Origin of the sequence: Thiohalocapsa marina, from assembly GCF_008632335.1 — a bacterium.
GTDB lineage: Bacteria > Pseudomonadota > Gammaproteobacteria > Chromatiales > Chromatiaceae > Thiohalocapsa > Thiohalocapsa marina.
The window spans coordinates 1-48651 of sequence record NZ_VWXX01000031.1 but is presented as its reverse complement, the minus strand read 5'-3'; the positions used below and the strand labels follow the sequence as shown (position 1 = coordinate 48651).

General features: G+C 62.0%; 48 protein-coding genes and 1 tRNA gene. 32 read left to right on the top strand and 17 right to left on the bottom strand.

Annotated features, from left to right (window positions below; genetic code table 11):
- Positions 1 to 174 precede the first annotated feature (174 nt).
- The gene (locus tag F2Q65_RS15465; RefSeq protein WP_150094314.1) at positions 175 to 759 is read right to left on the bottom strand and encodes a hypothetical protein; all 585 of its coding nucleotides are present in this window, start codon (positions 757 to 759) and stop codon (positions 175 to 177) included.
- On the bottom strand, positions 756 to 1898 hold the full coding sequence (locus F2Q65_RS15460; protein WP_150094313.1) for a hypothetical protein: 1143 nt from the start codon (positions 1896 to 1898) through the stop codon (positions 756 to 758). Before F2Q65_RS15460 ends, F2Q65_RS15465 begins: the two co-directional genes overlap by 4 nt.
- 270 nt (positions 1899 to 2168) lie before the next feature.
- Between F2Q65_RS15460 and F2Q65_RS15455 the strand changes: the two genes are divergently transcribed.
- Both F2Q65_RS15455 and ybaK read left to right on the top strand, forming a co-directional pair.
- Positions 2169 to 2768 carry a DUF938 domain-containing protein gene (locus tag F2Q65_RS15455; RefSeq protein ID WP_150094312.1) on the top strand — a complete coding sequence of 200 codons (600 nt, stop codon included), beginning with the start codon at positions 2169 to 2171 and terminating at the stop codon, positions 2766 to 2768.
- A gap of 3 nt (positions 2769 to 2771) precedes the next feature.
- On the top strand, positions 2772 to 3251 hold the full coding sequence (gene ybaK / locus F2Q65_RS15450; protein WP_150094311.1) for a Cys-tRNA(Pro) deacylase: 480 nt from the start codon (positions 2772 to 2774) through the stop codon (positions 3249 to 3251).
- 58 nt (positions 3252 to 3309) lie between these two features.
- Here ybaK and F2Q65_RS15445 read toward each other — a convergent pair whose 3' ends face one another.
- The 4 genes from F2Q65_RS15445 to F2Q65_RS15430 form a co-directional block, all read right to left on the bottom strand.
- Positions 3310 to 4380: a phosphoglycerate mutase gene (locus F2Q65_RS15445; RefSeq protein WP_150094310.1), complete on the bottom strand. Its 1071-nt coding sequence runs from the start codon at positions 4378 to 4380 to the stop codon at positions 3310 to 3312.
- Between the two features lie 32 nt (positions 4381 to 4412).
- Complete coding sequence (locus tag F2Q65_RS15440; RefSeq protein ID WP_150094309.1) at positions 4413 to 5993, bottom strand: peptide chain release factor 3; 1581 nt, start codon at positions 5991 to 5993, stop codon at positions 4413 to 4415.
- Between the two features lie 148 nt (positions 5994 to 6141).
- Complete coding sequence (locus F2Q65_RS15435; protein WP_150094308.1) at positions 6142 to 6411, bottom strand: hypothetical protein; 270 nt, start codon at positions 6409 to 6411, stop codon at positions 6142 to 6144.
- Positions 6412 to 6542: 131 nt separating this feature from the next.
- Positions 6543 to 7007 (bottom strand): hypothetical protein, encoded by a 465-nt coding sequence (locus F2Q65_RS15430; protein WP_150094307.1) that lies wholly within the window; start codon positions 7005 to 7007, stop codon positions 6543 to 6545.
- A 260-nt stretch (positions 7008 to 7267) separates the two neighbouring features.
- Between F2Q65_RS15430 and F2Q65_RS15425 the strand changes: the two genes are divergently transcribed.
- Positions 7268 to 9253 (top strand): lytic transglycosylase domain-containing protein, encoded by a 1986-nt coding sequence (locus F2Q65_RS15425; protein ID WP_150094306.1) that lies wholly within the window; start codon positions 7268 to 7270, stop codon positions 9251 to 9253.
- A gap of 90 nt (positions 9254 to 9343) precedes the next feature.
- Positions 9344 to 10204, top strand: coding sequence for a hypothetical protein (locus F2Q65_RS15420; protein ID WP_150094305.1), 861 nt, complete (start codon positions 9344 to 9346; stop codon positions 10202 to 10204).
- A gap of 34 nt (positions 10205 to 10238) precedes the next feature.
- Here F2Q65_RS15420 and F2Q65_RS15415 read toward each other — a convergent pair whose 3' ends face one another.
- Positions 10239 to 11045 (bottom strand): sulfite exporter TauE/SafE family protein, encoded by an 807-nt coding sequence (locus F2Q65_RS15415; RefSeq protein ID WP_150094304.1) that lies wholly within the window; start codon positions 11043 to 11045, stop codon positions 10239 to 10241.
- Positions 11046 to 11257: 212 nt separating this feature from the next.
- Between F2Q65_RS15415 and F2Q65_RS15410 the strand changes: the two genes are divergently transcribed.
- Positions 11258 to 12187, top strand: coding sequence for a complex I NDUFA9 subunit family protein (locus F2Q65_RS15410; RefSeq protein ID WP_150094303.1), 930 nt, complete (start codon positions 11258 to 11260; stop codon positions 12185 to 12187).
- Positions 12188 to 12248: 61 nt separating this feature from the next.
- Here the strand turns inward: F2Q65_RS15410 and F2Q65_RS15405 are convergent, their stop codons facing one another.
- Positions 12249 to 13463 (bottom strand): class I SAM-dependent methyltransferase, encoded by a 1215-nt coding sequence (locus F2Q65_RS15405; protein WP_150094302.1) that lies wholly within the window; start codon positions 13461 to 13463, stop codon positions 12249 to 12251.
- A 68-nt stretch (positions 13464 to 13531) separates the two neighbouring features.
- Here F2Q65_RS15405 and F2Q65_RS15400 point away from each other — a divergent pair, with 68 nt between their 5' ends.
- Together F2Q65_RS15400 and F2Q65_RS15395 are read left to right on the top strand one after the other, a co-directional pair.
- Positions 13532 to 14302, top strand: a complete 771-nt coding sequence (locus F2Q65_RS15400; protein WP_150094301.1) for a pteridine reductase — start codon at positions 13532 to 13534, stop codon at positions 14300 to 14302.
- A gap of 68 nt (positions 14303 to 14370) precedes the next feature.
- On the top strand, positions 14371 to 14862 hold the full coding sequence (locus F2Q65_RS15395) for a DUF2452 domain-containing protein (protein ID WP_150094300.1): 492 nt from the start codon (positions 14371 to 14373) through the stop codon (positions 14860 to 14862).
- Between the two features lie 16 nt (positions 14863 to 14878).
- Here the strand turns inward: F2Q65_RS15395 and folK are convergent, their stop codons facing one another.
- A complete protein-coding gene (gene folK, locus F2Q65_RS15390) occupies positions 14879 to 15451 on the bottom strand; it encodes a 2-amino-4-hydroxy-6-hydroxymethyldihydropteridine diphosphokinase (RefSeq protein WP_342782251.1) in 573 nt (190 codons plus the stop codon).
- On the bottom strand, positions 15420 to 15776 hold the full coding sequence (gene folB, locus F2Q65_RS15385) for a dihydroneopterin aldolase (RefSeq protein WP_150094299.1): 357 nt from the start codon (positions 15774 to 15776) through the stop codon (positions 15420 to 15422). Before folB ends, folK begins: the two co-directional genes overlap by 32 nt.
- Before the next feature lie 171 nt (positions 15777 to 15947).
- Between folB and plsY the strand changes: the two genes are divergently transcribed.
- Positions 15948 to 16574, top strand: a complete 627-nt coding sequence (gene plsY, locus F2Q65_RS15380) for a glycerol-3-phosphate 1-O-acyltransferase PlsY (RefSeq protein WP_150094298.1) — start codon at positions 15948 to 15950, stop codon at positions 16572 to 16574.
- Positions 16575 to 16626: 52 nt separating this feature from the next.
- On the opposite strand, the gene tsaD is transcribed toward plsY, so the two are convergent.
- Positions 16627 to 17652: a tRNA (adenosine(37)-N6)-threonylcarbamoyltransferase complex transferase subunit TsaD gene (gene tsaD, locus F2Q65_RS15375; RefSeq protein WP_150094297.1), complete on the bottom strand. Its 1026-nt coding sequence runs from the start codon at positions 17650 to 17652 to the stop codon at positions 16627 to 16629.
- Between the two features lie 131 nt (positions 17653 to 17783).
- Between tsaD and rpsU the strand changes: the two genes are divergently transcribed.
- From rpsU to F2Q65_RS15345, 6 genes are all read left to right on the top strand, one after another.
- Positions 17784 to 17999 (top strand): 30S ribosomal protein S21, encoded by a 216-nt coding sequence (gene rpsU / locus F2Q65_RS15370; RefSeq protein WP_150094296.1) that lies wholly within the window; start codon positions 17784 to 17786, stop codon positions 17997 to 17999.
- 75 nt (positions 18000 to 18074) lie between these two features.
- The gene (locus F2Q65_RS15365; protein ID WP_150094295.1) at positions 18075 to 18518 is read left to right on the top strand and encodes a GatB/YqeY domain-containing protein; all 444 of its coding nucleotides are present in this window, start codon (positions 18075 to 18077) and stop codon (positions 18516 to 18518) included.
- A 63-nt stretch (positions 18519 to 18581) separates the two neighbouring features.
- A complete protein-coding gene (gene dnaG / locus F2Q65_RS15360) occupies positions 18582 to 20336 on the top strand; it encodes a DNA primase (RefSeq protein ID WP_150094294.1) in 1755 nt (584 codons plus the stop codon).
- Positions 20337 to 20610: 274 nt separating this feature from the next.
- Positions 20611 to 22443 (top strand): RNA polymerase sigma factor RpoD, encoded by a 1833-nt coding sequence (gene rpoD, locus F2Q65_RS15355; RefSeq protein ID WP_150094293.1) that lies wholly within the window; start codon positions 20611 to 20613, stop codon positions 22441 to 22443.
- A gap of 203 nt (positions 22444 to 22646) precedes the next feature.
- Positions 22647 to 22723: transfer RNA gene (locus F2Q65_RS15350), tRNA-Ile, on the top strand.
- Positions 22724 to 22794: 71 nt separating this feature from the next.
- Entirely contained in the window at positions 22795 to 23913 is a 1119-nt protein-coding gene (locus F2Q65_RS15345) for a site-specific integrase (protein ID WP_170265768.1), read from the top strand.
- A 140-nt stretch (positions 23914 to 24053) separates the two neighbouring features.
- Here F2Q65_RS15345 and F2Q65_RS15340 read toward each other — a convergent pair whose 3' ends face one another.
- Positions 24054 to 24926, bottom strand: a complete 873-nt coding sequence (locus F2Q65_RS15340) for a hypothetical protein (RefSeq protein ID WP_150094291.1) — start codon at positions 24924 to 24926, stop codon at positions 24054 to 24056.
- An 81-nt stretch (positions 24927 to 25007) separates the two neighbouring features.
- Here F2Q65_RS15340 and F2Q65_RS15335 point away from each other — a divergent pair, with 81 nt between their 5' ends.
- The 16 genes from F2Q65_RS15335 (at position 25008) to F2Q65_RS15265 (ending at position 42823) form a co-directional block, all read left to right on the top strand.
- A complete protein-coding gene (locus F2Q65_RS15335) occupies positions 25008 to 25220 on the top strand; it encodes a plasmid-related protein (protein WP_106453187.1) in 213 nt (70 codons plus the stop codon).
- 10 nt (positions 25221 to 25230) lie between these two features.
- Positions 25231 to 25647, top strand: a complete 417-nt coding sequence (locus tag F2Q65_RS15330) for a hypothetical protein (protein WP_150094290.1) — start codon at positions 25231 to 25233, stop codon at positions 25645 to 25647.
- A 405-nt stretch (positions 25648 to 26052) separates the two neighbouring features.
- Entirely contained in the window at positions 26053 to 26547 is a 495-nt protein-coding gene (gene traJ / locus F2Q65_RS15325; protein WP_425473419.1) for a conjugal transfer transcriptional regulator TraJ, read from the top strand.
- 135 nt (positions 26548 to 26682) lie between these two features.
- Positions 26683 to 27471 (top strand): P-type conjugative transfer protein TrbJ, encoded by a 789-nt coding sequence (gene trbJ, locus F2Q65_RS15320; protein WP_150094289.1) that lies wholly within the window; start codon positions 26683 to 26685, stop codon positions 27469 to 27471.
- Positions 27472 to 27486: 15 nt separating this feature from the next.
- A complete protein-coding gene (trbK, locus tag F2Q65_RS15315) occupies positions 27487 to 27750 on the top strand; it encodes an entry exclusion lipoprotein TrbK (RefSeq protein ID WP_150094288.1) in 264 nt (87 codons plus the stop codon).
- A complete protein-coding gene (trbL, locus tag F2Q65_RS15310) occupies positions 27750 to 29129 on the top strand; it encodes a P-type conjugative transfer protein TrbL (protein ID WP_150094287.1) in 1380 nt (459 codons plus the stop codon). The genes trbK and trbL overlap by 1 nt, the downstream gene beginning before the upstream one ends.
- A gap of 281 nt (positions 29130 to 29410) precedes the next feature.
- Positions 29411 to 29656, top strand: a complete 246-nt coding sequence (locus F2Q65_RS15305) for a FitA-like ribbon-helix-helix domain-containing protein (RefSeq protein ID WP_150094286.1) — start codon at positions 29411 to 29413, stop codon at positions 29654 to 29656.
- Entirely contained in the window at positions 29653 to 30108 is a 456-nt protein-coding gene (locus F2Q65_RS15300; protein WP_150094285.1) for a PIN domain-containing protein, read from the top strand. The genes F2Q65_RS15305 and F2Q65_RS15300 overlap by 4 nt, the downstream gene beginning before the upstream one ends.
- Positions 30109 to 30147: 39 nt before the next feature.
- Positions 30148 to 31728 (top strand): class I SAM-dependent DNA methyltransferase, encoded by a 1581-nt coding sequence (locus F2Q65_RS15295; protein WP_150094284.1) that lies wholly within the window; start codon positions 30148 to 30150, stop codon positions 31726 to 31728.
- Entirely contained in the window at positions 31682 to 32713 is a 1032-nt protein-coding gene (locus F2Q65_RS15290; RefSeq protein ID WP_342782249.1) for a restriction endonuclease subunit S, read from the top strand. Before F2Q65_RS15295 ends, F2Q65_RS15290 begins: the two co-directional genes overlap by 47 nt.
- A gap of 48 nt (positions 32714 to 32761) precedes the next feature.
- Positions 32762 to 33010 carry a restriction endonuclease subunit S gene (locus tag F2Q65_RS19535; RefSeq protein ID WP_170265766.1) on the top strand — a complete coding sequence of 83 codons (249 nt, stop codon included), beginning with the start codon at positions 32762 to 32764 and terminating at the stop codon, positions 33008 to 33010.
- Positions 33007 to 34182, top strand: coding sequence for an SIR2 family protein (locus tag F2Q65_RS15285; RefSeq protein ID WP_150094283.1), 1176 nt, complete (start codon positions 33007 to 33009; stop codon positions 34180 to 34182). The genes F2Q65_RS19535 and F2Q65_RS15285 overlap by 4 nt, the downstream gene beginning before the upstream one ends.
- Positions 34179 to 35897, top strand: coding sequence for an ATP-binding protein (locus F2Q65_RS15280; protein WP_150094282.1), 1719 nt, complete (start codon positions 34179 to 34181; stop codon positions 35895 to 35897). Before F2Q65_RS15285 ends, F2Q65_RS15280 begins: the two co-directional genes overlap by 4 nt.
- Entirely contained in the window at positions 35894 to 37435 is a 1542-nt protein-coding gene (locus tag F2Q65_RS15275) for an RNA-directed DNA polymerase (RefSeq protein WP_150094281.1), read from the top strand. The genes F2Q65_RS15280 and F2Q65_RS15275 overlap by 4 nt, the downstream gene beginning before the upstream one ends.
- A gap of 88 nt (positions 37436 to 37523) precedes the next feature.
- Positions 37524 to 39626: a GmrSD restriction endonuclease domain-containing protein gene (locus tag F2Q65_RS15270; RefSeq protein WP_150094280.1), complete on the top strand. Its 2103-nt coding sequence runs from the start codon at positions 37524 to 37526 to the stop codon at positions 39624 to 39626.
- A complete protein-coding gene (locus tag F2Q65_RS15265; protein WP_150094279.1) occupies positions 39626 to 42823 on the top strand; it encodes a type I restriction endonuclease subunit R in 3198 nt (1065 codons plus the stop codon). Before F2Q65_RS15270 ends, F2Q65_RS15265 begins: the two co-directional genes overlap by 1 nt.
- An 85-nt stretch (positions 42824 to 42908) precedes the next feature.
- Here the strand turns inward: F2Q65_RS15265 and F2Q65_RS15260 are convergent, their stop codons facing one another.
- From F2Q65_RS15260 to F2Q65_RS15245, 4 genes are all read right to left on the bottom strand, one after another.
- Positions 42909 to 43229, bottom strand: coding sequence for a helix-turn-helix domain-containing protein (locus F2Q65_RS15260; protein WP_150094278.1), 321 nt, complete (start codon positions 43227 to 43229; stop codon positions 42909 to 42911).
- On the bottom strand, positions 43210 to 43596 hold the full coding sequence (locus F2Q65_RS15255) for a type II toxin-antitoxin system RelE/ParE family toxin (RefSeq protein ID WP_150094277.1): 387 nt from the start codon (positions 43594 to 43596) through the stop codon (positions 43210 to 43212). The genes F2Q65_RS15260 and F2Q65_RS15255 overlap by 20 nt, the downstream gene beginning before the upstream one ends.
- Positions 43597 to 44019: 423 nt before the next feature.
- Positions 44020 to 44493, bottom strand: coding sequence for a hypothetical protein (locus tag F2Q65_RS15250; protein ID WP_150094276.1), 474 nt, complete (start codon positions 44491 to 44493; stop codon positions 44020 to 44022).
- Positions 44494 to 44659: 166 nt separating this feature from the next.
- Complete coding sequence (locus tag F2Q65_RS15245) at positions 44660 to 45562, bottom strand: hypothetical protein (protein ID WP_150094275.1); 903 nt, start codon at positions 45560 to 45562, stop codon at positions 44660 to 44662.
- Positions 45563 to 45799: 237 nt separating this feature from the next.
- On the opposite strand from F2Q65_RS15245, the gene F2Q65_RS15240 reads away from it, so the two are divergent.
- Entirely contained in the window at positions 45800 to 46621 is an 822-nt protein-coding gene (locus tag F2Q65_RS15240; protein WP_150094274.1) for an inositol monophosphatase family protein, read from the top strand.
- 128 nt (positions 46622 to 46749) lie between these two features.
- Positions 46750 to 47193, top strand: coding sequence for a tetratricopeptide repeat protein (locus F2Q65_RS15235; RefSeq protein ID WP_150094273.1), 444 nt, complete (start codon positions 46750 to 46752; stop codon positions 47191 to 47193).
- Between the two features lie 21 nt (positions 47194 to 47214).
- Here F2Q65_RS15235 and aroG read toward each other — a convergent pair whose 3' ends face one another.
- Complete coding sequence (gene aroG, locus F2Q65_RS15230) at positions 47215 to 48279, bottom strand: 3-deoxy-7-phosphoheptulonate synthase AroG (RefSeq protein WP_150094272.1); 1065 nt, start codon at positions 48277 to 48279, stop codon at positions 47215 to 47217.
- Positions 48280 to 48651: the final 372 nt, after the last annotated feature.

Here is a 48651-nt window from a genome sequence, read left to right as displayed (position 1 = left end):
CGCCACAGGCCACAACGGCGGATGCGCTTCGCTTATCCGCCCTACAGTGTTCACCTTGTTTTGGGCGCGTTCCTAATCGACTTCTGCCTCGCCTGGCACGGTCTGCTAACCGAGCAGTTGGAGGATCCGTACCAGTTGCCGCCCGGCGTGACGCTGATGGTGCCCTGACGTTGGTTACCGGAAGGGCTTGCGCTTGATGCGGCCCTGCCGCGTCGGCGGGTCCTGCTCCAGCGCCGGCAGTTCGGTCTGCGACAGCAGCAGCTTCTCGGCCTGGCGCTGCTCGCGCGCCCGGGTCAGGCGCTCCTGGCGAGCGCGCACGCCATAACCCAGGGCAGCGCCGCCGGCCGCGGAGATGGTCAACAACCCCAGCGTCATGAACTGAGCCAGCATCATGGTCACGCCGACACCCAGCAGGCCGCCCACGGCCGCGCCGGTCTTCAGGGTCGCGCCACCCGACACCCGCTTGCGCTGACGCGCGATCTCCGCCTTGTCCCGCTCCGCCCGCAGACGCAGCTTCTCGCGCTCGCGCTGGTGCCGCTGTTCCTGCCGGGCAACCGTACGGTCCTTGACATTGCCGATGACGGAGTCGAACCAGAGCGCCACCAGGACCCCGAGGGTCACCGCCACGGACCCGAACAGCAGCGCGGTCTGCTGCAGATCGGTCTTCAGCGCGGTGTAGGTCAGCAGGGCGGTGGCCGCCTGCAGCAGCAGGATGCCGATGAGGAACTTGAGCAAACCGCCAAGACGAACTCCAATCATGGTGTCATTGCGTCGGCCACGGTGCCGCCGCCCTCCTGCGTGCCGCCCAGAAATGCAATCCAGTCATCCGCCGGCGCCCCGGCCCGGGCGTCGATGGCCGAGGATGGGAAGATCGCGACCAGCCGGTCGCGGAGCGCCATGAGACTCTCCGGCCGACCCAGCAGCTCCGGGGCAATGCGGCGGTCGTAGGCGTCCACCACGCTGTACATGTACTCCGGGCCGACGCTGCCCAGATCGACCACCATGCGCGCCGCATCGGGCGTGCCCGGCAACAGCGACGGTTCCAGTCCGGATACCAGGAACGGACCCCGGCCCGCCCGCAGACGCCGGGCCAGTTCCGGCTGATCGGCTGCATCGAGATAGCCGACCAGGGTCGTCAACAGCTGCGCCGACAGGTCGGCATTGGCGCGTTCGACCAGGCCGGCGTCGCGAACATCGGCATAGACCGGCACCAGGAAGGTGTGCGCCGCCGGGTCCGGCCCCGATCCCGCCACCGACTCCAGACCAGGGCCGCGCGACTCGCCCTCAAGGACATAGGTCTCGATGACCCGCAGCAGCTCGTCACCCCCGTCGACCCCTCGCCCTCGGGCCTGCGCCGCCGGACCGGCGAACAGCACATGGGTGTACAGGCCATAGCCCGGAACAGCTGCCGGCACCGAGGGCTGCAGCGGGCGCGGCGGAAAATGCGCCAGCACCGGCACCCGCTGCTCGCCGACGGTCGGCTTTCGCCCTCGCCCCGTCAACTCCCCGCGCCCGGCACCGCGACGGTACTTGGCCAGGCCTTCCGCGGCCGCCAGATCCACCAGCACCGCGGACTCGCCGCCGGCGATATCGATGGCCCGCTCCACCACCCAGGGCATGGCCGCCGTCCCGCCCTGGGCAACCAGTTCGCGCACGACCCGTTCCAGCCGGCCGCAGTTACCCCACAGCAGGGCCTCGGTGGCCTCGCCGGGATGCACCCCCCGGGCCTGGAGTTCCGCCACCAGTGCTGACAGTTGATCCTCGTCGAATGTCCGCGCCGCACAGCGCACCGCCACGGCCATCCGCAGCCGGTCGCCGGCGCTGTAGGCGATTCCGGGGTTGGCCGCCGACGTTCTTTGCGCGGAGGTGGGCGCCGGGATCGGTGTCGGCGTCTGCACGCGCCCGGGTGCATCGACGCGATACAGATCAGGCGGCCGCGCGGATCCCGCACAAGCACTCAGACCCGCCGCGACGATCAACGCTGAAGCTGTGACGGACGGTCTTGTTCGCATGGCGCCTGACGAGGGAAGGAATGAGGATGCATGCGGAGCCTTTCGCCGCTTGAGCCGCGCAACCGCACGTTCACGGCCTGCTCCGATGCCCGGCCCTGAGTATACTCAACCCCCACCCCTTTTTCAGAGACCCTGCGACCACCCGAGGGTGACACCATGCAGAGCGACCACAAACCCTTCTACCCGGCCAGCGAGGAGAACAAGGCACCCATCCTCGCCGTGCTCGAACCCCTGTTTGCAACCGTGGGCCAGGTGCTTGAGGTGGGCAGCGGCAGCGGCCAGCATGCAGTGCATTTTGCCGCCGCCATGCCCCATCTCGTCTGGCAATGCAGCGATGTGGACGATGCCCTGCCCGGCATCCGGCTTTGGTTGCAGGAGGCCAATCTGCCGAACCTGCCGGCGCCACTGTCGCTGGACGTGGACGGCCCCTGGCCGGCGACGACCTTCGACGCCGCCTACAGCGCCAACACCGCACATATCCTGTCGCTGCCGCAGATGGAGCGCCTGTTTCTCGGCCTCGGCCGACTGCTGCCCGCGGGGGCGCCGTTCGCGCTCTACGGCCCGTTCAGCGACGGCGGCGTCCACACCAGCGACAGCAACGCCCGTTTCGACCGCATGCTGCGCCAGCAAGATCCCGCCAGCGGCGTGCGCGACCTGGACGACCTGCGGCGCTTCGCCGATGCCGCCGGGCTGGTGCTGGAGCAAGACATCGCCATGCCGGTGAACAACCGGACCCTGGTCTGGCGGCGGCGCTGAGCCATGGCCGGCAAGAAAGAACCGGTGACCCAGGCGGTGCGGGTCCTGCGCGCGCAAGGCATTGCCTTCCAGGGGTATCCGTACGACTACAACGGCGGCGGCACAGCGGAGTTTGCCGCCCAGTTGGGTGTGGACGAACACCAGGTGATCAAGACCCTGATCATGGAGGACGAGCAGGCCCGCCCACTGATCGTGCTGATGCATGGCGATCGCGAAGTGGCCACCGGCAAGCTGGCAAAACAGATTGGCGCAAAACGCATCCGCCCCTGCGAACCCAAGGTGGCGGACAGACACTCCGGCTACCAGGTGGGCGGTACCTCGCCCTTCGGCACCCGCAGGCCGATGCCGGTCTATTGCGAGCGGTCCATCGCCGGGCTCGATCGGATCTACATCAACGGCGGCAAGCGCGGTTACATCATCGCCATCGCCATGGATGACCTGCAACGCGTGCTGCAGCCCACGCTGGTGGATGCCGCCCAGTGACCGACGGCGGCTGCGCCGCGACCATCAGTTTTCGGCGACGGCTTGCGTGGATTGGGTGTCAGATCTCCGGCGCCGCAGCGCGCTCGGCCAGGGTGCGCGGCCGACGCGGCCAGCCGATGCGGAACCGCCGCAGATCCCCCGGCCGGATCGACCAGCGCCGGCCGTCGCAGACATCGAGCTCGATGCGCGCCAGGCGCCCCGCCCGCATTGCCGCAAGCGCCGGCTGCAGTGCCCTGTCCAGGGCCTCTGCCGCCTGCGCCCAGGCGGCCTCATCTTGGGCCAGCAGCGCCTCCTGCAGGCCCTGCCAGATCGCCAGCACGCGCCCGGGCGCCTCCGCCGGATCCAGCAGCTTGGCCAGTTCCCCCACCTCTACCAGTCCCGGCCCATCGTCACCGCGAAGCGGGATCCCGGCGGCAAGGGCCAGCCCCCGCGCCAGCGGCATGTCCCCCAGCACGCGATCCGGCGGATCCGCCGCCGTCGGCGGCCGCCAGAGGCCGCCGCCCCAGGTCCAGAGGCCGTTCACCGCCGGTTGGCCCGCTGCCTCCCGACGCCGATTCACCGGCGACTGGAACAGCAGCATCTGCGCCTCGTTCATCAGGCTCGCCCAGCGGGGTGCATCCGCGCCGACGGGCAGGAAGCCGTCGATGTGCTGCCCGATCACCGCCGCCAGCGGTTGCGTCTGCAGCGCCGGCGCCGAGTCGCAACGCAGATACCAGCGGGATGCGGCAGGTGCCACCAGCCACAGACCATCCGCAGCGAAATGCGCATTGAACGCCGCCACCAGGGCAGCCGCCTCGTCCTGGCCGATGACCAGATGCCGGGCATCGAACAGCCGCAACAGGTCTCGGTCCGGTCGCAGATGCACCGGATCGGCGTGCATCCAGAACCCGGCGCGATCCCATTCGGGATCGTCCGCCGCCAGACAATAGGGTGCGCTCGCATCGACCCCGAAGCGCTCCAACAAGGCCGCCGTGAGATCCCCGCCCAGGGAGTCCGTCGGCCGCCCCCGGGCCAGCAGCCGGTCAAGCACCGGCGTCTTCGGCGGCGCCTGGGGTGACGGCGGTACCGGGCCCAGCAGGCCCGGTACCAGCAGTTCGAGGACGGTGGTGTCGTTTCCGGCAGACTTCATTGACGATTCCCGTCGCTCAAGCAAGGCAATCCTCAAAGTTCCCGCGTCGCCAGGAAGCGGACCTCCGGCCAGCGCTCTTCGGTCAATTGCAGATTGACCCGGGTCGGCGCCAGGTAGACCAGCTGCTCGTCGCCATCCAGGGCCAGGTTCTCGTAGGCCTTCTCCTTGAAGCGGGCGAGCATCTTCGCATCGTCGCAACGCACCCAGCGGGCAGTGTGCACGCTCACCGGCTCCACCACCGCCTCGACGCCGTATTCGTCCTTGAGGCGGTAGGCGGCCACATCAAACTGCAGGATGCCCACGGCGCCCAGGATGATGTCGTTGTTCTTCAGCGGCCGAAACACCTGGGTGGCGCCCTCCTCGCACAGCTGCACAACCCCCTTCTGCAGCGCCTTGGTCTTCAGCGGATCCTTCAGCACCACCCGGCGGAACAGCTCCGGCGCGAAATACGGCACCCCCTCGTACTTCAGGTGCTCGCCCTCGGTAAAGGTGTCGCCGATCTGGATGGTGCCGTGGTTGTGCAGGCCGATGATGTCACCGGGCCAGGCCTCGTCCACGCGCTTGCGCTCATCGGCCTGGAAGGTGATGGCGTTGGCCACCTGCACCGTCTTGCCGATGCGCACATGGCGCATCTTCATGCCCTGCTTGTAACTGCCGGAACAGACCCGCAGAAAGGCCACCCGATCTCGGTGCGCCGGATCCATGTTGGCCTGGATCTTGAACACGAAGCCGGTGAACTTGTCCTCGCCGGGCTCAACCACCCGCTCATGGGTCGCGCGGGCTCGCGGCGGCGGCGCATAGTCGACGAAGGCGTCGAGCAGTTCCTTGACGCCGAAATTGTTGATCGCCGAACCGAAGAAGACAGGGGTCTGCAAGCCGGCCCGATAGGCGTCCAGATCCAGCGGGTGACTCGCACCCTGCACCAGATCCATTTCATCGCGCAATTCCGCGGCCTGGTCCTCCAGCAATTCGTCCATGCGCGGGTTGTCGATGCCCTCGATGACCTCACCGGTCTGGATCCGGCCACCATGGGTCGCGCTGAACAGGTGGGTACGGTCATGGCGCAGGTCGTAGACACCACGAAAGCGCTTGCCCATGCCGATGGGCCAGGTCACGGGGGCGCACTGGATCTGCAGCACCTGCTCGATCTCGTCCAGGATCTCGATGGCGTCGCGGCCCTCGCGGTCGAGCTTGTTGACGAAGGTCAGGATCGGCGTGTCGCGCAACCGGCAGACATCCATCAGCTTGATGGTGCGGTCTTCAACGCCCTTGGCCGCGTCGATGACCATCAGCGCCGAGTCCACAGCGGTCAGGGTGCGGTAGGTGTCCTCGGAGAAGTCCTCGTGGCCCGGCGTGTCCAGCAGATTGACGACGGACTCGCCATACGGAAACTGCATCACCGACGAGGTCACCGAGATGCCTCGCTGCTTTTCCAGTTCCATCCAGTCGGAGGTGGCATGACGCGCCGCCTTGCGCCCCTTGACCGTGCCCGCCATCTGGATGGCGCCACCGAACAGCAGCAGTTTTTCCGTCAGCGTGGTCTTGCCCGCGTCGGGGTGGGAGATGATGGCGAAGGTGCGGCGCTTGGCAAGCTGCTCGGCGAGGTGAGACATGGCGTCCTGGATGGCATCAAGGCTGAGAAAAGCCGGTCATCATAGCGGTTGAGCGGCCCAGCATGCCACCGGCATACAGGCTGTCCGTCCAAACCAAAGATGCCTAGTACAAGACGGTCACGGACATGCCGATAGGTTCAACGTCATCTCAGGTGCCGTGGGTCTTTTGCCGGGCGATGTCTCGCGCACTCTGGATGGCCTCGCGCGGCGGACTCGGCCAAAGGCCGTTCGGGTTCAGCGCGTTCGGACCGAATCCGGCTCGATCGTCCGCGGGTTCCAGGGATCCGTCCTGCTTCACCAGGAACAACCCCTCGGTGCCGGCCGCATCACTGCGCACGATGATGCGCGCCACTGCTGACTCTTCGCCGTATTCCACCCGGTACAGATACAGGTGCCCGCGTTTCTTCAATTGGTACAATGCCGTGCTCCTATGGTCGCCGACCACGTTGCTGAAGTATAGGCGCTGGGCTCAGTTTACGTTGTGCCGTACGACCATGGCGGCCTACCATCCGAGGCCTGATGACGCTTCGCCGTGTCGACCTGGCCGGATCACCGCGACAGCACCGGGCGGTAGCGCAGCCCATGTGCACCGCCGCTGATCTCCGTCGGCCCCATGAACAGCGTGCCAGATGACCCGGCAGTGCCGGTGGCAGGCGCGGTCTGAACGGACCGGCGTTGCAGACCCGGCGAGGTCAACGCCAGCAGTTGCGATAGGCTGCGAAACTCCTCGTCGCTGGAAGGCGCCGCGAGGGTGGTGAGATCGACACTGTGCTGCAGGTCCGACAGCACCATCAGCATGGCGCTGTAGTCGGCAAACAGCAGCACACGGCCCTCCTCGCCCGGCCAGTAGCCGTCGAGACGGCCGTCGAAGTCCATCTGCCCGCCGGCCTGATCCATGCGGTACTGGGCAATGATCCGGCCGCTGGCGGCATAGGCGTCGATGAGCGCATCACGCTCGGCCTGGGACGAACTCGCCAGGGTCTCGGAACAGAACTGATCGGCCAGATCCGACATACGATGCTCCTGCATTGTGAACCGCGGGATGAGGGTCTTCACGCCGGACCGGGAACCGGCGTCACGACCCGGGCGATATGGGGAGAATGGGCATGACTGCCTGCCGTGACAACTGGGGCGACAATATACCCGACACGCCCCCCCGTCCAGCCGGCTGGCGGGCAGGGGGCCGGTTTCGGCTACGGCGGCAAACCACCAGACGGCCGCGGCCTGCATCCAGCTGGCTGCTGCGCTGCCTACTGCTGTCGGCGCCACTGTTGATGCCGGCGGCAGCGTCCACGCCCCAGCCGACGACGGACGCCCGCGCCGACTTTCTGGCCGCAGAGCAGGCGCTGGCGGATGGCGACCACGCCCGATTCGACACCCTGCTCGCCGGCCTGACCGAGCATCCGCTGCTGCCTTACCTGCAGCTGTCCGACCTGCTGGCGCGGCTGGATCGCGCGGCCGAGGCCGAAGCCGGAGCTGAATTCGGGGCCGAAGTCGAGGCCTTCCTGTCGCGTTGGCAGGGCACAGCACCCGGCGAACGGCTGCGCCTGCAGTGGCTCAAGCGCCTGGCGCGGGAGGGGCGCTGGCAGGGGTACATCGACGCCTATGTAGACAACGGCTCCGAGACCCGCGCCTGCCTCTACCGCCGGGCCTTGCTGGCCACGGGCCGGGCCGAGGCCGCCTTCGACGGGCTTGATGCGCTCTACCTCACCGGCAAGGACCTGCCGACGGCCTGCGATCCGCTGTTTGCCGCCTGGTCCGCGGCCGGCAAGCTCGCTCCGGAACTGGTCTGGCAGCGCATTCAGCTGACCCTCGAGCGCGACAATGTCGGCACGGCGCGTTTTCAGCAGCGCTATCTGCCCGCAGCCCAGCGGCCCTGGCTCGACAGCCTGCTCCTTGTCCATGCGCAGCCACAGCAGATCGCAGCGCTGAGCCTGCCGGACGCTGCAGAGCAGCGCGCAGCCATCCTGGCCCACGGCATCGAGCGGCTCGCCCGGCAGGATCCGGCCCTGGCCATCGCCGTTTCGCAGCCGTGGCTCGACACCGCCTCCACGTCTACGCCCCGGCCCACACAGGTCGCCGCCGATCCACCCCCGAACCGGATCCAGATCCCGCCGCAGGCGCAGGAGCGCGTCCATCTGGCCATCGGCGTGGCGCTGGCGAATGCCGACGACCCCGCGGCGCTACGCTATCTGCAGCGCCTGCATCCGCGCCCGGACAACCTGGATCGCCAGCTGAGGCGCCTGCGGGCGGCCCTGCGCCTGGAGGCCTGGCCCGAACTGGCGGCCTGGGTCGCGCAGCTGCCGCCCGACGCCGATGACGAGGGCGAGTGGCACTACTGGCGCGGCCGGGCGCTGAGCGAACTCGGCGACACGGCAGCGGCGGATCAGGCCTTCGAACGCGCCGCGTCCGCACGCAGCCTATGGGGCTTCCTGGCGGCAGAGCGGGTCGGCCATGCACCGGCCATCGCACATCGGCCGGCGCCCGTCGACCCGGCCTTGCTGGACGCGTTGCTTGCCTCGCCCACGGCCGCGCGCATCGCCGAGCTGCAGCGGCTCGGACGCGATGCGGACGTGGCCCGCGAATGGCGCGAACTCACCCGCCCGATGACCACCCAGGCGTTGATCACCGCCGCGGCCTTCGCGGACCGCCTCGGCCTGGTGACCGAATCCATCTTCACCCTAGCCCGTGCCGGCTACTGGGACGACATGGATCTGCGCTTTCCGCTGCCGCAGCAGCGGCTGGTCGAAGTGGTTGCTCGGCAACAGGGGCTGCCGCCGGACTGGCTCCATGCGGTCATGCGCCAGGAGAGCGCCTTCGATGCGGACATCGCATCACCCGCCGGCGCCGTCGGACTCATGCAGCTCATGCCCGCCACCGCGCGGGAGATGGCGCGCAACGCCGGTCTGGCGGCACCATCGCACCAGGACCTGACCGATCCGGTGCTGAACGTCGCCCTGGGCGCCCGCTATCTGGCGGCCATGCGCGCGCGCTTCGGCGGCAACACCCTGCTGGCCACCGCCGCCTACAACGCCGGACCCAACGCCGTTCGGCGCTGGCTGCCGTCTGAGCCCATGGCGGCGGATCTGTGGTTGACACGGATCCCCTATCGCGAGACCCGCGACTACGTCCGGCGCGTGCTCACCTATCGCGTCATCTACGCCCACCGGCTCGGCCAGACCGACTTCAGCCTGGATGCGCTGCTGTCGCCGGTGGCCTGCCTGGAGACCGAACGGTTTTGTTATGCTGACGAGTCTTGATCCGTGCCCCAAGCGGGCCTGACGGTGTCACAGCCGAGCCGGGCTGCTCTCCCCGGCACGCCCTCACCCATCCCAGCGCAATCGTCCTCCATGTCCACCACCATGCACTCCGGTCGCCCCGAACCCTCCTGTCGACACAGCACAGGGCGCGTCCCGCCACCGCCAGACCGGCTGCCGGCCCTGTTACGGGTCCTGCTGCCTGGTCTGCTGCCCGGTCTGCTGCTGGCGCTGCTGCTGCCCCTGCTCACCGCGCCGTCGGCGGCACAGGCCGACGACGGCAGCCCCCGCGCCACCATGGCCGATGCCATGGCGCGGATGATGGAGGCCATGGGCTTTCTCGACGACGCCGGAGACCGGGTCGCCGCCATGAGCGGCCTGGGCGCCGGAGCCATGCCCGGCATGGCCCAGGGCATGATGCCCGGTCTAGGACAGATGGGGCAGACCCCGTTCGGCTTTAATCCCTGGATGCCCGGCGCCATCCCCAATACTATCGCCGGTGCGTCCGATGCCCTTCCAAGTGCCATGAAGCCGGCCGCAGGCACGGCCATGCAGGACATGATGGAGCAGCTGCCCGGCGCCGGATCGATGCTGGACTCCATGTCGCAGATGATGCCGCAACTGCCCCAGGGCGCCGGCTGGCAGCACACGACGCTGGACGGGCTCTGGGAGGGACGCCTGGGCGGGCTGCTCATCGTGCAGGCGCACCGGTTCCGGCTCTACGCGCCCCACGGCGGCTTCGTGGACGGCTTGATTCAGCAACGGGGCGAGCGTGTCGTGCTCTACGACCCCAGCACCGACATCGCCCGGCCCTACGACATGGCCCAGCATCAAGGACGCCTGGTGCTGCGCGACCCCCAGGGACAGGTCTTTCTGTATCGACGCCTGTGGCTGGAGGAACTGGACCGCGCGGTCGCGCCTTCGTCGGGCCAGCCACCGGCATCGGCCCGATAGCACGGCGATCCCCGCCCGACCATCGCCCCGGCAATCAGCCCACCAGCAGCCGCAGCCCCACCCCGAGCAGCAGGACCCCAAAGAAGCGCTTCAGCGTCGCGGTGGGCAAGCGGTGCGCAAGCCGGGCGCCCACGGTGGCCATGGGCACGCTGGCCAGCATGATGGCCAGCGCCGCCGGCCAGTAGATGAAGCCGACGCTCAGCGTCGGCAGCGCGTCGCGGCCCAGGCCACCGAGCATGAAGCCGATGCTGCCCGCAATGGCCAGCGGAACGCCGCAGGCGCTGGATGTGGCCACCGCGCGCTGGATGGCGACGCCGTGGCGGGCCAGAAAGGGCACGATCAGGATGCCGCCACCGATGCCCACCAGCGCCGACAGGGCGCCGATTCCCGAGGCCGCCGCGCCGATCCTCAGGGTGGACGGCAGCGGGCGCATGGCCGTGACGGTGGTGGCGAACAGCATGCGCACGCCGTTGTAGAGCAGAAACAGGGCAAACAGGCGCTGCAGCCAGATGGCCGGCAGCCAGGGGGCGAAGCTGGCCCCCAGTGCGGCGCCGATCAGCAGACCGGGCACCAGGCTGGCGAACATCGGCCATTGCACCGCACCGCGACGGTGGTGCGTCCAGGCGGATGCACTGCCGCTGCCCACCACCGTGGCCAGCGACGTGGCCACCGCCAGATGCGGGATCCAGTCGGCCGTCATGCCGTGGGCCTCGCCCATGCCGGTGAACAGCAGGATCAGCGCCGGCACGATGATGGCGCCACCGCCGATGCCGAACAGACCGGCCAGCAGGCCGGCGATCACACCGATGAGCACGAAGGCAATGAGATAGAAGCTGTCCAAACGCGGTAACTCACTCGGTAAGATGGCAAACAAACACGGCGGACCAATCGGGCATAATAGGCCAGCTTTCTATCCGTGACATCACGCTCGCATGGTCCGTGCCGGCCCGGCCGATGCCAGGATCAGCGCCAAGGTCAGCGCCAGGCTCAGCGCCAGCATCGGTACCAGACCGCGACGGATGTCTGCCAACATTCTGCAGATCGAGCGACATCATGAAGCAACAGTCAGCCTGCATCCTTGGGGGCACCGGCTTTGTCGGGCGACACCTGTTCCGGCACCTGAACAGTGCAGGGTATCACTGCATCGTGCCGACGCGCAGGCCCCACCGGCACCGCGACCTGGCGCTCTACCCGGGCGTGGACCTGCACCCGCTGGACAGCCTGGGCCGCGAGGGGCTGGGCGCCTGCTTCGAGCACTGCGACCTGGTCATCAACCTGGTGGGCATCCTCAACGAGGCCGGCAGCACCAGCTTTCGGCGCGCCCACGTCGAGCTGGTGCGCACGATCCTGGCCGCCATGCAGGACGCCGGGGTATCGCGACTGCTGCACATGAGCGCGCTGAACGCGGACGCGGCCCAGGGTCGCAGCGCCTACCTGCGCTCGAAGGGCGAAGGCGAGGATCTTGCCCATGCCGCCGGCGACGGCCCGGCGGATGGCGGCCTGGCGGTGACCAGTTTCCGACCGTCGGTGATCTTCGGCCAGGGCGACAGCTTCTTCAACCGCTTTGCCGACCTGTTGCAACTGGCACCGGGGGTGTTTCCGCTGGCCTGCCCGGAGGCGCGTTTCGCGCCGGTCTGGGTCGGCGACGTGGCCGAGGCGATGGTGCGCAGCATCCAGCGTGAAGACACCATCGGTCGCCGGTTTGACCTGTGCGGCCCCCGGGTGCTGACGCTGGAGGCCCTGGTGGAATACACCGCCCAGCGCATCGGCAAACGGGTCTTGCTGGCAGGCCTCAACGACTGGGGCTCACGCACCCAGGCGCGGCTGTTCGAAAGGCTCCCCGGCAAGCCGTTCACCCGCGACAACTACCTGTCGATGCAGACACCCAGCGTCTGCGGCGAGCGCAACGGCCTGCTGGAACTGGGCATCCATCCCACCGACATCGAGACCGTGGTACCGCTCTATCTGGGGGCCCAAAACTAACACCGAGGGCCGAAGCCGAGGCCTGATGCCGGGGCCAAATACCTGGGCCGGAATCGACGACTCAGGCCAAGGGCCCGGCCCACAGGCGGTCGCTCAGGTCCCGCAATGCGAAGCCCCGCCACTGGCCGGCCGGGGGCGCCAGGTGCCGGGTCAGCGCCAGCACCTGAAAGCGCTCGCCCATGGCCGATGGCAGCAACAGCTGTTTCACGCCGGCGGTGAGGTCGAGCAAGGCCATGGGATCGTCGGCGAACTCGGCCATCAGGTCGTCGATGCCACAGCCGAGCAGAAAGTTCGCCTGGCTGGTGTAGCCCGCCAGCGTCAGCCCGGCCTGGGTGCCGGCGCGGGCCACGGCAGTGAAATCCACATGGGCGGTGATGTCCTGCAGCCCGATGTTGGCAAAGGGATCGTCATGGGCCTGGTGCCGGTAATGGCACATCAGGGTGCCGCAACGCCGCTCCGGCAGATAGTATTCGGCCTGCGGATAGCCATAGTCGATCAACAGCGCCATGCCGGCCTCGAGCCGCGCCGACAGGGCCTGGATCCAGGGGGCAGCGCGCAGGTTGACCTCGGAACAGTAACCAGTAGACATGGCCAGCCCCGCCGCCTGCAACGCGCGCACGGCGGGCGCCAGCGGCGCTGACACGGGCTCGGCGGCGCGCTCGCGAAAACCGTCGCCGTCGGCCTCCACCAGCACCTCCTGCACGCCGCCATCGGCGCCGATGCAGAACCGGTGCACCGGCATGGCGTCGATGACCTCGTTGGCCAGGACCAGGCCACGCAGGCGCTGTGGCAAGGTCTCGATCCAGCGCACCCGGGGCAGCAGTTCCGGGATGCGCTGCGCCAGCAGGTGCCGCTGACGCTGGGCCAGATCCGGGCTGGGCTCCAGGATCAGATACTGCTCCGGCAAGGTCCGCAGGCGGGCCAGCGCTGGCAGCAGCTCCGCGGCCAGGGCGCCGGAACCGGCGCCGAACTCCAGGACATCGCCGCCACCGAGGGCGACCAGCACCTCGCTGCATTGCGCGGCGAGGCATCGCCCGAACAGCGGCGACAGCTCCGGGGCGGTGACAAAGTCGCCCGCCGGCCCCAGTTTCGGGGCACCGGCCACATAGTAGCCAAGCCCCGGGGCATACAGGGCCAGGTCCATGAAGCGATCGAACGGCATGGCCCCGCCGGCAGCGGCGATCGCCTCGCGGATCAGTCGCGCCAGACGCTGGCCATGTGCTTGTGCGTCGGTGTCGGTGTCGGTGTCGGTGTCGGTGTCGGTGTCGGTATTCATGCTGCGCCGTATGACAGGATGCGGGCCGTCGATTAGGTCGCAGTCTACAACAACCTCAGGAGAATCCCTTGAACCCAGCCCAGACCAGCGAGCCGAACACGGACCTGCGGGGCAAGGTCGCCCTGATCACCGGCGGCGCCCAGCGCATCGGCGGTCAGATCGCCCGGCTGCTGCACGCCGAGGGGGCCGACATCGTGCTGCATTACCGGCGCTCCGCGGCGGCGGCGCAGGCACTGGCTGCGGACCTGAACAGCCTCAGGGCCGACTCCGTTCGCACCGTGCAGGCGGACCTGCTGGATGACGATGCGCCGGCGCACCTGATGCAGGCGGTCAGCGCCTTCCGCGGGCGGCTGGACATCCTGGTGAACAACGCGTCAAGCTTCTACCCGACGCCGCTGGACCAGGCCACCCAGGCCCACTGGCACGAGCTCATGGGCGCCAACCTCAAGGCGCCGTTCTTCCTGGCGCAGGCGGCGGCGTCGCTGCTGCGGGCGGCGGGTGGCTGCATCATCAATCTGGTGGACATCCATGCCGAACGGCCGCTGACCGACCACCCGATCTACTCCATGGCCAAGGCCGGCAATGCCATGATGGTCAAGGCCCTGGCCGGGGAACTGGGGCCGGAGGTCCGCGTCAACGGCGTCGCCCCCGGCGCCATCCTGTGGCCGGAACAGGGGCTGTCCGACGACGCCCGACGCGAGATCCTGGCGCGCACCGCCCTCGGCCGGGCCGGCTCACCGGCGGACATCGCCCGCACCCTGCTGTTTCTGGTGCGCGACGCCCCCTACATCACCGGACAGATCATCGCCGTGGACGGCGGGCGCACCATCCAGCAGTGAACCGGGCCCCGGTTCACCGCGCCGCCGATACGGCCGACTTCAAACCCGCGAAAACGGAGACAAGCGGAATGAGCGAACAGCACAAGGCACTCCTGCACCGAGGCGACGCACGCACCTCGCCCTATCCGGTCAGCCGGCTGGCGCCGGCCTTTCACGCCCCCGAACTGGCAGAGGAACTGGCCCGCGCGGAATCCATGCTGAGCGCGCGCACGTCCGCCAAGTTGCGCGTGATCGCAGACCAGATCAAGGCGTTGCAGAGCGAGGCACGCAAGGTGCTCGACGAGGCCCATGACGAACAGGCACTGACCCGCGCGCAGTGCGCCTTCAAGCGCATTCCCGGGAAGATCTATCACCTGTATCGCAAGCCGGACGGCAGCACCTTCTTCTCGATGCTGTCGCCGCAGGATTGGAATGACGCCCCGCCCGACACCTTCGCCGGCTCCTTCCGGCTGGAGACGGACTACTCCTGGACCCCGGCGGAACAGCTCGATCGGCCGGACGATACCGGCGAGCTGGTGAGCGACCTGCTGCGCATCGGCGGCCTGCCCGCCGACAGCTGATGCCAGCGCCACAGGCTCACGCCGGCTGGAACTGCCAGCGCGCGCGTCGCAAAGGCCCGGTCTGGCGTTGCATCAGGCGCCACAGCTCGGCGTAGCACCGGCCATCCAGCGGATGTCGCTCCGCCGGCGCCACCGCCGCTAGCGGACCAAGCACGAAGGCATAGTCCAGGATCTCCCTTCGGGGCAGCGCGTAGCCGTCGATGATGCCGACGGCATCGCCCCGGGTGAGCAGATCCAGGTCCAGGGTGCGGGGGGCGAACTTGTCGACTCCGCGCACGCGCCCCTGGGCATCCTCGATGGCGCGCAGGCGCTCAACGATCTGACCCACCGGCAGGGCCGTGTCGATGCCGACCACCAGGTTCAGGAAGGGATCACCGCGAAAGCCCACCGCCTCGGTCTCGTAGGCCGGCGATACCGTCAGCGGGCCGAAGGCCGCCCGCAGGGCCTGCAGGCCGGCGCGGATGGACGACTCCCGCGCCTGGTTGCTGCCGACACTGATCCAGCAGCGCTGGGTCCGCTGCACCCGGGGCCCCAGGACCCCGCCGACACGGCAGGGCTCAGTCGCGCCGGCCACGTTCGATGATGACACCGACACCCTCGGCACCGGACACCGCCCCGATCTTGTTCAGGCTGAGGCGCACCCAGGGCACCCCAAACTCCTCACGGATGATGGCCGCGCAGCGCTCCGCCAGGGTCTCCACCAGCCCGAACCGGGCCTCCCCCACGAACGCCTTCAGCCGTTTCGACACCGCCTTGTAGTCCAGCGCGTCCTCGATGCGATCGGTGGCGGCGCCCCGGGCCACGTCGCAGCCCATCTCGATGTCGAGGATCACCGGCTGCTTGACCTGCTGCTCCCATTCGTAGATGCCGATCACGGTCTCGATGCGCAGTCCGCGCACGAATACGATGTCCATCAGGGTGTCGTCTCCACACTTGGGCAACCCGCGAAATCCGAACGCGCGTTCAGAATTGAAAACTTTGGCAATAGAAAATGGTGGCGGCAACCGACCACTTTGCAAGTCCGTGGGTCGCCGACACGCTTTGCTCCTTGACCGCAGGCGCCACAACCAGTCCAATGTGTCGCCATGGAACTCCTAACCCTGACTGCCGCGAGCCTGATCATCGGCGCCTACCTGCTGGGCTCGGTATCCAGTGCCATCATCGTCTGCCGGCTCATGGGCCTGCCGGATCCCCGCACCCAGGGCTCCAACAACCCCGGCGCGACCAACGTGCTGCGCATCGGCGGTGCCCGGGCGAAACCCGCGGCCGCCATCACGCTGCTGGGCGACAGCATCAAGGGGCTGCTGCCCATGCTGGCGGCCCATGCCCTGGGCGCAGCGCCGGTGGCGCTGGCGGCGACCGGCCTGGCGGCCTTTCTCGGGCACCTGTATCCGGTCTTCTTCGGCTTTCGCGGCGGCAAGGGCGTCGCCACCGCCCTGGGCGTGCAGTTCGGGCTGTACTGGCCCGTGGGCCTGTGTGTCGCGGGCATCTGGCTGTTCGTCGCCAAGGTGCTCCGGATCTCGTCGGCCTCGGCACTGGTGTCCATGGCCCTGGCGCCGTTCATCGTCTGGTGGTTCAGGCCGGACCCGGCGCTGATCCTGATGCAGGTCATCATCACCGTGCTGCTGTTCATCCGCCACAGCAGCAACATCCGCAATCTGCTCAGCGGCGACGAGGGACGGATCGGCACGGACTCCGCCGACAACGGCTGAGGAGGCACTGTTCTATAGGCCTCCTGGCCACAAATCAGCACGCACCGGACGCTCACACCGCCGCCAGGCTGTCCATGGGCCAGCGCGGGCGGGCCGAGAACGCCAGCGGCTCGTGCTGCCCCGCGGCCAGCCGCTGGTAGCCGGCGAAGGCGATCATGGCGCCGTTGTCGGTGCACAGCGCCGGCCGGGGATAGTAGGCGCGGCCGCCCTCGTCCCGCATCATCCGCTCCATGCGCTCGCGCAACCGCCGATTGGCACTGACGCCGCCGGCCAGCACCAGCGTGCCGACGCGCATCTCCCGCACTGCCCGGCGGCACTTGATCACCAGTGTGTCCACCACCGCCTCTTCGAAGGCGCGGGCGACATCCGCGCGGGTCTGTTCCCGGTCGTCGCGGGCGGCCAGTTCCTCGCGCAGCGCGTTGAGCGTGTAGGTCTTCAGCCCGCTGAAGCTGAAATCGAGACCGGGCCGGTCAGTCATCGGCCGCGGAAAGCGATACCGCCCGGGGTCGCCCCGCTCGGCGAGACGGGCCAGTTCCGGCCCCCCGGGATAGGGCAGATCAAGGATCTTGGCGGTCTTGTCGAAGGCCTCGCCGGCGGCGTCGTCGACAGACTCCCCGAGCAGTCGGTAGCGACCCACCGCCTCCACCTCCACCAGCTGGGTATGGCCGCCGGACACCAGCAGCGCCACGAACGGGAAGCTCGGCGCGGGCTCTTCCAGCAGGGGCGCCAGCAGGTGGCCCTCCATGTGATGCACGCCCACCGCCGGCTTCTGCCAGACCCAGGCCAGGCTGCGGCCGACACCGGCCCCCACCAGCAGGGCGCCCACCAGCCCCGGCCCCGCGGTGTAGGCCACGCCGTCGATCTCCCGGGGCCGCACGCCGGCCTGCTCGAGCACCTCCTGCAACAGCGGCAGCAGCTTGCGCACATGGTCCCGCGATGCCAGCTCCGGCACCACGCCGCCATAGGCCGCATGCAGTTCGATCTGGCTGTAGACCGCCTGCCCGATCAGACCGCGGTCGCTGTCGTACAGGGCGACGCCGGTCTCGTCGCACGAGGTTTCGATTCCGAGAACGCGCATCGGGCTTCTCCAGTTGACGTGTGTGGCGGTTGCATCGGCGCTGTTGCCGACTCTATAATGCGGGATTGTCTGTATTCCATCGTCCCAGCCGATCCGCAACGTCGGTACTACGCAACATCCAAGGATTCTACATGCCAAGCGTTCGCGTCAAAGAGAACGAGCCGTTCGAAGTCGCTCTGCGTCGATTCAAGCGCTCCTGTGAGAAGGCCGGCGTGCTCGCCGAAGTCCGCCGCCGCGAGTTCTACGAGAAGCCCACCTCCGAGCGCAAGCGGAAGAAAGCCGCCGCCGTGAAGCGTCATCACAAGAAGCTCTCTCGCGAGGCGCGTCGCTGGGAACGCCCATTCTAGCCCGCTGCAGATCACTGCCCGCATCCGTCGGGCGACGGCCAGAGTGAGCGCCAGATTAGAAGTCAGAGTGACAGCATGCTGAAGCAGCGCCTGCAGGACGATATGAAGGCCGCGATGAAGTCCGGTGACAAGCCCCGCCTGGGCGTGATCCGGCTGATCAACGCAGCAATCAAGCAGCGCGAGGTCGATGAGCGCATCGAGCTCGACGACACCCAGGTGCTGGTGGTGCTGGACAAGATGCTGAAGCAGCGTCGCGACTCCATCGCCCAGTACGAGGCCGCCGGCCGCCAGGACCTGGCGGAACAGGAGCGGTTCGAGGTGGAGATCTGCCAGGGCTACCTGCCTGCGGCCCTGAGCGACGCCGAGATCGCCGGCATGATCGACGATGCGGTCACCGCCACCGGCGCCGCCGCCATGCAGGACATGGGCAAGGTCATGGCCATCCTCAAGCCGCAGATGCAGGGCCGCGCGGACATGGCCGCAGTCAGCAAGCAGGTCAAGGCACGCCTGACCGGCTAGTCACCCATTCCCGCCGGGACGCGCTATGCTGAGCCCAAGGGGCAGGCAGTTGGATCCGCGTCCATGATCGGCCAGGTCACGCCAGATTACCGGGAACGTCTTCTCGCCCGTGTCGATCTCGTCGAGATCGTCGGGCAGCGCGTGCAGTTGCGCAAGTCGGGCAAGGAATACCAGGCCCGCTGTCCGTTCCACAACGAGAAGACGCCCTCCTTCACTGTCAGCGCCGAGAAGCAGTTCTATCACTGCTTCGGCTGCGGCGCCCATGGCAACGCCATCGACTTCCTGCTCGAACACGATCGGCTCAGCTTCCCCGAGGCCATCGAGGAACTGGCGCGGCAGGCGGGCATGGAACTGCCCGACGCCGGCATCGCGATGGAAAAGGGACCCGACCCATCGCCGCTGTACGCTGTACTGGAACAGGCCGCAGACCTGTACCGCCGGCAATTCCGCGAGCATCCGCAGGCGGGCGAGGCCATTGCCTACCTCAAGCGACGCGGACTCAGCGGCGAGATCGCCAGACGCTTCGGCCTGGGCTACGCCCCCGCGGGCTGGAACTTCCTGCGCAGCCACCTGCGCACCCAGCCAGACCACCCGAACGACGACGCAACGCTGGTGGATGCCGGTCTGCTGACCGACCGCGACGGCAAGCGCTATGACCGCTTTCGCCACCGCCTGATGTTTCCCATTCGCGACCGGCGCGGGCGCGTTGTCGGCTTCGGCGGACGGGTACTGGACAACGGCGAGCCCAAATACCTCAACTCTCCGGAAACGGCCGTCTTCCACAAGGGCCGGGAACTCTACGGCCTGTACGAGGCCCAGCAGGCCGAGCGTGCGCCGCCGCGCGTGCTGGTGGTGGAAGGCTACATGGACGTGATCGCGCTGGCCCAGTTCGGCATCCCGTACGCCGTCGCCACCCTGGGCACCGCCACGACCACCGACCATGTGAAACGCCTGCTGCGCGTGGCACCGGAACTGGTGTTCTGCTTCGACGGCGACCGGGCGGGCCGGGCCGCGGCCTGGAAGGCACTGAAGACCGCCCTACCCCTGGCGACGGGTGAACGACCGGTCCGCTTCCTCTTCCTGCCCGACGGCGAGGACCCGGACTCCCTGATCCGCAAGGAGGGCTGCGCTGCCTTCGAGGCGCGCCTGAGCCATGCGGCCCTGCTGTCCGACGTGCTGTTCCAGCATCTGACCGGGCCGCTGGACCTGAACACCGCCGAGGGTCGAGCCGCCCTCGACGCCCAGGCACGCGCGCTGCTCGACGACATGCCCGCCGGTACCTTCCGCGCGCTGCTGGAGGCCCGGCTGGTGGAACTGGTCGGCTTCGACGCCTCCGCTCAGCCGCGGACAACGCCGGCACGGGAGCAGGCGTCACCGCCCGCCTCTCGGACCCGGGCCGACGCGCAGGGGCGCCCCCGACGCCGTCGCCACATGCCGGCCCAGGCCGGCCAGCCGGTGGCCACGACCCCGCTGCGCCGCGCCATCGCCATGCTGCTGCACGACCCAGCCCTGGCCCCCCGCGCCCGCGAACTGCCGGCGGACTGGCAGGAGATCGACAATCCCGGCATCGCGCTGCTGCGGGAACTGCTGGACATGATCGCCGCCGACCCCGAGATCACCCCGGCCGCGCTGCGCGCGCGCTGGGATGGTACCGAGCAGGAGAAAATCATCGCCCGCCTCTCGGATTCCGCGCTCATCGATCATATTCCAGCAGATGGCCGTGCGGCCGAGTTCGTCGGTGCGTTGGCCCGCCTGAACACCGATGCCGCCCAGGAACGTCGGCAGCGCGCCCTGCGTGCGCAACGCCCCGCCTCCTGAGGAGACGCTGATTTTTGGCCATCCTGGCCAGAAATCAGCAGGGCCTCCTGCCCCGCACGGGAAATGCTGAATAAATCAGCGTTTCCCTGAGGGACGGCTTCGATCTGACACGATGGCGTCAAACCATCGTGGGGCAACTGCGGTTGTTGCCAATCGGCCTCAGGGTTATTGCATATGGAAAACTTGTCTATACTTTGATAATTTGGCGAGTTCGCCGGCGGCAGGGCAACCTGGATAGCCCGACATCTCCACGCTTCGTCCAGCAGGTACCCGCATGGATCAACAACAGCAACAGGCTTCGCAGCTCAAGCAACTGATTGCCAAAGGCAAGGAGCAGGGGTTTCTGACTTACAGCGAGGTCAACGACCACCTGCCCGACGGCATCATCGAGCCAGAGCAGATCGAAGACATCGTGCGCATGATCAACGATATGGGGATCACTGTACACGAGACCGCACCAGCCGAAATCGACTCCCTCAGCAACGACTCGGCCGTGGCCGATGACGAAGCCGCCGAGGCCGCCGCCGCGGCGCTGGCGTCCGTCGACAGCGAGTTCGGCCGCACCACCGATCCGGTGCGCATGTACATGCGCGAGATGGGCACGGTGGAACTGCTGACCCGCGAGGGCGAACTGCGCATCGCCAAGCGCATCGAGGAAGGGCTCAATCAGGTGCTCTCCGCGCTGTCCATCTACCCGCGCACCGTGGAGCACCTGCTGGAGATTTTCGACCAGGTGGCCCGCGAGGAGCGACGCCTGACTGACGTGATCTCCGGTTTTGCCGATACCGACGACGAGGTTGCGGTACCCGTGGTCAAGTCCGAGGCCAGCCGCAACGACGATGCCGACAGCGACGAGGATGCCGACGACGACGAGGCAGAGGCGGTGGACACCGGCCCGGATCCCGAGGAAGTGGCCCGCCGCGTCGCCCAGCTGCGAGAGAACTTCGACGCCTTCGTCGCGCTGTTGAAGGAATACGGACGCGACGACACGCGCTCGCGCCAGGCCATGGAGGCGGTGTCGGAGCAGTTCCTGCAGTTCAAGCTGGTGGCCAACATCTTCAACGAGCTGGTTGAACTCCTGCGGCAGACCATCGAGCGGATCCGCGCCCAGGAACGCACCATCATGGGCCTGTGCGTCGACACCGCCGGCATGCCGCGCAAGGACTTCATCGCCTCCTTCCCGGACAACGAGACCAATCCGGACTGGATCACCACCCAGATCGAGGCCGGCAAGCCCTACTCGGCGCGCCTGGCAGAGGTGGAAGCGGACGTGCGCCGGGCGCAGCGCCGGCTGCAGGAGCTGGAGCGCGAGAACGTGCTCACCATCAGCGAGATCAAAGAGACCAACCGCAAAATGTCTATCGGCGAGGCCAAGGCCCGCCGCGCCAAGAAGGAGATGGTCGAGGCCAACCTGCGCCTGGTGATCTCCATCGCCAAGAAGTACACCAACCGCGGGCTGCAGTTCCTGGACCTGATCCAGGAGGGCAACATCGGCCTGATGAAGGCCGTGGACAAGTTCGAATACCGCCGTGGCTACAAATTCTCCACCTACGCCACCTGGTGGATTCGCCAGGCCATCACCCGCTCCATCGCCGATCAGGCACGCACCATCCGCATCCCGGTGCACATGATCGAGACCATCAACAAGCTCAACCGCATCTCGCGGCAAATGATCCAGGAGATGGGCCGCGAAGCGACGCCGGAGGAACTGGCCGAGCGCATGGAGATGCCCGAGGAAAAGGTGCGCAAGGTGCTAAAGATCGCCAAGGAGCCGATCTCCATGGAGACCCCGATCGGCGACGACGAAGACTCGCATCTGGGCGACTTCATCGAGGACGCCGGCGTCATCTCCCCGGTCGACTCTGCCACCGCCGCCGGCCTGCGCGAGTCCACCCAGAACATGCTCGCCAGCCTGACCTCCCGCGAGGCCAAGGTGTTGCGCATGCGCTTCGGCATCGACATGAACACCGACCATACCCTCGAGGAAGTCGGCAAGCAGTTCGATGTCACCCGCGAGCGCATCCGCCAGATCGAGGCCAAGGCCCTGCGCAAGCTACGCCACCCCACCCGGTCGGAAAAGCTGCGCAGTTTCCTCGACTCCGACTGACCCTGCCGATCGACTGCCTGCCGTCCGCAACGCGCCTACCGTTGATCCACGGATAGCGCAGCGACGGCAGAAGTATCTGCCGCATATCGGGCCGCTAGCTCAGCGGTTAGAGCAGAGGACTCATAATCGATTAGTCGAGGCCCGAAGGAAGCGTTAGAATTACCACCTTCGAGGCCTTGGCTTGCGAAGGTAAAATCAGAAAAGGGCCTATAGCTCAGTTGGTTAGAGCAGCCGACTCATAATCGGTAGGTCGCAGGTTCAAGTCCTGCTGGGCCCACCATCTACCGCCAAATTGTCCCAAAGGTACAATTTCGGTACAGTCAGAAACACTGGAACTGTACCGAGGCTCCTATGGCGACACTGGTAAAGACACCCTCCGGCACCTGGAAAGCCGTCATCCGCAAGGTCGGCTTTCCAACCGCAACCAAAACCTTCCGTACCAAACGGAATGCTGAAGACTGGTCACGTCGAACAGAAGACGAGATGGTGCGCGGCGTTTACATCCAACGCGCTCCGGCCGAGCGGATGACAGTCGCCGACGCTCTCAAGCGCTACCTGGCAGAGGTCTCGCCCACCAAGCGACCATCTTCAGCAGCTAGCGACGCCCGGCATTCCAAACCATTGATCCAGCACCTCGGCAAGTACTCTCTGGCCGCCCTAACCCCTGAGATCATCGCCAAGTATCGAGATGACCGACTGGCAGGGCTGGATAGAAAGGACGCCAAGGGAAGACCCGCCCCCAAGCCCCGCTCCCCGAACACGGTCCGCCTCGATCTGGCACTGCTGGGCCACATGTTCAGCACCGCGATCAAGGAATGGGGCATTGGCCTACCAAGCAATCCGGTACAGAACATCCGCCGCCCCGCACCGCCACCCGGTCGCGAACGGCGCCTTAGCCTGGACGAAGAAACACGACTGATGCAGGCAGTCGATGCGCACAGCAACCCAATGCTCGGCTGGATCGTCCGTATCGCCTTGGAAACAGGCATGCGTTCGTCGGAGATCACCACCCTTCGCCGGAGCCAGGTCGATCTGAAACGGCGCATCGTGCGCCTTCTGGAGACCAAGAACACCCTGCCCCGCACCGTTCCCCTGACCAGTGCCGCAGTAGACATATTTCGTCAGGCCCTGGCCAACCCGGTTCGACCCATTGAAACCGATCTGATCTTCTTCGGGGAGCCTGGAAAAGATGGGCAGCGTCGACCCTACAATTTCAACAAGGTCTGGTTGAACACCAAGGAAAGTGTCGGGCTGAAAGACCTACGATTCCACGACCTTCGCCATGAAGCGGTCAGCCGTTTTGTCGAAGGCGGTCTGAGCGACCAACAGGTAGCGGCAATCAGCGGCCACAAGTCCATGCAGATGCTGCGGCGCTACACCCATCTGCGAGCGGAGGACCTGGTAGATGAGCTGGATGCCATCTCGACGCGCAGAGCAGGCAAGCAACAAGACGCCAAAAAGCCAAACTGACGGGTCATCATTACAGCCAGCTAAGCGCAGAGCGCTGCGCTATGTATGTAGTATGTTGTAGTAGCGTACAACATACTACATACATGGCCTTGGCCGATGCCCTCGAATTTAGCCGCTAAAATCCAGCCACCCTGCGGATATTAATGCCAGGTGCTATCGTCACCCGCACCGGCTACCGAAAAATCGTCGGGCTCTGCGGCGTCACCTTGAAACAGCTGTGCGCGTAAACTCTTCGCCACCACCATGCGTTGCTGTTCTGCGCACAACTGCTGCTTCAGCAATTCATTTTGGTTTGTCATCCAAGGTGCCCAATAAACCGTATTCGCAGGTGCTGCCGATCCGCTGCCGAAATACTCAGAAATCCAATCCTTGAGCGAAGTGACCAACCCGTGCCGAGAAAGTATTTCCCGGGTGCCTGGCATCGACATGAGGCCTTCAAGCAAGACCCGCAAAGCAGTTGATTTTATCTGCCCAAGCACATCCCAGGCACGAACAACTCGAATTGCAGTGACAAAACACTCCAGTTCCGAAACGACTGAGCCTGGCTTGCCGCGAAGACACTTGGTTTGAAACGCAAAAACCCTGGCCAAGATCAAGTCCTCGAAGAAAAACTGACTCAACCCACCTTCGGGCCAGTCGCCCCCAGGCATCAAACGATCAGCCATCCTGAAATCTTCGGGCGTTATGCTTCCCCACAAGGCATCCCATAAGGGCACCATCAGCGGGCCGATTTCGTAGACGGAGCGTGCTGCCTGAAACACTTCGCAACTCGCACAGAGAATATCCGCCCTCGGAGAAATATCTCCCCGTCGATAGCGATATATGGTTGCCTGGTCAATATCCTCAAAAGGCATCCAGTCGCACATTTCAGCAGGCGCTCTTTCCCCTGCCAAGAAGTGATACCAGGCAATCGTTTTCATACGTTCGCTTTCATGCCTGGCTGGCCTTCCACGGGTACGACTCAACTTTGTTTTCTTTTGCGTGATATTCGGCATTTCCGCGCCTGTATTCATGACCATGCCTTCCTTTTAATGGTGGTTACCGAAGCCCAGAGAACATTGAACTTACTAGGCGTATTCACAAGGAGCCAACCGATGACCACCGAAGAACAACTGCTTGACCGTTATGGACCGTTGCTCTCACTGACAGAACTTTCAGAGTTACTTAAGCGTAGTCCAGATGGTCTCCGCATAGCGTTGCGAAGTCAAACCGAGTTTGCGCAAAAATGGAACGCTGCCAAACGCAAAGTAGGCCGACGTGTTTATTTCCGTGCAAGTGATGTTGCCGAACTCATCGACGAGGCATGAGGGCAATGATGTGGATGATACTGTCATTGTTCGACGCAAAGTCCGGTCGAATTTTACCACGCTACCCAATGAGCTTATTCGGGACCCCAACCTGTCTTGGAAAGCGCTGGGAATCCTGGTGTTCGTGCTGTCACTGCCTGATAACTTCAGGCTTCGACTGTCGCATCTGTCCAAACAGAAAAAGTCGGGGCGAGACGCGACGCGAACAGGGCTCCAGGAGCTGCAACAAGCAGGCTATCTGCGAATCAAGCGAGAGCGTGGAGAACGAGGCAAGTTCAGTCACACGGCCTGGCTCGTGTCAGACCAGCCCGAGTACCGGGATCATGATTCACCACGTTCGGATTTTCCAACTACGGTAAATCCAACTACGGATAATCCGTATTCGGAAAACCCGACGCTAATAAATAAAAAGGATAAAAAGAACTGAGGTTAGTAAAGACTCAGATTAATAAAACGGCCTGCGCCGTGACGTGAACGCCAGGAGGAAGTGATGGCCCCGCATTCGAAATACGTGATGAAGATAAAACAAGATCGTTTTACCTGCTTCGAAATGGAACGCCCTTCGATATGTCGCACTCACCTGGAGTTAAAACTAAACCAACGATTGCGCGCATACGACGCATCTCAAAATCAACAGAAAACAAAGATCGCTGCAAGATCGCTGTTACATCGCTGTCGAACCGCTATTGCAGTGCTGTTAAACGCAACTACACCGCTGTTTTATCGCTCATTTGCATGAGGCAACTGGAGTTGCGATCCAGCCGCAATGAAATAGCGATGAATTGCCTGGCGCGCATGTGAAAGATTGGATGCTGAGCACAGGGCAGGATGTGTGAAGTTAGCTAACCGTCAAGCCGGTTATCTATCTTCACTGGATTTTATTCACACCCAAGGGTGTTCAACGCTCATCCTGCTCTGCGAGGCATCGGCTACCGCCGAAAGGGTTAAAGAGAGACAGGCAATGATGAAAGAGACGAGCCGCAAACGCCGGCACCATCTTCGGGTTCCGGTACTGCCTGAAGAGAAAATCCAAATCGCACAGCAGGCCAAGCAGGCCGGAATGAGTGTTGCCCGTTATTTGCGGGAGGTTGGTCAGGGCTACCAAATCAAGGGCGTCACGGATTACCAGCGGGTGCGAGAGCTTGCCCGCATAAATGGTGACCTCGGTCGTCTGGGAGGGCTGCTCAAGCTATGGCTAACCGACGATGTGAGAACCGCAGCTTTCGGTCCGGAAACGATCCACCGCCTCCTGGCAAGGATCGAGGCCACCCAGGACCAGATGACCCTGGTAATGAGGACCATTGTTCGGCCTCAGGCTGATCAGTGATTTTAGCCGCTAAAAATTGACACCGTGATTCAAACAAAAACGGCCGGGCTTCGGTGTCGCTCTGGTCAATTACCGAATAGCTCCGTGGCGCGGCTACTCGATGACGCTAGCCACTTTCAGCAAAGGTTATCGACCATGAGAACTCGCAAAATTTTAGCGGCTAAAACCGCGCTCCTGATCTCGCTCGCCATCGGCGGCGGCTCGCTACCGGCTCAGGCCGGGATTCCAGTCATTGACGGGGGCAACCTGACGCAAAACGTCATGACCGCCATCGAGTCGGTGGCACAGACGCTCAAGCAAATTGAGCAGTACCAAACCCAGCTCCAGCAGTACGAAAATCAGCTTCAAAACACAATGGCCCCAGCCGCTTATATCTGGGATCAAGCCACCCGCACGATGAACAACCTGCGTGCCTCAATCGACACGCTGGACTATTACAAGCGACAGCTCGGCAGCATTGACGCCTACCTGGGCAAGTTCCAGGATGTGGCCTATTACCGTGGTTCGCCGTGCTTTAACGCCACTGGCGGTTGCACAGAGGCCGAATGGGTAGCCATGAACGAGAATCGCCGCCTGGCGAGCGAAAGCCAGAAGCGCGCCAATGATGACCTGTTCCATACCCTGAAACAGCAGCAGGATGCGCTGCAAGCAGATGCCCGCACACTGGAACGGCTCCAGCACAGCGCACAGGGTGCGGATGGACAAATGCAGGCCCTAGGCTATGCCAACCAGCTTGCCAGCCAGCAGGCTAACCAGCTCTTGCAGATGCGTGCCATGTTGCTTGCGCAGCACCAGGTCATTGCAACACGGATGCAAGCCGAGGCCGACCTCGATGCGAAGCAACAGGCTGCCCATGCCGCTTCCACCGAATCGCGGATAGCGCCGACCAACAGTCCCAAGAACTGGCTCGAACTGGCCCGCTGACAAGGAGAGGCACCCATGAACAAATTCACTATTCCGATGCTGGCAGGCTTCCTTCTCGCCATCACTGGCTGCGACAACACCCCACCTGCCCCGACCATGCCGGAGGTGAACGATGCCAACTGCCAGATGGGAGAGATCATGAAGATCCAGGACAAGGCAACTCGGGAGACATTTGCCGGGTTGTGCTCGCGCCGGCCGGCAGGCAGCGGCATTGCCCCCACAGAGCAGCCGCTTAACTGGCTGGAGTTGACCGAGCCGCAAGATCGGGAGGGCAACTGATGAAGACCATGACTAGAGCAATCCTGAGCGGCGGGGTCCTATTGCTGCATTCGAGCCTCGCCAGTGCAAACCTGACCAACCAAGGGATTCTCGACCAGGTAGTAACCGATTACGCCACCCGAGCTGCCAGTTGGCAGCACGTGATTATCGATGCTGCGTCGTGGCTGTTCTGGACGCTGGTGGTGATCTCGATGGTCTGGACGTTCGGAATGATGGCCTTGCGCAAAGCAGACATTGGCGAGTTCTTCGCGGAGCTGGTCCGTTTCATCATCTTCACTGGCTTCTTCTGGTGGCTGCTGGTCAACGGGCCGGCGTTTGCCAACTCGATCATCCAGTCATTGGCCAGAATCGGTGAGCAGGCGGCTGGCGTGTCCTCGGTCACGCCGTCCGGCATCGTCGATGTGGGCTTTATGATCTGGAAGCAGGCCATCAATAACCTGTCGGCCTGGTCGCCCGTCGATAGTCTGGTGGGTGCCGTATTGAGTGCCGCAATCATGCTGCTTCTGGCCCTTGTCGCCATCAACATGCTGCTGATGCTGATCGCAGCCTGGCTACTGGCCTATGCCGGCATCTTCTTCCTGGGCTTCGGCGGATCGCGCTGGACTTCGGACATGGCGATCAATTACTACAAGACCGTCCTTGGCGTTGCCGTTCAGATCATGACAATGGTGCTGCTGGTTGGCATTGGTAACGACATGCTGTCGACGTTCTACATCAGGATGAACCAAAACGTGCTCAACTTCGAAGAGCTGGGCGTCATGTTGGTGTTCTGCATGGCGTTGCTGTCACTGGTTAACCGAGTGCCACCGATGGTAGGCGGGATCATCACAGGTTCCGGCATCGGATCTGCCGGCGGCATCGGCAACTTCGGTACTGGAGCTGCGGTAGGTGCCGTTATGGGAGCGGCAGGAATGGCAGCGGGTGCGGCAAGCATGGCAGGTTCAGCCGTCATGGGTGGTGCGGTAAATCTGGCGGGTGGCGGTTCAGCCATCAAGGCGGCGTTCGACAAGGCACAAGCCTCGATGTCGAGCGGGAGCGACATGCCCAGCATGGGAGGAATGTCGAACAATAGTCCTGGCGGCACTGGCACCAACGCCGGCGGTGACGGCAATGCCGGCAGCAGCCCGTTCGCCCAGGCAGCCGGGTTTGGTGGCAGCTCAGAAAGCGGCGCAAAGCGGGCTGTTAGCCTCGCGGCCGGCACGGCGGGCAACCTGGCCAAGGGCATCGGCGCTGTGGCCGCCGAGAAGATCAAAGACCGCGTTGCGGATACAGCAGGCGGTCGCCTGGCGTCATCGCTACGGGCAAGCACCCCGTCGTTCGAGGGTAACAGCCTGGCTGGCAGCAACAGCGGCGAACATAATCACCGTCACGACACATAACATGGGGGAGCAGCAATGGAGTTACCGGATAGCACTGAGAGCGAGCCATTCTTCATTACCGAAGAAATAGAGGCTGAAATGCAGCTGGAGCAAGAATTTACTCCCCCACCCCACGTATCCACCACGAACAGCTTGGAGTTATTCGTGGCTGCAGCCGAGGACGCGCTTTGATCAACAATCTGGGCCATTTCGCCTGAAAGGCGGGGATCACCCCGCCGAATTGCCATAACGCATGCAGTATCATACAGTGACTGCATTGAAGGCACTGGAGACTGCTGGCGATGGCCATGCTGACGGTTCGAAACCTACCCGACGAAGTACACCGCGCCCTGCGCGTCCGCGCAGCCCTGCATGGACACAGTATGGAAGCCGAGGTACGCGAGATCCTGGAGACAGCTGTTGCGCCCGAGGGGCGCATCAAGCTGGGCACTCTGCTGGCCGACATAGGCAAGCAGGCCAAGCTGACCGACAAAGAGCTGGCATCCTTCGGGTCGGCTCACACCGGGCGCTCGGCAGGTACTGAATGATTCTGCTTGATATCAGCATCATCAGCGAGTTGCTGCGCGACACGCCAGCGGCACAGGTCATCGAGTGGATAGATGCCCAGCCGCTGGAAACGCTCTATTTATCTGCCACCACCGTTGCAGCGTTGCAGGCCGCTGTAGCGCGGCTCCCCTCGGAAGAACGGCGTGCCCATGTACATGCAGGCCTGGAGAAGCGGCTACTACCCCTATTTGCAGGGCGGATTCTTCCTTTCGACCAGTCATGCACAAAGGCCTATGCCGAAGCGATAACGAAGGTCGAAAAAGGCGGCAGCGAAATACTCCCGGTAGATGGCTACATCGCTGCGATAGCGGCAGTACACGGTCTGATCGTAGCAGCGAGAGAAACCGTAGCTTTCGAAGCGGCGGGCGTGGACACCATCAATCCATGGCGAGCACACAGCCCGAGCATTAACGCCGCTCGGCAGAAATTTTAGCGGCTAAAACCCGCTTCAGGACATACCGACAGGACGCACATGGCAAAGCAAAAAACCAACAACGGCAACGCCGCCAACCTGGGCTTCGAGGCCGAACTCTTCAAGGCCGCCGACAAGCTGCGCGGCAATATGGAGCCCAGCGACTACAAACACGTTGCCCTGGGCCTTATTTTCCTCAAGTACATCTCTGATGCCTTCGAGGCGCGCCACGCAGAACTCCTGGCCGAAGACCTGCAAGCCGCCGAGGACAAGGACGAATACCTCGCCGACAACATCTTCTGGGTACCCAAGGAAGGCCGCTGGTCTCATCTGAAGGCCAATGCCAAGCGCCCGGAGATCGGCACCCTGATCGACGACGCCATGCGCGCCATCGAGAAGGACAACGAATCCCTCAAAGGCGTGCTGCCCAAGGACTACGCCCGCCCGGCCCTCAACAAGGTGATGCTGGGCGAGCTGATCGACCTAATCTCCGGCATCGCCATGAACGAGGGCGGCGACAAGTCCAAGGACGTGCTTGGCCGGGTTTATGAATATTTCCTTAGCCAGTTCGCTGGAGCCGAGGGCAAGCGCGGTGGCGAGTTTTACACCCCGCGCTCGGTGGTGCGCGTACTGGTGGAAATGCTCGAACCCTACCAGGGCCGCGTCTACGACCCCTGTTGCGGCAGCGGCGGCATGTTCGTGCAATCCGAGAAATTTGTACTGGAACACGGCGGGCGCATCGGCGACATCGCCATCTACGGCCAAGAGAGCAACTACACCACCTGGCGTCTGGCTAAGATGAATCTTGCCGTCCGCGGCATCGACTCCGACATCCGCTGGAACAATGAAGGCAGCTTCCACAAGGACGAACTGCGCGACCTGCGCTTCGATCACATCCTCGCTAACCCGCCCTTCAATATTTCCGATTGGGGCGGCGACCGCCTGCGTGAAGACCCGCGCTGGCAATTCGGCGTGCCACCGGTAGGCAACGCCAACTACGCTTGGCTGCAGCATATTTATTGGCACTTGGCGCCCTTCGGCACCGCCGGGGTGGTGCTCGCCAACGGCTCCATGAGCTCCAACCAGAGCGGCGAAGGCGAAATCCGCAAGGCCATGGTGGAAGCCGACGCCGTGGATTGCATGGTGGCGCTGCCGGGGCAACTGTTCTACTCCACCCAAATCCCCGCTTGCCTGTGGTTTCTTGCCCGCGACAAATCCAACGGCAAGCGTGGCTCTCTATCAAAAAACGGGGAAACCCTGCGCGACCGGCGCGGCGAAGTGCTGTTTATCGACGCCCGCAATATGGGCACCTTGGTGGACCGCACCCGGCGAGAGCTCAGTGATGCCGATATTCAGAAGATCGCCGATACCTACCATGCCTGGCGCGGCGAGCAGGAGGCCGGGGAGTACACCGATATCCCCGGTTTCTGCAAAAGCGCCACCCTAGATGAAATCCGCAAGCACGGCCATGTGCTCACACCGGGCCGCTATGTCGGCGCAGCAGAGCAGGAAGACGACGACGAACCATTTGAGGAAAAGATGCAGCGACTCAGTGCCCAGTGGCGCGAGCAGCAGCAGGAAGCGGCGCGGCTGGATGCAGCGATTGAAGCCAACCTGGGGGAGCTTGGGTATGGCGAGTAAAACTCTATCAGATGTCTGCGATATAGTAATGGGGCAGTCTCCGGCAGGAGAAATGTGCAATACATCTGGAGTTGGCATACCCCTTTTGAATGGGCCAACGGAATATGGTCCACATCATCCAACGCCCGTCCAATTTACGACTGATGCTCGAAAATTTGCAAAAGCAGGAGACCTCCTTTTTTGCGTCCGAGGCTCAACGACTGGAAGAATGAATTGGGCTGATCTTGACTATGCAATTGGTCGTGGCATTGCAGCTATTCGCCATAAATCCCAGTGCAAACTTCAGCCTCTGGTTCGTGCTGTAGTTGAATTTCATTTGCCCAGTCTACTCACACAGGCGACTGGTTCAACATTTCCGAATGTGTCGTCGGGGATGCTCTCTGCTCTTCCATGGCCAGACCTAGGTGAGCATGATCAACGGATTGCCGCCCACATCCTCGGCACCCTAGACGACAAAATCGAACTCAACCGCCGCCGCAACCAGACCCTGGAGGCCATGGCCCGCGCCCTGTTCAAGGACTGGTTCGTCGACTTCGGCCCCGTCCGTGCCAAAATGGAAGGCCGCGAACCCTACCTCCCCGCCGACCTCTGGCAACTCTTCCCCGACCGCCTCGATGATGAGGGCAAGCCGGAGGGGTGGCGATCCGCCACACTAGCGAGCTTCGCGAGCCTGAATCCAGAATCCTGGACGAAGAAGAATGCGCCTGACGACATTCGATATGTGGATTTGTCGAACACCAAGCAAGGCAACATTGAGGGAACCGCTCGGATGCCTTGGTCGGAAGCGCCAAGTCGTGCGCAACGTATCCTGCGCCCCGGTGACACTATCGTTGGTACCGTACGACCTGGCAATAAGTCGTTTGCGCTGATCGGAGACGACGGCATGACAGGCAGCACGGGCTTTGCTGTGCTGAGGCCACTACATAAGCATTCCCGGGATTTCGTCTTTCTTGCGGCGACATCCCCGGAGAACATCGAGCGGTAAACTCACCTAGCTGATGGTGCAGCTTATCCGGCAGTACGCCCTGACGTAGTGCTCGCTTCGCCGGTCACTGTTCCTCCCGGAGAAATCGTCAATGATGCCCTGCGTAGTTTTGCCAATGCGGTGAGCGGCTGGGTTGATGCTGTCGAGAAAAATAAGCAGGAGTCCAAAACCCTCGCACAACTCCGCGACACCCTGCTGCCGAAACTGATCTCCGGCGAACTGCGGATCAACGATGCCGAGCAATTCCTGGAGCGCGCCGAAGATAACGTACAAAACAAGAAGAAGAGTCTGCCATGACCACCCATGATGAAGATAAGCCCATAAAGGCATTCAAGGCTCCCCGAGAGGTCGAATGGCGACCACTTGAGGCAAAACCAGACGATGACGATCAGCAGAGGCGAGCCAGAAATAATCAGGAAGAGCTGCACAATATGTTACTGGGCTCACTCCAGATGCAGCATGTGGTTGTTCTTGCTGGTTCTGGCTGTTCGCTGTCAGCGGGCGCGCCCTCCATGTCTGACTTGTGGGATGCCGTAGTAGGTAAACCGGCAACTGAAGAGGCTAAGACGGCAGCCACAACGGTCAACCATGACATCACCACCGAGAATATCGAAGCGCTATTATCCCGTATTGAAGCCTCTCTCCAGCTGAATGAGGAGGCGGCGCTCCGACAATTTCTGAATGACAGCAAGAGGATCATTCTGCAGCAATGCTCGGACTTTCTTAACGAAGAAAAGCTCGCAGCTCACCGTCGATTCCTGCATCGACTCTCACGCCGTAGGGCCCGCGATCAGCGCCTGAAAATATTTACTACAAACTATGATCTCTGCTTCGAACGGGCCGCAAGCGCACTCGGCGGCATCGCCATTGATGGTTTCTCGTTCACTGCACCACGCCGATATGATCCACGCTATTTCAACTATGACTTGGTGCGCCGTCCGCGCAGTGGCGAGGATGCCAGTTATCTTGAAGGCGTGTTCTTGCTCTACAAACTGCACGGTTCGGTCAGCTGGGCCAGAAAATCTGACGGAACATTGCTCGAAGAGATGAAGCCGACCCCGGATGAGGCCTGTTTGATTTACCCAGCAGCGGGAAAGTATCAACAAAGCTTCAGCCAGCCGCATCTGGAGTCGATGGCGCAGTATCTGTCAGCAGTTCGTGAACCTAACACGTGTGTCGTGGTTGCAGGATTTGGGTTCAATGATGATCACCTTTCAGAACCTCTTCTTGCCGCTGTGCAGTCGAACCCTCATTTACGTCTGATCATTGTTGATCCTTATGCTGAACAGCAGACTACTGGCGAGAACAAGTATTGGCAGGCATTCAACTCTTTGGCATGTAAGGGAGAAGACATTTGGTTTGTTGCTGCGGACTTTGAAGCGTTCAGTGAAATGGTGCCCGATCTTAAATCGCTGACGCCGGCCGACACGTTGATGAAAGCAGTTCAGGGAGTGATTAAGCCGTCATGAAGCCAGCCGACATTGATACCGAGTTTCCTCGCGGATTGCTGCGACCTGAGCTGTTCTTGGGCGTTGCGGCATCGATCACTGCCCGAGCGGTGGGTGTGAATCTTTCCGAAGCTGGTAGGCCCAGCGGAGCGCACTTCTCGGGCGGGCGCTATGGGCGCGGCGAAGTCGGGGAATTCGTTCTGATTGAAGGTCAACAGAGCCTGATATTGGGTAGAATTTCGGAGATCAAAGTACGTGAACCGGAACGGCGCGGTATCACGCGGGATTTTTCGGGTAACACCGATATGGACGCCCTCGGCCAGATTCAGCTGCTGGGCTGTGTGGCCACAGACAGCTTACGGGTGACAGCGGGTGTCGATGCCTACCCCAGGCTGGGCGATCGAATTTACGCTGCACCACATCGTTTTATCGCCTTGCTTCCGCAGCTCATGGAGGTAAGCGGCGCGGAAGTTCCCAGCGTCAGTCTGGAACTGGGGACGATTGATACCGCTCACGAGAGTGTAGTCTCGGTAAAGCCAGAGCGTCTTTTCGGCCGTCACTGCGCCATTTTGGGCGCTACCGGTGGCGGCAAAAGCTGGACCACCGCCCGCATCATAGAAGAATGCCTCCGGCATCGTTCCAAGCTGATACTGATTGACGCAACAGGTGAGTATCGGGACTTCCACAGTGAGCATGTTACGCATCGCCATCTCGGTGTTCCACCAATCTCTGCGGCTCAATCAGAACGGTCATCGCTACCGCCAACGTCTTTTCTAGAATCTGACTTTATTGCGCTCTTCGAGCCCTCAGGAAAAGTGCAAGGGCCAAAGCTTTTAGCCGCAATTCAAAGCTTGAGGCTAGCGGCCTTGGAGCCCGGCCTTGCACGCGACGGTTTGATAGTGAAGGAAAACTCGGTAAAAAGAGATTTTTTCAATGCTATGTACAAGCATGCGGTGGCGGTGAACAACCCAGCGCAGGAGTTCAACGTTTCGCTTCTTCCGCGTCAGATTATTAACGAGTGTGTTCAAGATTACGGGGATACCAAATGGAAAGGAAGAAATGAGGCGGAAATCGGTTATTGCGCGTCATTAATCACTAGGATCAATGGGATTCTTCGCTCCCCAACGATGAGCTTTGTTTTCTCAGATAGCGCCTTCCCATCAATCACAAGCAGCCTAACTTCTTTTTTAAGCGATGAACAACGTCTTTTCCGTATAGATTTGAGTGCAGTAGCTTACGAATTTAATGCACGTGAAATAGTTGCAAATGCGATTGGCCGGCACTTGCTGAGTACAGCCAGAAATGGCGACCTCAAAAAACGTCCATTAGTGGTCATTGTCGACGAAGCGCATAACTTTCTTGGGCGCCATTTAGGGAGTGACGATTATCAAGCGAAACTTGATGCCTTTGAAATCATAGCCAAGGAGGGACGGAAGTACGGGCTTACCGTATGCCTTGCCAGCCAGCGCCCTCGTGACATCACCGAAGGCGTTCTCAGCCAAATGGGCACTTTGATTGTACACCGCTTAACCAATGAGCGGGACAGAGAAGTTGTCGAACGCGCCTGCGGTGAAATTGACCGGGCAGCTTCTGCATTCCTGCCAAATCTTCGGCCAGGTGAGGCCGCGATTATTGGCACCGACTTTCCAATCCCAATGACTATCCAGATCAAGGAACCAGACACCAAGCCGTTGTCAGACGGGCCAAGGTATCAAGAGTGCTGGGGTGCTCCATGAAAAGCACCGAGGCTACATACTCAACCAGAATATCGGCAAGCCGGCAGTCGATCCTTGAGCTTTCTGCGGAGGAGGCCAGGGCATTTTTTCTCAAAGCAGAGAGCTATTGTGGTCTCGATTTGCCGCACTACATTCGCTTTGACGCATTGATTGAGAATACACATAAAGCTCTTGAAGGGAAGGCACTATCTGGCTTGTCCTGTAAGCCACGAGACCATGATGATGTGAATTACACTGTCCTTAACAACAAGGATGGCAAGTATGCATGGCGGCCGTTTCAGCTAATCCACCCAGCTCTGTATGTATCCCTTGTCCACCAGTTAACTACGAACCCCTATTGGGAGTTGGTGAAGGAGCGTTTCGCTACATTCTCTGCGAACAGCAAGATTCACTGCCTGAGTTTGCCGGTTGTTTCTCTGTCAGAGGAAAAAGACAAAGCAGAACAAGTGTCTCAATGGTGGCACTCAGTGGAGCAGCGCTCCATTGAGCTTTCGCTTGAGTATGAGTATTTAGTTGAGACTGATATTACTGATTGCTACGGCGCTATCTACACCCACTCGATAGCGTGGGCATTGCACACCAAGCAGGAGGCGAAGGCAAAGCGAACTAATAAGAATCTGCTCGGAAACATTATAGACGCCCATATCCAAGACATGCGCCATGGCCAGACCAACGGCATTCCACAAGGCTCTACGCTGATGGACTTTGTTGCCGAGCTAGTGCTTGGCTTTGCTGATCTGGAACTATCAGAGAAAATACAAAGCCTGGAAATCAAGGATTATTGTATCCTGCGCTACCGTGACGATTACCGCGTATTCATAAATAACCCACAAGACGGCGAGCGAATCATCAAGCTTCTCACCGAGGTTACGATTGGCCTTGGCTTGAAGCTTAATCCTGGGAAAACCAGAGCAAGCAACGATGTCGTGCGCGCGTCAATCAAGAGCGATAAGCTGGCTTGGATCTTCCGCAAACATAGAGAAAAAAGTCTGCAAAAGCACCTGCTCATCATTCACGACCATGCTACCCGGTTTCCCAATGCTGGCAGTCTCGTGGTGGCACTAAATGAATTCCACAAGCGTATTTCACGCTTGAAGCGCCTACTCGAACAGCCGATGCCTATGATCGCAATTGTTGTGGATTTTGCGTACCGCAACCCCCGCACCTATGCAATCTGTGCAGCGATCCTCAGTAAGCTGATGAGTTTTCTCGATTCTGAGGATGAGAAGAAAGACGTAGCCGAGAAGATCAAGACTCGGTTTGCCAAGATTCCGAATACTGGTCACATGCAGATATGGATACAGCGTGCCACCCTGCCCATTGCCAAAGAAATATCGTATCAGGAACCAATATGCAGGCTGGTATCAGGAGAAGATGTGTCGCTGTGGAGCACCCGATGGATAACCAGCGCAGATTTAAAAAGAGCAATTACTACACCAGTTATTGACCAACCCGCACTTGAAACACTGGAACCAGTGATCCCGATTGACGAGGTGGAACTATTTCTCTCGAAGGAAACGGGGGGTTACTATCAATGATCCCCATCATCTACAACTTAAAGGTGCCAAGAAGGCAGCACACGCTAGTGCAAATAGAGCCAGTGAAATCTGTGCTGGGAGGAGCCCCATGAAGGCCACCGAAGCCAAACTGCTGGACTTTTTGAAAAAATCTCCGCAGTTCATTATTCCCATCTATCAGCGCACCTACTCCTGGAATGAACCTCAGTGCCAACAACTGTGGGACGACATTCTACGTGCCGGTAGTGACGATAACATTGGTGGGCATTTCATCGGCTCAGTGGTCTATATCGAACAGGGTTTATATCAGGTTTCCAGCCAATCACCCTTGCTGGTAATCGACGGACAGCAACGCCTTGCCACCGCCATGCTGATTATTGAGGCGCTGTGCCGCCATCTGGGTGAAGAAGAACCCATCGATGGTTTCTCCGCAAAGAAGCTGCGCAACTATTATTTGCTCAACCCGCTGGAAGACGGCGAGCGTGGCTTCAAGCTGCTGCTGACACAGACCGACAAGGACAGCCTGTTGGCGCTGCTACGGCAAAAGCCTTGGCCGGCCCAGCCTTCCCTGCGCATTCAGGAGAACTTCGCGTTTTTCGAGCAGAAGGTGAAGACGCTAACTAACCTCAAGCCGCTGTGCCAAGGGTTGGCTAAGCTGATCATTGTGGATATTGCGCTCAGCCGCGACCAAGATAACCCTCAACTGATCTTCGAAAGCATGAACTCCACCGGGCGGGCGCTAAGCCAGGCCGACCTAATCCGCAACTTTGTTTTGATGGGGCTAGAGCCCGAGCACCAGACCCGGCTTTACGAGGATCACTGGCGACCGATGGAGGTCGCATTTGGGCAGGAAGGCTATGGCGAGCATTTCGACTGGTTCATGCGCCATTACCTGACAGTCCGCACGGGCGAGCTGCCCAAAATCGGCGATGTATACGAAGCCTTCAAGGCCTTTGCCCGAACCCCGGAACAGTCGGCAGCAGGGGTAGATGCGCTAGTGGCCGATATCCACACGTTTGGTGGTTATTACTGCGCCATGGCGCTGGGACAAGAAACCGACAAGAGACTGGCCGAGGCGTTTCAGGATCTGCGCGAGTTAAAGGTCGATGTGGCCTACCCTTTCCTACTGCAACTCTATGATGACTATGCCAAGGATCAGCTGAGTAGCGATGATTTCATCGCAGCTGTGCGCTTGGTGGAGGCCTATGTATTCCGGCGTGCAGTGTGCGCTATACCCACCAACTCTCTGAACAAAACCTTCGCCAACTTCGGCCGAGCCTTGAAAAAGGATAGATATCTGGAAAGCATTCAGGCGCATTTCCTTGGTTTGCCCTCTTATAGGCGCTTTCCCAATGACGAGGAGTTCAAGCGTGAGCTGAGCGTGCGCGACTTGTATAACTTCCGCAGCCGCAGCTATTGGCTGCGCCGACTGGAGAACCACGGTCGCAAGGAGCGGGTGCCGGTGGATGAATACACCATCGAACATATCCTGCCACAGAACGAGAACCTTTCAGCCAAATGGCGTGAGGCGCTCGGCTCCGACTGGCAGCGGGTGCAGGAGAGTTGGTTGCACACACTTGGCAACCTGACACTCACGGGTTACAACACCGAATACAGTGATCGCCCCTTTGCCGAGAAGCGCGACATGCAGGGAGGCTTCAAGCAGAGCCCGCTGCGCTTGAATGAGGGTTTGGGTGCGTTGGATACCTGGAACGAAGAAGCGATTCAAACCCGCGCCCAGCGCCTGGCCGCTCAGGCGGTGACCGTTTGGCAAGCCCCCGCTCTGTCAGCGGAGACGCTTGCTACCTATCGGCAGGCGTCACCTGCCAGTGTCAGCTACGACCTGAGCGACCACCCGCAACTGGCAACCGGCAGCCCCATGAGGGCATTGTTCGATGCGCTGCGCAAGGAGGTCATGGCACTGGACCCGGGCGTCACCGAGGAGGTGCTCAAGCTGTATGTTGCCTTCAAGGCCGAGACCAACTTCGTGGATGTAGTGCCACAAAAAAGCCGTCTGCGCCTTTCCCTGAACATGGCCTTCCATGAGCTGCATGATCCAAAGGGTGAAGCGAAGGATGTGACCAACCTGGGCCGCTGGGGTAACGGGGATGTCGAAGTGGGGCTCACCTCGCTGGATGAGCTGCCCTATGTCATGGGGCTGGTGCGGCAAGCGTTTGAGAAACAGATGGGTAACGGCGGAGGGAATACGTGATGGCCTTTCTCTCCGAAGCCCAATTGGAAACCGCACTGCTTGACCAACTGACCTCGCTCGGCTTTGCCTGCGCAACAGATGAGATCATAGGCCCGGACGGCAGCGAGCCGGAACGTGATGCCTATGATGAAGTCGTGCTGAAAAGTCGACTTGGTGATGCTGTGGCGCGCCTGAATCCAACGCTACCGCCCGAAGCACAGGCAGACGCCATACGCCGCCTGACGCAATCGGAATTGCCCAACCTGTTGGAAGAGAACCGCCGAATCCATCGCCTGCTGATCGATGGCGCGGAGGTTGAATATTATGGTGATGACGGCGTGCTCACAGCAGGCAGCGTGCGCCTGATCGACTTTGAGCAGCCTAGCAACAACGACTGGCTGGCAGTGCAGCAATTTACGGTGGTTGCCGGACAAGTCAAGCGACGGCCAGACGTTGTGCTGTTCGTCAACGGCCTGCCGCTGGCCGTTATTGAGCTCAAGGCCCCTGGCGGCGAGAACGCCACCCTGACAGGCGCTTTCAATCAACTTCAAACCTACAAGCAACAAATCCCGGCACTGTTTCGCAGCAACGCACTGCTGGTGACCTCTGATGGTCTGTCGGCGCGGGTCGGCTCGTTGTCGGCGGACCAAGAGCGCTTCATGCCTTGGCGCACTACGGACGGTCAGCATATTGAGCCAAAGGGTTCGCCTGAGATGGCTACCCTGATCGAGGGCGTGTTCGAGCGGGGGCGTTTTCTCGACTTGCTGCGTCACTTCACGGTATTCGGGGAAAGCCCGTCTGGACTGATCAAGATCATCGCCGGTTATCACCAGTTTCACGCCGTCAAGAAGGCTGTGATTTCCACGCTAAGGGCCAGTCAGTTCGCGGTTGCTGAAGACCCCGCAGTCTATGGCTTGCCTAGTGTGAAGGACCAACCGCCCGGCGACCGGAAGGCCGGAGTTATTTGGCATACCCAGGGCTCCGGCAAGAGTTTGTTGATGGCTTTTTATGCGGGGCTACTGGTGTTCGAGCAGCGCATGGCCAACCCCACTTTGGTGGTGCTCACTGATCGCAATGATCTCGACGACCAGCTTTTTGCCACCTTCGCTATGTGCAAGGACCTTATTCGGCAGACACCGGTTCAGGCGGAGGACAGGGAACACCTGCGTACCTTGCTGTCTCGTGCTTCTGGTGGGGTTATCTTCACCACGCTACAAAAGTTTTCGCCAGCCGCCGATGAAACGGATTTCCCGGTGCTGACTGATCGCGCCAATGTGGTGGTGATCGCAGATGAAGCACACCGAAGCCAGTACGGCTTCAAAGCCAAAGTCGCTAGCAAAACCGGCGAGATTGCTTATGGCTTTGCCAAATACTTGCGCGACGGCTTGCCCAACGCCTCATTCATCGGCTTTACGGGCACACCTATCGAAGCAACTGATGTCAACACACCTGCTGTCTTTGGCCATTACATCGACATCTATGACATCAGCCGTGCCGTAGAAGACGGAGCAACCGTACCTATTTATTACGAATCACGTTTGGCGCGCATTGAGCTGGATGACGATGAGAAGCCACATATTGATGCGGAAATTGAAGCCCTGCTGGAAGATCAGGACGAGCCCAGCGCCGAACGCACCAAGCAGAAATGGAGCACGGCCGAAGCTCTGGTAGGCAGCGATAAGCGCCTGGCATTGATCGCAAAGGACCTGGTGCAGCATTTTGAGGACAGGGTCGCGGCGCTGGATGGTAAAGCGATGGTGGTATGCATGAGCCGGCGCATTTGCGTGGCGCTTTACGACGAGATCATCAAGCTACGACCAGACTGGCACAGCAGCGATGACACCGCCGGCAGCGTCAAGATAGTAATGACTGGCGCTGCCAGCGACCCTGTTGAGTGGCAGCAGCATATTGGCAACAAGGCGCGACGTGACTTATTGGCCAAGCGAGCTCGCGACCCTAACGACCCGCTCAAGCTGGTGATTGTGCGCGATATGTGGCTGACCGGCTTTGATGCGCCCTGTATGCATACCATGTACATCGATAAACCGATGCGCGGCCACGGCTTGATGCAGGCGATTGCTCGTGTTAACCGCGTATTCCGTGACAAGCCGGCGGGCCTGATCGTGGATTACATAGGTATTGCCCAAAATCTGAAAGCGGCACTGGCGCAGTACTCCAAGCCAGACCAGGACAAGACCGGCATCGACGAAGCCGAAGCCGTGGCGGTGATGCTGGAGAAGTACGAAATCGTGCGCGACATGTTCTACGGCTTCGACTACCGCAGCGCTCTGGATGGCACACCCGGCGAGCGGTTGGCGATGATGGCCGGCGCTATTGAATGGGTTCTGGACAAGCAGCAACAGTGGGCGGCGGCTGAAAAAACACCAGACGCCAAGAAACAGGCTCAGCGGCGCTTTACCGATGGGGTATTGGCCTTGTCCAAAGCCTTTGCCCTGGCGTCAAGCTCCGATGAAGCACGTACGATCCGCGAAGAGGTGGGATTCTTTCAGGCCATCCGTGCCGCTTTGTCGAAAAGTGCGAGCAGTAGCGGTGAAACACGCCAGGACCGCGAGCTCGCTATTAAGCAGATTGTCAGTCGAGCTGTTGTGTCAACGGAAATTGTCGATATCCTGGCTGCGGCTGGCATCCAGACCCCTGACATCTCCATCCTCTCAGACGAGTTTCTGCTCGAAGTACAGCAGATGGAGAAGAAAAACCTTGGCCTGGAAGCACTACGCAAATTGCTGAACGATGACATCCGTTCACGCACTCGTACCAACGTCGTGGAAAGTCGGGCCTTTACCGAAAGACTGGAGGATGCCATTGCAAGGTATCACGCCAATGCGATCACCACAGCCGAAGTACTGCAAGAGTTAATACAACTGGCCAAGGACCTGCGAGCCGCCCGAGAGCGTGGCGAAGCCAACGGGATGACCCCAGAGGAAGTTGCTTTCTACGATGCGCTTTCCGAGAACGAGTCTGCTATGGAAGTCATGGGCGATGTGCAATTGCGGGTGATAGCCCATGAACTACTCATGAGTCTGCGGGATAATGTCACCGTAGACTGGGCGCATCGCCAATCGGCTCGTGCCAGGTTACGGGTGCTGGTCAAGCGCATTCTGCGCAAGTATGGCTATCCGCCGGATTTACAGGATGCAGCAGTGCAGACAGTTCTTCAGCAGGCAGAGGCGCTGACGGGGCTATGGCAGTCAGCTTGATGCTGCATGGGGCCAAGCTGGCTATCAACTGACAAGGAATCCTTGTCAGTTGGACTTGCAGAGGGCCCGCAGTCAGGCTCCGCCATTAAATGACCGCCTCAAGCCCCTTGCGCTCGATCAGGTTCAACAACTTGAGCGACGGCCCGCTCGGCTTCTTGTCGCCGACTTCCCATTTCTGAACCGTGGAAAGGCTGGTGTTCAGCACAGCGGCAAAAACTGCTTGGCTGACGTGTGCCTGCTCACGCAGCGCTTTGATCTGCTGTGGCGGAATTTCGTGCACATCGAGATTGCACAGCGCCTCAAACTCGCCCATACGACGCTTGCTGATCAGACCGGCGCCATGAAGCCCACGCGCTGTCTCGTGCATCTCGTCCAGAATTCGGCTGTTACGCTTTGTCGTCGCCATCACATATCTCCACAATCTCACCAGCAGCCAGCGCAATGGTTAGTTGCCGGTCATCAAAGCCAAGCAACTCCTTTGCCACCTCTTGGAGTACCCTCAACTCGTCCTTGTCGATGTTGGATCGCTCGTTCTTGCTGAAGCCATAGAGGAAGAACCAGCGCCCCGCCATTTTCGTAGCCACGATGGTTCTGGCCCCGCCACGCTTGCCCTGGCCAGGCAGCGCGACGCGCTTCTTCACAACATCGCCACCCAGGTCAGCATCCACGAGCCCTTGACTCATCTCCTCGACTGCGGCACACAGGGCTACATCGGTTAGCCCGGCCTTTTTCATCGAGCGGGTGAAGGTGCGGGTTTTGAAGACTCGTCTCATTGCCAAACCATACCACCACGTGCAATACATTTCCAGTCAACCAGATTCCTGGGGGGCATGGGGAGCTGAGAGATGACTGGCCCAAAGGAAAACTCTTGCTCATGTCTGCCCCCAGCTTCGCATATCAGTTGTCAAGGAATCCTTGACAACTCAAATGGCCACCAGCGAAGCGATGCTGGCTGTACCGAAGAGCAGGTGAAATCGGTACAGTAGCGGTACACTCACCCGTTCTGGCCATCTTCGCAAAATTACGCTAACCTACTGTCACGTAAATACTTTTAGCTTTTCTGGCTTACGGTAGATTACCCCTGACTTTGCTGGGCTTGCAGCGTTGCGTGCAAACTCATAATCCTTTGGTCCTAGGTTCGAATCCTAGGCGGCCCACCAAAACCCACGTACTTGACGCTCGGGGCCAACGCCAGATTATCGGGCAGAGGCTGGTGGCTGGACATCAAATGAGAAGGTGTTGTAGATCCGGTCACTAGGATTGGTACCCGTTCCTCGCCAGCCATTGACCGACACCCTGATCTGGTACTCGGATCCCCAAGTCTGGCGCAGGCCGTCCAGGTAGAAGATATCGGACTTTTCCGACTGGCCGGGCTGCAAGGTGATGTAGGGCGAAATCGTGAAACTGTAACGATCAGTCGAGACACCGGGCACGGAAACCGAGACATCCACCGTTGCCAGCGTGATCGAAGAAGACGCATTATGGCTCTTGAGCATGAGTTGCAGCGGGATGTAAGGCGCCTTCACCGTCTTCTTGATTCCATCCTTCACCACAGTCGTGCTTGAAACTTCCACCTGTGGCCTTGCAGGCACTGTCCATACAGTGAACTCAGACGCGCTGCAAAGCGGCACGACAAACAGCGTCAACAGTACAAACGATAAGACACGCATCACATCCTCCAGGACCCGTTCCGCTTATAACGGCTTCCTTATACCCCACCCCAGCTCCAGCCCGCAAATGGCATCATAGTTCTGGTTGCAGTATCAGTAACCCTGCCTGGCCGGAGGGCGCTGTCGGCATGCCGGCCGTCTTCAATTTGTGAATTATTGCAGTCTGCTAGACCCGCGCTGTCAGGCTTGCGGCACCGAGCATGCCGCCCTCGGCAATGCCGTCCATGGCTTCCGGGCTTTCGATCGGCGCTTCCTCGAGTAGAATCCGCGTCAATGCGGCGGCCGAGAGCAGCGCATCAAAATGGTCTTCATTATCCACGGCAGCGTCGAAGTCATTGATGGTCATGCGCTGGCGCACGAGCCAGGGGTTGTTCCGCAGTTGCACAAGGGCCGCCTGTCTTGCGTGCTCCTTCGTCTTTGCGATCGACAACAACGGAGCAGGCAGGGACTCGGCCAAGGCAAGGCCATAGCAGGCCTTGGGGTAGATTTCAGCGATGACCGGCACGTCTTCGGTCAACAACGTCGCCAAGGTCCCTTGGAATGGCCAAAGGCGGAATTCCCCCAGGCCGGCGAGCCCGATCAGTTCCTGCCAGAGCGCCCGCGTTCCGCTTCCAACACTTCCCGGTAGGCCGCAGGTGACAAAGAGCGGCTTTGCCTGAAGCTGCTTGTCGACCCGCCGGTAAAGCCCCTGGCGGGACGCATCCACGAAGGCCTGCAGCGACCATCGGCCAGTTGGAGGTCGAATGAAAGGACGCTGCGGCAACCATTCTTCGGGTGTCGAGACGGGCTCAAAAAAGTTTGCAGGCAGTGACAAGCCAAGAAGAAAGTCAGCGAAGGTCCGCGGCGGGCAGGGGCAGTGGTCATGCAGGCTTTGCCAGGACGCTGCCGGGAAACCGATTGCCGCGTCGATCCCGATCAATACCGGGCCGTCGAGAGAAGATGCCTGCTCCATTAGATGCGCCAGGCTCCCGTCAAAAGGCAGGCGAGCAATCGTGCGTGACGCAAGCTGAGAGAGATAAGCGGACCGCTTCCGAGCGTCCTTGCCCCAATCGACGGCGATGACATGCACGTTCTGACCCCACATCTTACGGTGACAGTAAATTTAACTTTGGCTCAGCGCAAATGACGAAGATGCCGACCGCTTAGACCACCCGCACCTCTACCCCCTTGCCGCGCACGATGATGCGGCCCTTGGGTCTTGCTGGTGCTGGGTTCGATGTTATTCATGGCCGGCATGCGGTACCTTGTGCGGTATCGAACCAAGTACTGATCGGCTTCCACGTAAACGCCCCAGGAGACTCACCCCATGCCAGAGCCCTCTGCGCTTGATCTGCAATGCCTGTCCGCGCTGCTGCGCGGTACCGCCCGCGAGGAGATCATGCCCCGTTTTCGTCAGGCCAAGACGCAGGCGAAGGCGGATGGCAGCCTGGTCACCGAGACCGATCTGGCGGTGCAGGCCAGCCTGTGCGCGGCCCTGGGGGAGCGCTGGCCGGGGATTCCGGTGCTGGGGGAGGAGATGACCGACGCGCAGCAACGGCAGTTGCTCGGCGACGGGAGCGGCACCTTCTGGTGCCTGGATCCGCTGGACGGCACCAGCAATTACGCCTGCGGTTATCCGGGATTCGGCATCTCGCTGGCACTGATCCGCAATGGTCGGGCGGAGCTGGCGGCGGTACTCGACCCGCTGCGCGACGAATGCTACACCGCCGCTCACGGCAGCGGCGCCTTCGTCAACGACGCGCCCATCGCGCCCCATGCCCCCGGTGAAGCCCTGGGCGACTGTCTTGCGGCGGTTGACATGAAGCGGCTGCCGCCGGAGCGGATAGCCGCGCTGTTTCGCCCCGGCTCGTTCCGCTCGCAGCGCAACCTGGGTTCCGTGGCGCTGGAGTGGTGCTGGCTCGCCTCGGGGCGCTTTCAGCTCTATCTGCACGGTGGCCAGAAGCTGTGGGATTACGCCGCCGGACGCCTGATCGCCGACGAGGCCGGCGTCGTCTCGACGCTGTATGCCGACCATGGCCGCACCCCCACCGACGCCCTGAGCCTGGACAAACGCCTTGCGGTGGCCGCCGCCAACGACACCTTGTTTCAGCGCTGGGTCACCTTCATCGGGCTGCCCCTCGACGGCTGAGCAGCGCTCGCCCCTCCACGAGCAGCCATCCCCGGATGGGTGGAATTCCCTCCGGCCACCCTCAAATCCGGTGCATGTCGGCGGGCGCCATGCCCGCGAACCATCGCCCGAGCGCAGGAACCCAGACCATGACAGAACAGATCAGCGATCAGGAAATGGCCCTGACCAGCGGCATCGCCGCCTTCGAGGCCAAGCAATTCTCGCGCGCCGCCGGACTGCTCTCGCCCTTGGCCCAGGAGGGCAACACCGAGGCCATGTATCGCCTGGCCATCATGGCCCAGAACGGACTTGGCATGGTGGAGAATCCGCTGCTCGCCTTCAAGTACATGAAGGCCGCGGCAGAAGGCGGCCTGGACGTGGCCCAGCATGGCCTGGGCTTCATGTACATGGAAGGCGAGTGCGCCGAGAAGAACCCCGAACGCGCGGTGCGCTGGTTCAAGCAGGCTGCCGCCCAGGGCCTGGCAGGCTCGCAGACCACCCTGGCCATGATGTACGAGGAAGGCCGCGGCGTGCCCCAGGACATGGACGAGGCCCGCAAGTGGTATCGCATGGCGGGCTTCGACGAGAAGTAGACCAAGGCCGGCTGGGGCTGATTAGCGCTGGCGTGGCTGGCGCCGCTGCTCCACGGCGTCGGCCAGCTCCTGCAGCATCGGCACGGTGTCATCCCAAGCGACACAGGCATCGGTGATGCTCTGCCCGTAGACCAGGTCATCCATGTCCGTCAGGTCCTGGCGTCCGGCCACCAGATGGCTCTCGATCATGACGCCGATGATCCGCCGATCGCCGCGACCGATCTGGCCCGCCACATCCTCGCACACCTGGATCTGTTTTTCCGGTCGCTTGCGGCTGTTGGCATGGCTGAAGTCGATCATCAGCTTGGCCGCCAGCCCGGATTTCTCGATCTCCTCGGCGGCGATGTTGACGCTCTCGGTGTCGTAGTTCGGACGATCGCCACCGCGCAGGATCACGTGGGTGTCCTCGTTGCCGGAGGTGCTGAAGATGGCCGAGTGGCCATCCTTGGTCAGCGACATGAACACATGCGGACGCGCCGCGGCGTGGATGGCATCGATGGCCACCTTCACACTGCCGTCGGTGGCGTTCTTGAAACCGACCGGACAGGACAACCCCGAGGCCAGTTCCCGGTGCCCCTGGCTCTCGGTGGTGCGCGCGCCGATGGCGCCCCAGCTCACCAGGTCGGCAATGTACTGCGGGCTGATCAGGTCGAGAAATTCCGTCCCCGCAGGCATGCCCATCTCGTTCAGGTCCAGCAACAGGCGACGCGCCAGGCCCAAGCCCTTGTTGATCTCGAAGCTGCCGTCCAGGTTGGGATCGTTGATCAGGCCCTTCCAGCCCACCGTGGTGCGGGGTTTCTCGAAGTAGACCCGCATCACGATCATCAGCCGATCGCTGAGGTCCTGGCGAATCTCGGCCAGACGCCGACCGTACTCCATGGCCGCCGCCGGGTCATGGACCGAGCAGGGCCCGACCACCACAAGCAGGCGGTCGTCCTCGCCATGCAGGATGTGCTGGATGTCGCGCCGGGCGTGATAGACGGTATCCGCCGCCGTGTCGGTGATGGGATATTCCTGATGCAGGTCTTTCGGTGCGATGACCTGCGTGATGTTGCGAATGCGAAGATCGTCGGTATTGTGGTGCATGTTTCCGCCGAGGCCCAAGGCCTGCACTGTCAATGGCATGGGCCGCAGTATAAACGAGCTTCCAAGGCCATCCGTCTGGAATTATCGATCAGCGCAATCGTCGCTGACGACAAAAGCGGTCGACGCGGGACTCGCCAGCCCCGACAGGTCAGCGCAGAAACTGATCCGGCGACAGCGCCCGGGGATGAGCCCCTCGCACGGCCCGCCGCGAACAGGCGCATACACTGTTGGCCAGCCGTATGGTACTGGAGACGGCGGCAGCTGCGTCATTAAGGCAGGATTCAGAAATAACCTACACGGATGCACGGTAGGGCGGATAAGCGAAGCGCATCCGCCACAGGCCACAACGGCGGATGCGCTTCGCTTATCCGC

Bases quoted from the DNA above. Each gene is read 5' to 3' on its own strand.
- F2Q65_RS15465 (WP_150094314.1), bottom strand. From the start codon at position 759: ATGATTGGAGTTCGTCTTGGCGGTTTGCTCAAGTTCCTCATCGGCATC.
- F2Q65_RS15455 (WP_150094312.1), top strand. From the start codon at position 2,169: ATGCAGAGCGACCACAAACCCTTCTACCCGGCCAGCGAGGAGAACAAG.
- ybaK (WP_150094311.1), top strand. From the start codon at position 2,772: ATGGCCGGCAAGAAAGAACCGGTGACCCAGGCGGTGCGGGTCCTGCGC.
- F2Q65_RS15445 (WP_150094310.1), bottom strand. From the start codon at position 4,380: ATGAAGTCTGCCGGAAACGACACCACCGTCCTCGAACTGCTGGTACCG.
- F2Q65_RS15440 (WP_150094309.1), bottom strand. From the start codon at position 5,993: ATGTCTCACCTCGCCGAGCAGCTTGCCAAGCGCCGCACCTTCGCCATC.
- F2Q65_RS15430 (WP_150094307.1), bottom strand. From the start codon at position 7,007: ATGTCGGATCTGGCCGATCAGTTCTGTTCCGAGACCCTGGCGAGTTCG.
- F2Q65_RS15425 (WP_150094306.1), top strand. From the start codon at position 7,268: ATGCCGGCGGCAGCGTCCACGCCCCAGCCGACGACGGACGCCCGCGCC.
- F2Q65_RS15420 (WP_150094305.1), top strand. From the start codon at position 9,344: ATGTCCACCACCATGCACTCCGGTCGCCCCGAACCCTCCTGTCGACAC.
- F2Q65_RS15410 (WP_150094303.1), top strand. From the start codon at position 11,258: ATGAAGCAACAGTCAGCCTGCATCCTTGGGGGCACCGGCTTTGTCGGG.
- F2Q65_RS15405 (WP_150094302.1), bottom strand. From the start codon at position 13,463: ATGAATACCGACACCGACACCGACACCGACACCGACACCGACACCGAC.
- F2Q65_RS15395 (WP_150094300.1), top strand. From the start codon at position 14,371: ATGAGCGAACAGCACAAGGCACTCCTGCACCGAGGCGACGCACGCACC.
- folB (WP_150094299.1), bottom strand. From the start codon at position 15,776: ATGGACATCGTATTCGTGCGCGGACTGCGCATCGAGACCGTGATCGGC.
- plsY (WP_150094298.1), top strand. From the start codon at position 15,948: ATGGAACTCCTAACCCTGACTGCCGCGAGCCTGATCATCGGCGCCTAC.
- tsaD (WP_150094297.1), bottom strand. From the start codon at position 17,652: ATGCGCGTTCTCGGAATCGAAACCTCGTGCGACGAGACCGGCGTCGCC.
- rpsU (WP_150094296.1), top strand. From the start codon at position 17,784: ATGCCAAGCGTTCGCGTCAAAGAGAACGAGCCGTTCGAAGTCGCTCTG.
- F2Q65_RS15365 (WP_150094295.1), top strand. From the start codon at position 18,075: ATGCTGAAGCAGCGCCTGCAGGACGATATGAAGGCCGCGATGAAGTCC.
- dnaG (WP_150094294.1), top strand. From the start codon at position 18,582: ATGATCGGCCAGGTCACGCCAGATTACCGGGAACGTCTTCTCGCCCGT.
- rpoD (WP_150094293.1), top strand. From the start codon at position 20,611: ATGGATCAACAACAGCAACAGGCTTCGCAGCTCAAGCAACTGATTGCC.
- F2Q65_RS15345 (WP_170265768.1), top strand. From the start codon at position 22,795: ATGGCGACACTGGTAAAGACACCCTCCGGCACCTGGAAAGCCGTCATC.
- F2Q65_RS15340 (WP_150094291.1), bottom strand. From the start codon at position 24,926: ATGAATACAGGCGCGGAAATGCCGAATATCACGCAAAAGAAAACAAAG.
- F2Q65_RS15335 (WP_106453187.1), top strand. From the start codon at position 25,008: ATGACCACCGAAGAACAACTGCTTGACCGTTATGGACCGTTGCTCTCA.
- trbJ (WP_150094289.1), top strand. From the start codon at position 26,683: ATGAGAACTCGCAAAATTTTAGCGGCTAAAACCGCGCTCCTGATCTCG.
- trbK (WP_150094288.1), top strand. From the start codon at position 27,487: ATGAACAAATTCACTATTCCGATGCTGGCAGGCTTCCTTCTCGCCATC.
- trbL (WP_150094287.1), top strand. From the start codon at position 27,750: ATGAAGACCATGACTAGAGCAATCCTGAGCGGCGGGGTCCTATTGCTG.
- F2Q65_RS15305 (WP_150094286.1), top strand. From the start codon at position 29,411: ATGGCCATGCTGACGGTTCGAAACCTACCCGACGAAGTACACCGCGCC.
- F2Q65_RS15300 (WP_150094285.1), top strand. From the start codon at position 29,653: ATGATTCTGCTTGATATCAGCATCATCAGCGAGTTGCTGCGCGACACG.
- F2Q65_RS15295 (WP_150094284.1), top strand. From the start codon at position 30,148: ATGGCAAAGCAAAAAACCAACAACGGCAACGCCGCCAACCTGGGCTTC.
- F2Q65_RS15290 (WP_342782249.1), top strand. From the start codon at position 31,682: ATGCAGCGATTGAAGCCAACCTGGGGGAGCTTGGGTATGGCGAGTAAA.
- F2Q65_RS15285 (WP_150094283.1), top strand. From the start codon at position 33,007: ATGACCACCCATGATGAAGATAAGCCCATAAAGGCATTCAAGGCTCCC.
- F2Q65_RS15280 (WP_150094282.1), top strand. From the start codon at position 34,179: ATGAAGCCAGCCGACATTGATACCGAGTTTCCTCGCGGATTGCTGCGA.
- F2Q65_RS15275 (WP_150094281.1), top strand. From the start codon at position 35,894: ATGAAAAGCACCGAGGCTACATACTCAACCAGAATATCGGCAAGCCGG.
- F2Q65_RS15270 (WP_150094280.1), top strand. From the start codon at position 37,524: ATGAAGGCCACCGAAGCCAAACTGCTGGACTTTTTGAAAAAATCTCCG.
- F2Q65_RS15265 (WP_150094279.1), top strand. From the start codon at position 39,626: ATGGCCTTTCTCTCCGAAGCCCAATTGGAAACCGCACTGCTTGACCAA.
- F2Q65_RS15260 (WP_150094278.1), bottom strand. From the start codon at position 43,229: ATGGCGACGACAAAGCGTAACAGCCGAATTCTGGACGAGATGCACGAG.
- F2Q65_RS15255 (WP_150094277.1), bottom strand. From the start codon at position 43,596: ATGAGACGAGTCTTCAAAACCCGCACCTTCACCCGCTCGATGAAAAAG.
- F2Q65_RS15250 (WP_150094276.1), bottom strand. From the start codon at position 44,493: ATGCGTGTCTTATCGTTTGTACTGTTGACGCTGTTTGTCGTGCCGCTT.
- F2Q65_RS15240 (WP_150094274.1), top strand. From the start codon at position 45,800: ATGCCAGAGCCCTCTGCGCTTGATCTGCAATGCCTGTCCGCGCTGCTG.
- F2Q65_RS15235 (WP_150094273.1), top strand. From the start codon at position 46,750: ATGACAGAACAGATCAGCGATCAGGAAATGGCCCTGACCAGCGGCATC.
- aroG (WP_150094272.1), bottom strand. From the start codon at position 48,279: ATGCACCACAATACCGACGATCTTCGCATTCGCAACATCACGCAGGTC.